The following is a 57671-nucleotide window of genomic DNA, read 5'->3' as shown; positions in this document are numbered from 1 at the left end:
TTAAGCGATCTTATCGTTACCGGAACGGAACCGGCGGAGCAGGAAAGCATCAGGATGATGCAGCTTCAGGACGAAGAAAGGGATGCGCTCAGGCAAGAGCGAAGGATGGCGTCAGGAGATGCCCAGGATGTTTCAGGATAGAAACCAGGGACACCTCCAGGACGGAGATTGAGAGCCGGCACAGGACTGTCGGCGGGTCAGGAAGGCTGAGGAACCGCGTCAGGACGATGCTGCAGGATGATGCAAGGACCACTTGGTCAGGATGGCCGCAGGAAAAGTTTTCAAGGATTGAGCAGGGAGCACGCTGTGTAGCGGGATGGCTATAAAACGAACCGGGGGCACTGTTAACGCAGTGCCCCCAACTTTTTGTTCTATCCCGCCGTGCGTGCTTCTCTGCTTAATCCATCGCCAGCGTTAACCAATCGCGCCCAGCGTATCGCCTGCGCCCTGTTTTTTCGGCAGTAGGAACAGCGTGGCGTAGATATCCAGCAGGTAAATCGCCGCCAGCAGGCTGATAGCGGCGGTGAACGACACCTGCGTCACCAGCGCGCCGATCACCAATGGCCCCAGGCCGCCGACGCCGCGCCCGAGATTGAACAAGATGTTTTGCGCGGTGGCGCGCGCCTGTACCGGGTAAGTATCGGAAATCAACGCGCCGTAGCCGCCTATCATGCCGTTAACGAACATGCCCATCACGGCGCCGGCGAACAACATCAGCATCGGGTCGCTCAACTGGGCGTAGCCGATCACCATCACCACCGCGCCGACCTGATACAGCACGAAAATCTTCCAGCGGGCGAAGCGGTCGGCCAGCACGCCAAACAGCCAGATGCCGAACGTCATGCCCACGACCGTCACCGCCGTCCACAGGCCGGACTTGGTGAGCGAGAAACCAAAGTTTTTCGCCAGGTAAGTCGGCATCCAGATCATCAGCCCGTAGTAACCGAAGTTCTGCACCGAACAGAGAATGAAGATGCCGATGCTGGCCTTGCCGGTGGCGCGATCCTTAAACAGCAGGCGCAAACGCTGCAGGAAGGAAAGCGGCTGCCCGGCGTCTTTCTGCCGCACGAATTCCTCCGGTTCGCCCAGCGTGCGGCGGATCAGGAATGACGCCAGCGCCGGCAGCAGGCCGACCAGGAACATGCCGCGCCAGCCGATGTGTTCCAGCAGCAGCGGCGTCAGGAAAGCGGCCGCCAGCACCCCCAACTGCCAGCCCATGCCGACGTAAGCCGAAGCGCGGTTGCGCTTCTCCGCCGGCCAGGCTTCGGCGATCAGCGCCATGCCGATGCCGAACTCGCCACCCAGCCCGATGCCCGCCAGGGTGCGATAGGCCAGCAGATCCCAATAGCCTTGCGCCACGGCGCACAGGCCGGTGAACAGGGAAAACATCAGGATGGTGATCGTGAGTACCCGGATGCGGCCGAAACGATCGCTGAGGTGGCCAAAGATCACGCCGCCCAGCACCGCGCCGATCAGCGTCCAGGTGACCAGCGAACCGGCGGCCGATGAGGATAATCCCAATTCGATGCTGATGGCCGGCAGCATAAAGCCGAGGATCAGCAGGTCAAACCCGTCCATGGCATAACCGGTGACCGAGGCCAACATGGCCTTACCGGGCGTCGCGTGGTTTTTTTTCTCTGTTATTACGGACATGAATCTTTATCTGTGTGGTGAATTCGGTGGGCCTATTGTGCCGCGCGACGGCGAACGTCACCAGATAAAAACGGCGAGCTGTCTCAGGCGCGCCGAATTTGGGCTATAAAAATGCTATGCTTTGCCGCCTTTCAGCCAGAGCGCTGAATACCATGATGAAAAGAGATCGGGAATGCAGATGAGTATACATAACCAGGTGCGCCGCAGTTTGCAGGCGATTGAACAATCCATGCGCGATCTGGCGCTGTGGCAGGCCGCGCCCCCTGAGCATGAGGCTTTCTCCAGCACCGAGCCGTTCTGCATCGACAGCATGTCGGCCGAAGCCTGGCTGCAGTGGGTGTTCTTGCCGCGCATGTATGCGTTGTTGGACGCCGAGGCACCGTTGCCGACGCGCTTCGCCATCACGCCTTATTTCGAAGAGGCGTTGAAAGATCGTGAACCGAGCAGTCTGCCGCTGCTGGTGCTGCTGCAACAGCTGGATTTGATGTTGAATAAAGAGCCGTAATGCGCCGGCGGCGCGCAGATTTTTGCCGCCCGGCAGTGTAGAGTACTCGCGCGGATGCCGGGCAGGAGAGCCGACGGCGTCTTTCGGCTCGGTTTAACCGCGGCGGTTGACCGGGAGCTGCATTAGGATGATGAGGTGCTGCAATAATGGATTTATTAAGGTTTATCCTGCGTTTGCCTTTTACCCTGGTTAAGGGCGTTTGTCGCCTGCTGGGCGGGGCGTTGTCGCTGTTGGGGCGGTTGCTGAGACCGCTGGTCGGCAACCTCAGCTGGCGTGCGCCGGCCTGGTGGGCTGCGCTGCCGCGCGGTTTTTTGCGGCTGGAAAGCGGCGTGGATAAACACCCGAAAGCGGTCGGTCTGAGCCTGCTGCTGCTGGCAGGCGTTGCGGGCGGCGCATTTTACGGTTGGCACTGGTGGCAAAACCGGCCCCAACCGATTGAACCTGCGCCGATGGTGGTTCAGGAGATCAACGCCGAGTTGTCCAACCCCGAGCCGATAGACTACGCCGCCGCCCGGCAGGCGCCGCAAACGGTGAGCCTGACCTTCAGCGGCTCGGCTGCGCCGATAACCGCGGCGGGCAAAACCGTGAGCGCCGGCATCACTCTGAAACCGTCGGCGGAAGGGCAGTGGGCATGGAGCAATGAGTCGACACTGGTGTTCACGGCGAAAAAGCCGCTGCCGATGGGCGCGAAATATGAGGTGACCCTTGAACCCGCCACGTTGCTGGCGCCGCAGGTCAAGCTATTCAAAACCCGTTATGCCTTCACCGTGCCCGCGTTCGATTACCGCCTGGGGCAGGCCGAGTATTACCGCGATCCGCAAAATGCGCAAAAACGCAGCGCGATCTTCAATTTGCAGTTCAACGCGCCGGTTGACGTCGGCAGCTTTGAAAAACAGATTTCGCTGGGATTGAAAGAAGGCAGCGCCACCTCCGAGAAAAAGCTGAATTTCTCTCTGGTCTATGACGAGAAAAAACTGAACGCCTGGGTGCATTCCGAGCCGCTGCAGGCGCTGGATCAGGGCGGGGCAGTGCATCTGACCGTCGGCAAGGGCGTTAAATCGACGGCGGCCGGCAATGCGGTCGAAGAGGCGAAAAGCAACTGGGTCAAAGTACCGACGCTGTACAGCCTGGCGCTGAGCGACGCCAGCGCCCAGGTGGTGGATACCGACGGCGGCCAAGGGCAGCGTGCCCTGGTGGTCGGTTTCAGCGATGCGGTGAAGGATAAAGAGCTGGCGCGGGCCGCGAAAGCCTGGCTGCTGCCGCAGCACGATCCGAGCGATGCCGAGGCCGCCGACGATGCCGACGATTTCTATCAATGGACGGTCGACAGCGTCGGTAAAAACGTGCTGGCGCAGGCGACGCCGCTGCCGTTGACGCTTAACGAGGCGGAAGAGGCTTACCAACCGCAGTTCAGCTTCCGTTTCGACGCCCCGGCGCACCGCTTTGTGCTGCTCGAGATCGATAACCAGCTGGTTTCCGCCGGCGGTTACAAAATGCCGAAGAAGGTTTACCGCGTGGTCGAAGTGCCGGAGTTCCCGAAATCGCTGCAGTTCATGTCGCAGGGCTCCCTGCTGTCGGTCAACGGCGACAAGCAGATCAGCGTGGCGGCGCGCAACGTGGCGGGCCTGCGGCTGGACATCAAGCGGGTGATCCCGAGCCAGCTGCAGCACATCGTCTCCTTCAAAAGCCGGGAATACTCCTCCACGGAATTCAACCGGCTCAACGACGAATATTTCACCGAGCATTTCAAATACCAGACGGCGCTCAACAACGAGCGGCCGGGGGAAGTGAACTATCAGGGCATCGATCTTTCCCGCTATCTCTCCACCAACGCCAGTTCCCATCGCGGGGTGTTCCTGCTGACGCTGTCTGAATGGCAGCCGAACCGAAAACCGGCGGCGGAAGAGGCGGGCGCCGAGCAGGATCAGGAACAGGACGAGAGCGAAGGAGAAGAGCAGCCCGACGTCGGCGATTCGCGCTTTGTGGTGGTGACCGATCTGGGCATCGTCGCCAAGAGCTCGCAGGACAAAACGCGCGACGTCTTTGTGCAGTCGATCCAAAGCGGCGCGCCGGTCAGCGGCGCCACCGTGTCGGTGGTGGCCAAAAACGGCGTGACGCTGCTCAGCCAAACCACCGGCGCCGATGGCCACGTGCGTTTCCCGGCGCTGGATGTGTACACCAACGAGCGCCAGCCGGTGATGTTCCTGGTGGAGAAAGAAGGGGATGTCTCCTTCCTGCCAACCGGCAGCTATAACGATCGCGGGCTGGATTTCTCGCGCTTCGACGTTGCCGGTGAACAAACGCCGACCGATCCGCGCACGCTCAGCAGCTACCTGTTCTCCGATCGCGGCGTTTATCGGCCGGGGGATACCTTTAACATCGGCCTGATCACCCGCGCCGCCGACTGGGGCGTTGGCCTGGCCGGCGTGCCGGTGCGCGCCGAAATCCGCGATCCGCGCGACAAGCTGATGTCCACCGTGCCGCTGACGCTGGGCGCCAGCGGTTTCAACGAGCTGAGCTATACCACCGATGAAAATTCGCCTACCGGCGAGTGGAACGTCTATCTGTATCTGATCGGCAAAAACAACGACACCTCCACGCTGCTCGGCCATACCGCAGTCAATGTGAAGGAGTTCGAACCGGATCAGCTGAAAGTGAAGCTGGCGTTGACGCCGGACCGCCAGCAAGGCTGGGTAAAACCGTCCGAGCTGAAGGCCAGCATCGATGTGCAGAACCTGTTCGGCACCCCGGCGCAGGATCGCCGCGTGACCTCCAGGCTGACGCTGCGGCCGATGTATCCGAGCTTCGATCGCTTCCCGGATTATGCGTTCTATGAAAACCGACAAAACAGCGACGGGTTCGAGACCGAGCTGGAAGCTCGCACCACCGATGAGCACGGCACGGCCGATATTCCGCTCGATCTGAAATCCTACGCCGACGCCACCTATCAGCTGCAATTGCTGTCGGAGGCGTTCGTCGCCGGCGGCGGGCGCTCGGTGGCGGCTACCGCCCGCACGCTGGTTTCGCCTTACGATTACCTGATCGGCGTGAAGGCCGACGGCGATCTGGGCTACATCAACCGCGACGCGGAGCGGCATCTGAACGTGATCGCCATCGATCCGGCCCTGAAACAGATCGCCATGCCGAACCTGAAGCAGGTGTTGATCGAGCAGAAATACATTTCGGTGCTGACCAAACAGGATTCGGGCGTTTACAAATACCAGTCGAAGATGAAGGAAGTGCAGCTGTCGGAACAGCCGCTGGCGCTGAGCGAGCAGGGCGCGGATCTGAGGCTGGCGACCGATAAGCCGGGCGACTTCGTGCTGGTGATTGAAGATGCGCAGGGCAAGACGCTCAATCGCGTCGCCTACAGCGTGGCCGGCAACGCCAACCTGAGCCGTTCGCTGGATCGCAATGCCGAACTGAAGCTGAAACTCAACCAGGCGGAATACCAGCCCGGCGAAGAGATCGAGGTGGCGATCAACGCGCCTTATACCGGCAGCGGCTTGATCACCATTGAAAAGGACAAGGTTTACGCCTGGCAGTGGTTCCACACCGATACCACCAGCTCGGTGCAGACGATCCGCGTGCCAGCCGGCATGGAGGGCAACGGCTACATCAACGTGCAGTTCGTGCGCGACATCAACTCCAGCGAGATCTTCATGAGCCCGCTGAGCTACGGCGTGATGCCGTTCAAGATCAGCACCCAGGCGCGCCAAAACAGCCTCGAGGTGACGGCGCCGGAGATCATCAAGCCGGGTGAAAATCTGACGATGACGGTCAAGACCGATGCGCCGCAGCAGGTGGCGCTGTTCGCCGTCGATGAGGGCATTCTGCAGGTGGCGCGTTACCGCCTGAAGGATCCGCTGGAGTTCTTCTTCAGCAAGCGCGAACTGAACGTGAGCAGCTCGCAGATCCTCGATCTGATCCTGCCGGAATTCAGCAAGCTGATGGCGCTGACCGCGGCGCCGGGCGGCGATGCGGGCGAAGGGCTGGATCTCAACCTCAACCCGTTCAAACGCAAGCGCGACAAGCCGGTGGCCTATTGGTCCGGCATTACCGAAGTCAGCGGCGAGAAGCAGTTCGTCTACCCGGTGCCGGATTACTTCAACGGCAAGATCCGCGTCATGGCGATTTCGGTGACGCCGGAAAAAATCGGCAAGGCGCAAACCGCCGCCACGGTGCGCGACAGCTTTATCATGACGCCGAACGTGCCGGCGATGGTGGCGCCGGGCGATGAGTTCGACGTCAGCGTGGGCGTCAGCAACAACCTCGAAGGGCTGAACGGCCAGTCGGTGGCCATCAACGTCCTGCTGACGCCGCCGCCGCAGTTGGAGGTGGTGGGCAACGCGACGCAAAGCCTGACGCTGGCGGAAAAACGTGAAGGCGTTATCACCTTCCGCCTGCGCGCCAAAGCCGTGCTGGGTGATGCGCCGCTGGTGTTCGACGCCCGTTACGGCGACCAGGCCAGCCGCCGCACCGTCAGCACCTCGGTACGGCCGGCGGCGCCGTACCGCACCCAGTCGGTGATGGGGCGCATGAGCGGCGGCAGCCAGAACGTCGACGGCCTGCGCCAGATGTTCGACGCCTTCGCGCAGCGCCGGGCGGCGGTGTCGAATTCGCCGCTGGTGCTGACCAGCGGGCTGGCGCAATACCTGGCGGATTACCCGTATTACTGTTCCGAGCAGATCGTCAGCCGCTCCATTCCGCTGATGCTGCAGAGCCGTCATCCGGAGATGAAAAGCAGCCTGAGCCAGGCGGAAGTCAGCAAGCAGCTGCGCAATCTGCTGGGCGTGCTGCGCGCCCGTCAGAATGACAGCGGGGCGATCGGCGCCTGGCGTTCGTCGCCGGATGCCGATCCTTTCGTCACGCCTTATGTGGTGCAGTATCTGCTCGAAGCCAAAGCGGCGGGCTACGCCCTGCCGGAAGGCATGCTGGATGAAGCCAACGGCGCGTTGCGCGAGCTGGCGGCCAGCGGATTCGACGATCTGTATCTGCTGCGCCTGCGCAGCTGGGCGGTTTACCTGCTGACGCTGCAGGGCGAAGTGACCACCAACTCGCTGGCGGCGGTGCAGGATACGCTGCAAAAACGCTATGGCGAAGGCTGGAAAACCGATCTGAGCGCACTCTATCTGGCCTCTTCCTATCGCCTGTTGAAGATGGACGACGAAGCCGCCGCGCTGTTGCAACCGAGCTGGCAGCAACTGAGCAAAGCCTATGACAGCGCCTGGTGGACGCAAAACTATTTCGATCCGCTGGTGCAGGATGCGACGCGGCTGTATCTGATTACCCGTCACTTCCCTGAGAAGGTGGCGTCGATCCCGCCGCAGGTGCTGGAGAATATGGTCAAGGCACTGAAAGAAGAGCGTTACACCACCTACTCCTCTGCAATGAGCATCCTGGCGCTGGAAAGCTATTCGGCCCAGGTGGCGGCGCAATCCGCCAATGCGGACGCGTTAGGCATCGTGCAGGTGGGCAAAAGCGGCGGCGACCCGCAGCGCATCAGCGAGCTGCAGGGGCTGTTCGTTCAGGGGCAATTTAACGCCGACGCTACCGCCGTGCGCTTCACCAACGGCGGCAGCGCGCCGGCCTGGTATGTGGTGACGCAGGCCGGTTACGATCTGAATGCGCCGCAAAAAGCGCTGTCGCGCGGGATTGAGATCGTCCGCGATTACACCGACGAACAGGGCAAGCCGGTGACGCAGGTGACGCTGGGGCAGAAGATCAACGTCCATCTGAAGGTGCGCGCCAACTCGAAAGAGGGGCAGAGCAACCTGGCGATCGTCGATCTGCTGCCGGGCGGGTTCGAAGTGGTGCAGCAGACGCCGCCGGAGCCGGCCGACGCAGGCGAGGAGAGCGACGAGCATGGCGGCTGGCAGTCGCCGCTGGCCGCATCTGGCTCCACCTGGGCGCCGGACTACAGCGATATCCGCGAAGATCGGGTGATTATCTACGGCAGCGCCGGCACTGAGGTGCAGGAGTTCGTTTATCAAATCAAAGCCACCAATACCGGCAGCTTTATTGTTCCACCGGCCTACGGCGAAGCCATGTACGACCGTGACGTGCAGGCCATGTCGGCCGGCGGCGGCAAGCTGGTGGTGGTGCCGGCGGGCAACGACTAGGCCGTATCCGGCGCCAGGCCAGCGTCTGGCGCCGGAATGCTGAGAACGTATGAAGATCCTGACCGGGCGCGTGCTGCAAAACGGCTTGATGGCGGTGTTTTTACTGGCGCTGCTGTTGACCGCAATTCGGCTGTGGCCGCATCCGCCCCTGTGGCAGGGGCTGCCGCAGTCTTCCGTTTATCACGACAGGCACGGCGCGCTGCTGCGCATTACGCTGGCCAACGACGATCGCTACCGGCTGTGGACCCCGCTGGAGCAAGTGTCGCCGCTGGCGGTGCGCGGATTGCTGCTGCACGAAGATCGCTGGTTCTACTATAACCCCGGCTTTAACCCCGTCAGCCTGATGCGCGGTTTCTGGCGCAGCTATGTCGCCGGCGGCAAAATGCAGGGCGGTTCGACCATCAGCATGCAGCTGGCGCGCATGCGCTGGCATCTCAATACCCGTACGCCGGGCGGCAAGCTGCTGCAGGTGCTGCGTGCGGTGCAGCTGGAACTGAGCTACTCCAAGCGCGATATCCTGGAAGCCTATCTGAATTACGCGCCCTACGGCCGCAACATTGAAAGCATCGGCGCCGCCAGCCTGATCTATTTCGCTAAGTCGCCGCGGGAGTTGACTCTGCCGGAGGCGCTGACGCTGGCGGTGTTGCCGCAGTCACCCAGCTACCGTCTGGAGCCGAAAACCGGCGTGCTCGGCGCCGCATTGACGCAGGCGCGCAACCGTCTGTTCCTGCGCTGGCAACAGGTTTACCCCACCGACGCCAGCCAGCAAACGCTGTTCCGCCTGCCGTTGGCGCTGCGGCAGCCTGAACAAGTGCCCTATATTGCGCCGCACTTTATCGAACAGCTGCGCCTGCAGACGCAGCAATTGGTGCAGCGCGATACCCGCGTCGACACGACGCTGGACGCCGGGTTGCAGCGGCTGGTCGAACGGCAGGTCAACGCCTTTATCGCCCGCAACCGCAGCCGCGGTATCCAAAACGCCGCGGTGCTGCTGGTGGACAGCCGCGATATGGGGGTGCGCGCGCTGGTGGGATCGGCGGACTATTACAATCGCCCTATTCAGGGGCAGGTGAACGGCACCAACGCCAAACGCTCGCCGGGATCGACGCTGAAGCCGTTCATCTACGCGCTGGGCATGGAGCAGGGCGTGCTGCATCCGATGACCATTCTGAAAGACGTGCCTTCGTCGTTTGGGGCCTATGCGCCGGAAAATTTCGACCGGCGCTTTCTCGGCCCGGTGACCGCCACCGACGCGCTGAATTTCAGCCGTAACATCCCGGCGGTCTATGTCGCCTCGCAGCTGCGTCAGCCAACCTTTTATCAGTTCTTGCGCCTGACCGGCGTCGCCAATATGGCCAACGAGAGCCACTACGGGCTGTCGCTGGTGCTGGGCGGCGGCGAGGTAACGGCGCAGGAATTGGCGAAGCTGTATGCGCTGCTGGCGAATCGCGGCGAGCTGCGGCCGCTGCGCATGCAGCTGAACCAGGCCGAATCGACGCCGGTACGGCTGCTGAGCGAGGAGGCCAGTTTCATCACGCTGGATATGCTGCGCCAGCACCGGCGGCCGGGCGATACGCTGGCGCAGCGTTCTTCGTCGCTGCCGGTGTACTGGAAGACCGGCACCTCCTGGGGGTTTCGCGACGCCTGGAGCGTCGGGATTTTCGGCCCTTATGTGCTGGTGGTGTGGGAAGGCAACTTCGATGGGCGAGGCAACAATGCGTTGGTCGGCGCCGAAGCCGCCGCGCCGCTGTTCTTCAACATCATCGACAGCGTCAACGCCAGCTATCCCGGCCTGCGGGAACCGAAACACCCGTTCCCCCAACGGCTGCGGCGGGTGGACATTTGTCTCGCCAGCGGCGATCTGCCGACGCCGTGGTGCCAGCAAAAGGGCAAGACCTGGTTCATTCCCGGCAAGTCGCCGATCAAGGTCGACAGCGTTTACCGGCCGGTGGTGCTGGATATTCACAGCGGTGAGGTCGTTTGCCCGCCGTATGATGCGGCGCAGACCCGCACCGAAATCTTTGAGTTCTGGCCTTCCGATCTGGCCAATGTGTTCGCTCAGGCCGGGTTGCCGAAGCGGGCGCCGCCGGTCAATCGCTGCAAGGACAACGGCATCGCCGTCGGCGGCAGCGCGCCGCGCATCACTTCACCGCTGAAAAACACCACCTATACCCTGCGCCAGTCGCAGCAGGGGCGGGACAAAATCGCCTTCAATGCGGTGACGGACGCCGACAGCAAGACGGTGTACTGGTTCGTCGACGATATCTATCTCGGCAGCAGTGCCAGCAAAAAGCCGATCGACTGGCGGCCTATCGACAACGGGCGCTACCGCATTCGGGCGGTAGACGAGCGCGGCCGCGCCGATACGCGGCTGGTGACCATCGAATGGGTGAACTAGCGTTGCGTCTCATGCCTGTTATACTCGCGCCCGAAACGGTTATTGACCTGGGAACGTGATGTGATTGAGATTTTATATCAGGATGAGCACCTGGTGGCGGTGAACAAGCCGTCGGGTTGGTTGGTGCACCGCAGTTGGCTGGATCGTCATGAAACCCGCTTTATGATGCAGACGGTGCGCGATCAGCTCGGGCAGCACGTTTTTACCGTGCACCGTCTCGATCGCCCGACCTCCGGCGTGCTGCTGATGGCGCTGTCCAGCGAGGTGGCGCGCCTGCTGTCGCAGCAGTTCGAACAACATCAGGTGCAGAAAACCTACCATGCGGTGGTGCGGGGTTACGTGCAGGAGGGGGCGACTCTCGATTATCCGCTGACGGCGGAACTGGACAAAATCGCCGATAAACATGCCGATGCCGACAAGGGGCCGCAGCCGGCGGTGACGCACTACCGGCCGTTGGCGCAGGTGGAGATGCCGGTGGCCGTCGGCCGCTACGACAGCGCGCGGTATAGCCTGGTGGAACTGCAGCCGGAAACCGGCCGCAAACATCAGCTGCGGCGCCATATGGCGCATCTTCGCCATCCGATCATCGGCGACAGCAAGCACGGCGATCTGCGGCAGAACCGCGGGATGGCGCAGCATTTCGGTTGCCCGCGCCTGATGCTGCACGCCAGCCATCTGCAGCTGAAGCACCCGGTGACCGGCGAGCCGCTGCAGGTAACGGCGCGCTGGGACGAAGCCTGGCAAGGGGTGATGGCGCAGTTCGGCTGGGCGGGGGTATTCCCTGAACTTGCCGGGGTTGAGTTTAGCGCGGCTAACGGTCAGGATAGCTGACAATTTTTAAAGATAATGAAGGGAGTAGGAGCCATGGCTCAGGTTGGTATCTTCGTGGGAACGGTCTACGGCAATTCGCTGCTGGTGGCGGAAGAGGCGCAAAACATCCTCAGCGAGCAGGGCCATGAGGTCAAACTGTTCGAAGAGGGCACGCTGGAGGCCTGGCAGTTTTATCGTCAGCACTACGCGCTGGTGATCACCTCCACCACCGGGCAGGGCGATCTGCCGGACAGCATCGCGCCGCTGTTCCACGCTATCCGCGATCAGGTTGGCTATCAGCCGGAGCTGCGCTATGGGCTGATCGCCCTGGGCGACAGCAGCTATGACAACTTCTGCGGCGCCGGGCGCGCGTTCGACGCGCTGCTGCAGGAGCAGGGCGCCACCCGCGTTGGCGAAGTGCTGGAGATCGATGCGATGGAACAGCCGGAGCCGGAAGTGGCCGCCTGCCCGTGGGTCGAGCAGTGGGGCACGCTGCTGCAATCGTAAAGTAAAAAGGCGCCGCAAAAGGGCGCCTTGGCGATGATGCGGGTCAACCGATCCGCATTATTTGCCGCGGGTGAGTTTTTCCAGATCGGCTTCGATCTCGGCAATCTTGTGCGACACCACGCCTTCGAGATGGCGCAGGTCGTCGAGGATTTTACGCTTCAGATCCACTTCCACCTGATCGCGCTGGCACAGCTGATCCAGCTCGTCGATTACATAACGCAGGTTCGGGTTGATCTCGTGAATTTCCTTGTAGCCCTGGCCGGCGTTGTCCGCCACCACGGTTTTACGCTGGCGCGGGTACTTGAACTTCACGCTCTTGGCGAAGAACTCGCCCTTGTCCTTGCGGAAATAGATCTTGAGGATGTCGTTGTTGGCCTCTTGACGCAGGCTATAGCGATCGACGTCTTCCGGTTGATTGATGCCCAAACTCTTCAAGTTATCGTACATACTGCGCCCTCTTTAGATGTGATCGTTATATTCCACGACTGCGATTATGGCGGAAAGCGAGATCTGCGACTGTGACTGCCAGCGAAACGCAGACAAAAAAATAGCGGGTGAATCACCCGCTATTTCAATTTAGTCGATAGTGCGCAATAACTCATTAATGCCGACTTTACCGCGCGTTTTGGCGTCGACCTTCTTGACGATCACCGCGCAGTACAGGCTGTAAGAACCGTCTTTCGACGGCAGGTTGCCGGAAACCACCACCGAACCCGCCGGCACGCGGCCGTAATGGATTTCGCCGGTCTCGCGGTCATAGATGCGGGTGCTCTGGCCGAGGTACACGCCCATCGAAATCACCGAGCCTTCTTCCACGATCACGCCTTCCACCACTTCGGAACGCGCGCCGATGAAGCAGTTGTCTTCGATGATGGTCGGGTTGGCCTGCAGCGGCTCCAGCACGCCGCCGATGCCGACGCCGCCGGACAGGTGAACGTTTTTGCCGATCTGCGCGCAAGAACCGACGGTGGCCCAGGTGTCGACCATGGTGCCTTCGTCGACGTAGGCGCCGATGTTAACGTAAGACGGCATCAGCACGGTGTTGCGAGCGATGAACGCGCCCTGGCGCACGGTGGCCGGCGGCACGACGCGGAAGCCTTCCTTCTGGAAGCGCGCTTCGTCGTAGTCGGCGAATTTCATCGGCACTTTGTCGTAGTAGCGGGTTTCCGCGCCGTCCATCACCTTGTTGTCGTTGATGCGGAAAGAGAGCAGCACGGCTTTCTTCAGCCACTGATGGGTGACCCATTGACCGTCAATCTTCTCGGCGACGCGCAGGGCGCCGCTGTCCAGCAGGCCGATCACCTGGTTTACCGCTTCGCGCGTTACGGTGTCTACGTTCGCCGGGGTGATGTCCGCACGGCGTTCGAAGGCGCTTTCAATAACGTTCTGTAATTGCTGCATGCTGTTCTCTTTCCTGATGTTGTCGGTAAAAAGTTACTTGTATCACATTTTATCGTTTGGGGTGAGGGCCTCTGTCAACCGTTGCTCCAACTTTCTGCGCGTTTCTTGGTCGAGCGCGCGCCGCTCGCCGTCGGCCAGGATAAACAAATCCTCGACCCGCTCGCCGATGGTGGAAATGCGCGCGCCGTGCAGCGACAGCCCCAGATCGGCGAACACTTCGCCCACCCGCGCCAGCAGGCCAGGTTGGTCGAGCGCGGTCAGCTCCAGGTAGCTGCGGCGATCGGTATGGGTCGGCAGGAAGGTGACCTCGGTCGGCACGCTGAAGTGGCGCAGCTTGGAAGAGGGGCGGCGCACGCGCGGCGGCTGGTACTCCCGCTGGGTGATGGCCTGCAGCAGCGCCTGGCGGATCGCCGCGTGGCGATCCTGCGCCAGCGGGCTGCCGTCCGGCTCCAGCACAATAAAGGTGTCCATCGCCATACCGTCGCGGTTGGTGAAGATCTGCGCGTCGTGCACGCTCAGGTTGCGGCGATCCATCTCTCCGGCGACGGCGGCGAACAGGTAAGGGCGATCCGGGCTCCAGATGAAGATCTCGGTGCCGCCGCGCGTCGCCTGGCGGCTGACCAGCACCAGCGGCTGGGTGGAGTCGTGGGCCAGCAGGTGGCGGGCGTGCCAGGCCAGCTGATTCGGCGAGTGGCGCAGGAAGTAATCGGCGCGGCAGCGGCTCCAGATGCGGTGCAGCGCCTCTTCGTCGATGTTGTCCATGCGCAGCAGCGCCAGCGCCTGCAGGCGATGGTGGCGCACCCGTTCGCGCAGGTCAGGGCTGTTTTGCATGCCGCGGCGCAGCTGTTTTTCGGTGGCGAAATACAGCTCGCGCAACAGGCTCTGTTTCCAGCTGTTCCACAGGGTTTCGTTGGTGGCGCAGATATCCGCCACCGTCAGGCACACCAGATAGCGCAGGCGGGTTTCGCTCTGCACTTCGCTGCTGAACTGCTGGATCACCGTCGGGTCCTGGATATCGCGGCGCTGCGCGGTGACCGACATCAGCAGGTGGCAGCGCACCAGCCAGGCCACCAGCTGGGTTTCTCGCGAGTTGAGGCCGTGCAGTTCGGCGAACTCCACCACGTCTTCCGCGCCGAGGATCGAGTGATCGCCGCCGCGCCCTTTGGCGATATCGTGGAACAAGGCCGCCAGCAGCAGCAGTTCCGGGTGCGGCAGGCGCGGGTACAGCTCCACGCACAGCGGATGGCGCGGCCGGGTTTCAGGCTCGGCGAAGCTCTCCAGCTTCTGCAGCACGCGGATGGTGTGTTCGTCGACGGTATAGGCATGGAACAGATCGAACTGCATCTGCCCGACGATCTTGCCCCACTGCGGCATATAGGCCCACAGCACGCTGTGACGGTGCATCGGCACCAGCGCGCGCGACACCGCGCCGGGGTGGCGCAGGATGGCCATAAACAGATCGCGCGCTTCCGGGATGGTGCACAGCGGCTGTTTCAGGTGGCGGCGCGCGTGGCGCAGCTGGCGCACGGTGGTGGAGTAAATGCCTTTGATCTCGCGGTTGCGCACCATCAGGTAGAACATGCGCATGATGGCTTGCGGCTCGCGGATGAACAGCGTTTCATCGCGCAGATCGATCAGATCGCCGCGCAGCTGGAAATCGTCGTTCAGCGGGCGCGGCTTTTCGGTGGCGTCCAGCGCCAGGATGGCTTCGTCGAACAGCTGCAGCAGCATGTGGTTCAACTCACTGACGCGGCGCGTCATGCGGTAGAAGTCTTTCATCATGCGCTCGACCGGCTCGTTGCCTTCGCCTTCATAGCGCAGCAGCTGCGCGACGCTGAGCTGACGATCGAACAACAGACGGTTGTCGTAACGCGGCAGCACCAGATGCAGCGCGAAACGGATGCGCCACAGGAAGCTCTGGCATTCGTTCAGCTCGTTGCGCTCGGCCTGGGTGAGGAAACCGAAGCCGACCATTTCGTCCAGCGAGGTGGCGCCGAAGTGGCGACGCGCCACCCACAGCAGCGTGTGGATGTCACGCAGGCCACCGGGGCTGCTTTTGATATCCGGTTCCAGGTTATAGCTGGTGCCGTGGTAGCGCTGATGACGCTCCTGTTGCTCGCTGATCTTGGCGTGGAAGAACTGCGGCGAAGGCCAAAAGCCGTCGCTGAAGATATGTTTTTGCATTTGCAGGAACAGCGCAACGTCGCCGCAGATCATGCGCGATTCGATCAGGTTGGTGGCCACGGTCAGATCCGCCAGCCCTTCCAGCAGACACTCTTCCAGGGTGCGCACGCTGTGGCCCACTTCCAGTTTGAGATCCCACAGCAGGGTGATGAATTCGCCGACCCGCTGCGACTGTTGCTCCGTCAGCCGGCGCTGGCTGAGCACCAGCACGTCGATATCCGACAGCGGATGCAGCTCGCCGCGGCCGTAGCCGCCGACCGCCACCAGCGCGGTTTCCGGGATATCTTCAAAGCCGTAGAACGTCCACAGCCGGCGCAGCAGGCGATCGATGAAGTCGCTGCGCGCCGCCACCAGGCTTTCGGCGCTGGATCCGGCGTCGAACGCCGCCGCCAGCCACAGCTGGAACTGCTCCAGCCGCTGTTTCAGCAGCGGGCAGGTGAGCTCGTCGTCGCCGTAGACGCTGGGAGAGGCGGGCGGCATCGGCACAGCCGGTTGAAGGAGATTGTCAGACATAGTGCGCAGCCCATAAAAAAGGCCGGCATAAGCCGGCCTGGTGACATTCTGCACGCGGCGTGCGCCGCAGTGCTTACATCTCGTGCGTAATGATGTTGGGGATGGTGTCATCCTTGCGCAACGTCATTATCTCGCAGCCGTTATCAGTGACCACAATAGTATGCTCATACTGCGCCGACAAGCTGCGATCTTTGGTTTTTACCGTCCAGCCGTCTTTCATGGTGCGGATGCGATAGTCGCCGGCGTTGACCATCGGTTCGATGGTGAAGGCCATGCCCGCCTGCAGCACCACGCCGCCGTCGTCCGCGTCATAGTGCAGCACCTGCGGCTCTTCATGGAACACTTCGCCGATGCCGTGGCCGCAGTACTCGCGCACCACGGAGAATTTCTCGGCCTCGACGAATTGCTGGATGGCCTTGCCCAGGGTGCGCAGACGGATGCCCGGTTTGACCATCTTCAGCGCCAGATACAGGCTTTCCTGAGTGACGCGGCACAGGCGCTCGCCCAGAATGGTCGGTTTGCCGACGATGAACATCTTCGAGGTGTCGCCGTGGAAACCGTCTTTAATCACGGTCACGTCGATGTTGACGATGTCGCCGTCTTTCAGCGTTTTGTCGTCGCTCGGGATGCCGTGGCACACCACTTCGTTCACCGAGATGCACACGGATTTCGGGAAGCCGTGGTAGCCGAGGCAGGCGGAGATGGCCTGCTGCTCGTTGGTGATGTACTCGTGACAGATACGGTCCAGCTCGCCGGTGGTCACGCCAGGTTTGACGTGCGGCTCGATGATCTCCAGCACTTCGGCGGCCAGGCGGCCGGCCACGCGCATTTTTTGGATGTCATCAGGTGTTTTAATTGAGATTGCCATGAAATTCGTCCGCAGGTGTCGTTATCGTCGACAATAAGAAGCAGTGACTTATGGTATCAGCCCGGCCGGGGGCTGCCAAATTTCATTTCCTAACGCCCGGCGAAACGCAACAAAAGTTGGTGTCGGCGGCGGGTTTATGGTATAAAGCGCGCCGGCGATCCGCGACTTGGTTCTTGTGACCTGGCGGGAATCGGCCGAAAATACTTTAACTGCACTCATTTTGTGTAAATAACACACACGTATCGGCACATCCGCCGGGGTGCCCTGAGGTGACTTGTCGCCGCCAGGGTCGGCGTTATGGGATACGTGGAGGCATAACCCCAATTAATCTATAGAGGTTTAATCATGGCAACTGTTTCCATGCGCGACATGCTCAAGGCTGGTGTTCACTTTGGTCACCAGACCCGTTACTGGAACCCGAAAATGAAGCCTTTCATCTTCGGCGCTCGTAACAAGGTTCACATCATCAACCTGGAGCAGACCGTACCAATGTTCAACGCCGCTCTGGCTGAACTGACCAAGATCTCTTCCCGTAAAGGCAAGATCCTGTTCGTTGGTACCAAGCGCGCAGCAAGCGAAGCGGTAAAAGACGCTGCGAACAGCTGTGACCAGTTCTTCGTGAACCACCGCTGGTTGGGTGGTATGCTGACTAACTGGAAAACCGTTCGTCAGTCCATCAAGCGTTTGAAAGATCTGGAAATCCAGTCTCAAGACGGCACCCTGGACAAGCTGACCAAGAAAGAAGCGCTGATGCGCACTCGTGAACTGGCCAAGCTGGAAAACTCCCTGGGCGGTATCAAAGATATGGGCGGTCTGCCAGACGCACTGTTCGTTATCGATGCCGATCACGAGCACATCGCGATCAAAGAAGCCAACAACCTGGGTATCCCGGTATTCTCTATCGTTGATACCAACTCCAACCCAGACGGCGTTGACTTCATCATCCCTGGTAACGACGACGCAATCCGTGCAGTAAACCTGTACCTGACTGCTGTTGCTGCCGCTGTGCGTGAAGGTCGTTCTCAAGATCTGGCCGTTCAGGCGGAAGAAGGCTTCGTAGAAGCTGAATAATAAGGCAAGCTCGTCACTGAGCCCTTATTAACCAGGTATTGACATATGTTGGTTAGGGGGGCCTGTTAAGGCCCCCTTTGCTTATCTGAATGAGAACTGTCTCCACGCGAGATAACCGAGGAAAAAGAAATGGCTGATATTACCGCTGCCCTGGTAAAAGAACTGCGCGAGCGTACCGGCGCTGGCATGATGGATTGCAAGAAGGCGCTGGTTGAATCCAACGGCGACATCGAACTGGCAATCGAAAACATGCGTAAGTCCGGTGCGATCAAAGCCGCTAAAAAAGCAGGCAACGTGGCTGCTGACGGCGTGATCAAAACCAAGATCGAAGGCAACTATGGCATCATTCTGGAAGTTAACTGCCAGACTGACTTCGTAGCAAAAGACGCCGGTTTCCAGGCGTTCGCCGACAAAGTGCTGGATGCCGCTATGGCTGGCAAAATCACTGACGTTGACGTGCTGAAAGCGCAGTTCGAAGAAGAGCGCGTAGCGCTGGTGGCAAAAATCGGCGAAAACATCAACATTCGTCGCGTTGCTTCCCTGGAAGGCGAAGTGCTGGGCAGCTACCTGCACGGCGCGCGTATCGGCGTTCTGGTTGCGGCTAAAGGCGCTGACGAAGAGCTGGTTAAGCAAATCGCAATGCACATTGCGGCGAGCAAGCCAGAGTTCGTGAAGCCAGAAGACGTGTCTGCTGAAGTGGTAGAAAAAGAGTACCAGGTTCAGCTGGACATCGCCATGCAGTCCGGCAAGCCGAAAGAAATCGCAGAGAAAATGGTTGAAGGCCGCATGAAGAAATTCACCGGCGAAGTTTCTCTGACCGGTCAGCCTTTCGTTATGGATCCGAGCAAATCCGTTGCTCAGGTGCTGAAAGAGCACAACGCTGACGTGACCAACTTCATTCGCTTCGAAGTGGGCGAAGGCATCGAGAAAGTCGAAACCGACTTCGCTGCTGAAGTTGCCGCGATGAGCAAACAGTCTTAATGACTGTCGATGGAACCGCCGTCTGGCGGTTCCATACTATCCAGCCAGAATTACACCGGTGGCAAGCCCTGCAGCGTGATACTCACCTCAGGCGCGTTTCATCGGCTGAAATCCCCAATACTAATACTGCTTCTTAGGACAGAACACCATGGCAACCAATGCAAAACCCGTATATCAGCGTATTCTGCTTAAACTGAGTGGCGAAGCCCTGCAAGGTGCAGAAGGTTTTGGTATCGACGCCAGCGTTTTGGATCGCATGGCTCAGGAAGTGAAAGAGCTGGTCGAACTGGGAATTCAGGTCGGTGTAGTTATTGGCGGCGGGAACCTGTTCCGCGGCGCGGGCCTGGCGCAAGCCGGCATGAACCGCGTAGTGGGCGACCACATGGGAATGCTGGCTACCGTGATGAACGGCCTGGCTATGCGTGATGCACTGCACCGTGCCTATGTGAACGCCCGCCTGATGTCGGCGATCCCGCTGAACGGCGTGTGTGACAATTACAGCTGGGCAGAGGCGATCAGCCTGCTGCGCAACAACCGCGTGGTGATCTTCTCCGCCGGTACCGGCAACCCGTTCTTCACCACCGATTCCGCTGCTTGCCTGCGCGGCATTGAGATCGAAGCGGACGTGGTGCTGAAAGCCACCAAAGTGGATGGCGTCTACTCCGCCGATCCGGTGAAAAACCCGGATGCGACGCTGTATGAACAATTAACCTATCAGGACGTGCTGGAGCGCGAGCTGAAAGTGATGGATCTGGCGGCGTTTACGCTGGCTCGCGATCACGGTCTGCCGATCCGCGTGTTCAACATGAACAAGCCTGGCGCGCTGCGCCGCGTGGTGATGGGTGAGAACGAAGGTACGCTGATCAGCAAATAAGGCTGTTCACACCCCTTTTCGGAGCGCGTGACGCCAGGCGCCGCGCGCTCTCCGAGTACGATTACGGGCTATACTTGAGTATCGCCTGCCAAGTAACCAGCTTCCAAGGGTTTGCAACGTGACTAATGAAATCAGAAAAGATGCTGATTCACGCATGGAAAAAAGCGTAGAAGCATTCAAAAACCAAATCAGCAAGATCCGCACCGGCCGCGCTTCGCCAAGCATTCTGGACGGCATCATGGTGGAATACTACGGCGCCGCTACCCCGCTGCGTCAACTGGCCAACGTGACCGTGGAAGACTCCCGCACGCTGAAAATCAACGTGTTCGACCGCAGCCTGAGCCAGGCCGTTGAGAAAGCGATCATGAGCTCCGATCTGGGCCTTAACCCGTCTTCCGCCGGTTCTGACATTCGCGTTCCGCTGCCTCCGCTGACCGAAGAACGCCGTAAGGATCTGATCAAGATCGTACGCGGTGAAGCTGAGCAGGGCCGCGTAGCGGTGCGTAACGTGCGTCGCGACGCCAACGACAAGGTCAAGGCGCTGCTGAAAGACAAAGAGATCAGCGAAGACGAAGAACGTCGTTCACAAGACGAGATTCAGAAAATGACCGACGCTTACATCAAGCTGGTCGACGCCGCGTTGGCGGAGAAAGAAAAAGAGCTGATGGATTTCTAATCAGCATCGCGCAGAAAAAAAGCGTCGCCTGGGCGGCGCTTTGTTTTTTGTGGCGCAGATCCCGTTTCATCGTACTGAAAGATCATGGACAAGCGCTGTCCAAGGTTCCACACTGGAGCACCTCCGATCTCATCAGACAGTTATTCAGAGTGAACTCATGAAGCAACTGACCATTCTTGGCTCGACCGGCTCGGTAGGGACCAGCACCCTGGCCGTGGTCAGGGCGAATCCCGAGCGTTTTGCGATCAAAGCGTTGGTGGCCGGCCGCAACGTCGCGGTTATGGCGCAGCAATGCATCGAATTCCGGCCCGCCTTCGCCGCGATGGCGGATGAAAGCGCCGCCCGCGAGCTGCGCGCCATTCTGGCGGAAAACGGCGTCGCTACCGAGGTATTGGCCGGGGAGCAAGCGGCCTGCGAACTGGCGGCTTTGGACGACGTCGATCAAGTGACGGCGGCCATCGTTGGCGCTGCGGGGCTGTTGCCGACGCTGGCGGCGATCCGCGCAGGCAAGCAGGTGCTGCTGGCCAACAAAGAGTCGCTGGTCACCTGCGGCCGCCTGTTTATGGACGCGGTGCGGCAAAGCCAGGCGCAACTGCTGCCGCTCGACAGCGAGCACAACGCGATTTTTCAGAGTTTGCCTGAGAGTATTCAGCGCCAGTTGGGATACTCTTCACTGGACAGTCATGGTGTTTCGCGCATCGTACTTACCGGCTCCGGCGGCCCGTTCCGCACCACGCCGCTGGAACTGTTCGCCGCGATGACGCCGGATCAAGCCTGCGCCCACCCGAACTGGTCGATGGGCCGCAAGATCTCGGTGGACTCCGCCACCATGATGAACAAAGGTCTGGAATACATTGAGGCCCGCTGGCTGTTTAACGCCTCGGCCGAGCAAATGGAAGTGATCCTGCACCCGCAGTCGGTGATTCACTCGATGGTGCGCTATGCCGACGGCAGCGTGCTGGCGCAGCTGGGTACGCCGGATATGCGCACGCCGATCGCCCACGCGATGGCGTATCCGCAGCGCGTGAACTCCGGCGTGGAAGCGCTGGACTTCTGCCGCATCGGTTCGCTGACCTTCGCTGAACCGGAACGCGAACGTTATCCTTGCCTGTATTTGGCGATCGAAGCGTTCGAGGCCGGCCAGGCGGCGACCACCGCGCTGAACGCGGCCAATGAAATCGCCGTGGCGGCATTTTTGCAGCAGCAGATTCGCTTTACCGACATTGCGGCGGTCAATCGCCAGGTGGTGGAGCGTCTCGCGCTGCAGGAACCGACCAGCATCGAAGCGGTCTTAGACATTGACCGCCAGGCGCGCGCCGCCGCCGAGGAACGCGTTCGCACGTTGTGCGGCTGATCACGGCGATTATCCGATTTTGCTCGTAATTCACGCGTGCCGCCGCGGGGCCGTTTGTTCATGCCCCGCTGAGGTGGTATAGTCTGCGCCACCTGTCAGCGGTTATACCGTTGAATTATGGCTCGATTGGCGCCTTGTGCGCCAATGGCGACCCGGCTGCGTCGGGTATCGCGAGGGCAGGCTGAAAGCCGTGTCGGGCACACGGCTTTTTTTGCGCGTAAGGGTCTGATGTTCCGGAAAGGCAGTTATATTTCTATTGAGGAAATAAGTACGAGTTATGTCGTCCGCAAACCAACAAGAGGCTAATCCATCTTCCCCGGGGCCGCGCCATGTCGCCATTATCATGGACGGTAACGGACGCTGGGCCAAACGTCAGGGCAAGTTACGTGTCTTCGGTCATAAAGCAGGGGTGAAATCGGTTCGCCGCGCGGTCAGTTTTGCCGCCAGCCACCATTTAGATGCACTCACGCTTTATGCCTTCAGCAGCGAAAACTGGAACCGTCCGGTGCAGGAAGTTTCTGCCCTGATGGAGCTTTTTGTCCGCGCTTTGGATAGTGAAGTAAAAAGCCTGCATAAACATAACGTCAGGCTGCGGGTGATCGGCGATATTAGCCGGTTCAGCGCGCGTTTGCAGGAGCGGATCCGCCGCTCTGAAGCACTGACGGAAAATAACGATGGCCTGACGCTCAATATCGCTGCCAACTACGGCGGCCGTTGGGATATCATTCAGGGAGTAAGGGAACTGGCCGAGCAGGTTCGGGGCGGGGAGTTGCACCCGGATCAGATCAGCGAGGAATTATTGAGCGAACGGGTTTGCATGAGCGACCTGGCGCCGGTGGATCTGGTTATCCGCACCGGTGGCGAGCATCGCATCAGTAACTTCCTGCTGTGGCAAATCGCCTATGCTGAACTTTACTTTACTGATGTGCTCTGGCCTGATTTCGATGAACTTGTCTTTGAAGGTGCGCTGAATGCATTTGCACAACGTGAGCGCCGCTTCGGGGGAACAACACCTATCGGCGCCGATGCGTCCTAGGGAGAACTTTTGCTGAAGTATCGCCTCATAACTGCTCTGATTTTAATCCCGATCGTTATCGCGGCGCTGTTCCTGTTGCCGCCGCTGGCCTTTGCTCTGGTAACGCTCGTCGTGTGCATGTTAGCAGCCTGGGAGTGGGGCCAACTGGCCGGTTTTACCTCCCGTTCGCAGCGCATCTGGCTGGCGATACTGTGCGGTTTTCTGCTGGCGCTGATGATGCTCAGCGTTCCCGCCTACCATCAATCCGTGCCGCAGGTAAGCGGCTCGCTGTGGCTGTCGCTGGCCTGGTGGCTGGCGGCGCTGCTGCTGGTGCTGTTTTACCCCGGCTCGGCCGCCATCTGGCGCAATTCGCGCCCGCTGCGCCTGCTGTTCGGCCTGCTGACCATCGTGCCGTTTTTTTGGGGCATGCTGGCGCTGCGCCAGTTTGGCTATGAGCAAAACCCGTTTACCGGCGCCTGGTGGCTGCTGTACGTGATGCTGCTGGTGTGGGGCGCGGATTCCGGCGCCTATATGTTCGGCAAGCTGTTCGGCAAGCATAAGCTGGCGCCGAAGGTCTCGCCGGGTAAAACCTGGGAAGGGTTGATCGGCGGGCTGCTGACATCGGCGGTCATTTCCTGGCTGTTCGGCCGCTACGCGCCGCTGAACGTGGTGCCGACCACGCTGTTGGCCTGTTCGGTGATCGCCGCGCTGGCTTCGGTGCTGGGCGATTTGACCGAAAGCATGTTCAAACGCGAAGCGGGCATCAAGGACAGCGGTCATTTGATTCCCGGCCACGGCGGCATACTGGACCGTATCGACAGCCTGACCGCGGCGGTGCCGGTGTTTGCCTGCCTGATGCTGTTGGTGTTTTAATCCGTCAATGACGGAAAGTGAGGGATGATGGTCAGCGTGCTTTGGAACCTGGTGGCGTTTCTGATTGCGCTCGGTATTTTGATTACCGTGCACGAGTTCGGACACTTTTGGGTTGCCCGTCGTTGCGGCGTGCGCGTTGAACGCTTCTCCATCGGCTTCGGCCGGGCGCTGTGGCGCCGCACCGATCGCCAGGGCACCGAGTACGTCATCGCTTTGATTCCGCTCGGTGGCTACGTGAAGATGCTGGACGAGCGCGTGGAGTCGGTGGCGCCGGAAATGCGCCATCAGGCCTTCAACAACAAAACCGTCTGGCAGCGCGCGGCCATCATCAGCGCCGGCCCCATCGCCAACTTCCTGTTTGCTATCCTTGCCTATTGGTTGGTGTTCATCATCGGCGTGCCGAGTTTCCGCCCGGTGATCGGCGAAATCGCGCCGCAATCCATCGCCGCCAAGGCCGAAATTTCGTCTGGCATGGAACTAAAGTCGGTTGACGGCATCGAAACGCCTGATTGGGAGTCAGTTCGTCTGGCGCTGGTGGCGAAGATTGGCGATGCGCAAACCGAAGTCGGCGTAGCGCCGTTCGGCTCTTCGCAGGTGGTGACCAAAACCCTGGACTTGCGCCAGTGGAACTTTGAACCGGACAAGCAGGATCCCGTTGTCGCGCTGGGCATTATGCCGCGCGGCCCGCAGATCGAATCCGTGTTGGCGGAAGTGCAGCCTAACTCGGCGGCGCAAAAGGCGGGTTTACAAGCGGGGGACAGGATCGTTAAAGTCGATGGTCAGCCGTTGGGTCGTTGGCAGACGCTGGTGAAGCGTATCCACGATGGCCCGGGGCAACCGCTGGCTTTGGAGATTGAAAGAAACGGCGCCCCCTTGTCTTTGACGCTGATACCGGATACAAAGCCGGTGGGAAAAGACAAATCGGTGGGGTTTGCAGGCATCATTCCAAAAGTGCTGCCGCTGCCGGACGAGTATAAAACGATTCGCCAGTATGGACCGTTCCCGGCGCTGTATCAGGCCGGCGACAAGACCTGGCAGCTGATGCGGCTGACGGTCAACATGCTGGGCAAATTAATAACCGGTGATGTAAAGCTGAACAACCTGAGTGGCCCGATCTCGATTGCACAGGGAGCTGGGGCGTCAGCCGGAGTCGGGTTCGTGTATTATCTGATGTTCCTGGCGTTGATTAGCGTCAACCTGGGTATCATCAACCTGTTCCCATTACCGGTGTTAGATGGTGGGCATCTCCTCTTCCTGGCGATAGAAAAGCTGAAGGGTGGGCCGGTTTCCGAGCGAGTACAGGACTACAGCTACCGCATAGGTTCGATCGTGCTGGTGTTGTTGATGGGTCTTGCACTTTTCAATGATTTTTCCCGCCTCTAGGGGCGGGGATAGGTTAGGAAGAACGCATAACAACGATGGCGATGAAAAAGTTGCTCATAGCGTCGCTGCTGTTTGGCAGCGCCACCGTATACGGTGCAGACGGGTTCGTAGTGAAAGACATTCATTTCGAAGGCCTGCAGCGAGTCGCCGTCGGTGCGGCGTTACTCAACATGCCGGTTCGCGTCGGCGATACCGTCACTGACGATGACATCAGTAATACCATCCGTGCCTTGTTTGCCACCGGCAACTTCGAGGACGTGCGCGTGCTGCGCGATGGTAATACCTTGATCGTGCAGGTGAAGGAACGTCCTACCATCGCCAGCATCACTTTCTCCGGCAACAAGTCGGTGAAGGATGACATGCTCAAGCAGAACCTGGAAGCCTCCGGCGTCCGGGTGGGCGAGGCGCTCGACCGCACCACGATCTCCAGCATTGAAAAAGGGCTGGAAGACTTCTACTACAGCGTCGGTAAATACAGCGCCTCGGTGAAAGCCGTAGTCACGCCGTTGCCGCGCAACCGTGTCGACCTGAAGCTGGTGTTCACGGAAGGGGTCTCCGCCAAGATTCAACAAATCAACATCGTCGGCAACCATGCCTTCACCAACGACGAACTGATCTCACGCTTCCAACTGCGTGACGAAGTGCCATGGTGGAACCTGGTCGGCGATCGCAAATACCAGAAGCAAAAACTGGCGGGCGATCTCGAAACCCTGCGCAGCTTCTATCTGGATCGCGGCTATGCCCGCTTCAACATCGATTCTACCCAGGTGAGCCTGACGCCGGATAAAAAAGGCATCTACATCACCATCAACATCACCGAAGGCGAGCAGTACAAGCTTTCCGATGTTGTCGTGAACGGCAATCTGGCCGGCCACTCGGCGGAAGTCGCTCAGATCACCAAAATCGAGCCAGGCGAGCTGTACAACGGCAGCAAGGTGACCAAAATGGAAGACAACATCAAAACGATGTTGGGCCGTTATGGTTACGCCTACCCGCGCGTCGGCACTCAGCCTGAGATCAACGACGCGGATAAAACCGTCAAACTGCACGTCAACGTTGACGCGGGCAACCGCTTCTACGTGCGTCGCATCAAGTTCGAAGGCAACGACACCAGCAAGGATTCCGTACTGCGTCGCGAAATGCGCCAGATGGAAGGCGCCTGGCTCGGCAACGAGCAGGTCGAGCAGGGCAAAGAGCGTCTGAACCGTCTGGGCTACTTCGAAACGGTTGACGTGGAAACCCAGCGCGTGCCGGGCACCGCCGATCAGGTCGATGTGACCTACAAGGTGAAAGAACGCAACACCGGTACCTTCAACTTCGGCGTCGGTTACGGCACCGAGAGCGGCGTCAGCTTCCAGGCGGGCGTGCAGCAGGATAACTGGTTGGGTACCGGGTACTCGGTCGGCATCAGCGGCACCAAGAACGACTATCAGACCTATACCGAACTGTCGGTCACCAACCCGTACTTCACCGTTGACGGTGTGAGCCTGGGCGGCCGCATCTTCTACAACGACTTTAAGGCGGATGACGCGGATCTGTCGGACTATACCAACAAGAGTTACGGTATCGACGGCACGCTGGGCTTCCCGATCAACGAAAACAACTCGTTGCGTACCGGCCTGGGCTACGTCCACAACGGCCTGTCGAACATGCAGCCGCAGATCGCCATGTGGCGTTACCTCGACTCGATGGGCGTGGATGCGAACAAAACCGACCGCGCCAGCTACTCGACCGACGACTTTACGCTGAACCTGGGCTGGACCTACAACAACCTGGACCGCGGCTACTTCCCGACCTCGGGTAACCGCACCACGTTGAACGGTAAGGTCACCATTCCGGGCTCGGACAACGAATACTACAAGGTGACGCTGGACAGCGTACAGTACGTGCCGATCAACGACGATCGCACCTGGGTGCTGTTGGGCCGTGGCCGTCTGGGTTACGCGGATGGGTTGGGCGGCAAGGAAATGCCGTTCTACGAGAACTTCTACGCCGGTGGTTCGAGCACCGTGCGCGGCTTCCAGTCCAACACCATTGGTCCGAAGGCGGTGTACTACAACTCCAACTCGTACCAGTGTCAGTTCAACGCCGGCAGCACGACCTCGCGTCAGAGCATCTGTAGCTCGGATGACGCGGTGGGCGGTAACGCCATGGCGGTCGCCAGCCTGGAGCTGATCACCCCGACGCCGTTCATCAGCGAGAAATACGCCAACTCGGTGCGGACCTCGCTGTTCATCGATGCCGGTACCGTGTGGGATACCAAGTGGAAGAATACCGACGAAACGCTGATGTACGGCGTGCCGGACTACAGCAAGGCCAGCAATATTCGTTCTTCCGCCGGTATCGCGCTGCAGTGGATGTCGCCATTGGGGCCATTGGTGTTCTCTTACGCCAACCCGATCAAGAAATACGAAGGCGACAAGTCCGAACAGTTCCAGTTTAATATCGGTAAGACCTGGTAACGGGTCTCGCCTCTGGGCATAACAGTTATTAAGAATCGCAATGGCCAGGCGCCCGCCGGCAGAGGGAGATGATTCTCATTGTTTGGTGGGACAAGTCTGGCAAATTGTGTACTTCAGTGTCATATGACACAAATGGGTGATGGTAAGGAGTTTATAGTGAAAAAGTGGTTGTGTGCCGCAGGCCTCGGTTTAGCAATGGCTGCTTCAGCTGGCGTTCAGGCAGCAGATAAGATCGCTGTCGTTAACGTCTCCAGCATTTTCCAACAGCTGCCGGCCCGCGAAGCGGTCGCTAAACAGCTGGAAAACGAGTTTAAAGGCCGTGCAAGCGAACTCCAGAACATGGAACGTAGCCTGCAGACCAAAATGCAACGTCTGCAGCGTGACGGCGCTACCATGAAAGCCAGCGACCGCAGCAAGTTGGAAAAAGACGTGATGGCGCAACGCGAGCAGTTCTCTCAGAAAGCCCAGGCTTTCGAGCAGGACAACCGCCGTCGCCAGATGGAAGAACGTAACAAGATCCTGAGCCGTATTCAGGACGCGGTGAAATCTGTCGCCAGCAAAGGCGGTTATGACGTGGTGATCGACGCCAACGCCGTTGCCTATGCAGACTCTTCCAAAGATATCACTGCTGACGTGCTGAAACAGGTTAAATAACACATGCTTTCAATTCGACTGGCTGATTTAGCGCAGCAGTTGGATGCACAATTGCACGGTGATGGCGATCTCGTCATCACCGGCATTGCTTCTATGCATTCGGCACAGCCTGGCCAAATCACGTTTTTGTCAAACAGCCGCTATCAAGAGCAGCTGTCCTCCTGCCAGGCAAGCGCCGTGGTGCTTACCGAAGCGGATTTACCACACTGCCGTGCTGCGGCGCTGGTGGTTAAAAACCCTTATCTGACCTACGCGCGCATGGCGCAACTGATGGACACTACGCCGGCACCGGCGCAGGATATCGCGCCAAGCGCGGTGATCTCGCCTGAAGCGCAGCTGGGGCAGAACGTCGCCATTGGGGCGAACGCGGTGATTGAGTCGGGTGCGGTGCTTGGCGATAACGTGGTTATCGGCCCGGGCTGCTTCATCGGCAAACACGCACGCATCGGCGCGGGAACGCGTCTGTGGGCGAATGTCACGATTTATCATGCGGTTGAAATCGGCCAGCGCTGCCTGATCCAGTCCGGCACCGTGATCGGCGCGGACGGTTTCGGCTATGCGAACGAGCGCGGCGAGTGGATCAAAATCCCTCAGTTGGGCACGGTGATTATCGGCGATCGCGTCGAAATCGGCGCTTGCACCACCATTGACCGCGGCGCTTTGGATAACACCCAAATCGGGAATGGTGTTATCATCGACAACCAATGTCAGATTGCACATAACGTCGTGATTGGCGACAATACCGCCGTCGCCGGCGGTGTGATCATGGCCGGCAGCCTGAAAATCGGCCGCTACTGCCAGATCGGCGGTGCCAGCGTGATCAACGGTCACATGGAGATTGCCGACAAGGTTGTTGTTACCGGAATGGGAATGGTTATGCGACCAATCACCGAACCTGGGGTATACTCTTCGGGCATTCCGTTGCAGCCTAACAAGGTTTGGCGTAAAACCGCTGCGTTGGTGATGAATATCGATGAGATCAGCAAACGCTTGAAAGCTGTCGAACGTAAAGTCGGAAAAGACTAATCATTGCCGCCCGCCCTGGCGGGTACAAAACGAAACGCGTTGGTCGTGAGACCAAAAGCGCAAAGAGATGTTAATTTGCGGCCTGCATGATGATCTCCTTTTGGGGTCAGCGCAGGCCGTGTTGTTGATGCCATCAGTTTTTAGAGACAGGAAGAGTATTTTGACTACTGACACTCATACTCTGGATATTGCAGAAATTTTGGATCTGCTTCCTCACCGTTACCCGTTCTTGCTGGTCGACCGCGTCCTCGAGTTTGAAGAGCACAAATATCTGCGTGCGGTGAAGAACGTATCGGTGAATGAACCGTTTTTCCAGGGCCATTTCCCTGGCAAACCGATTTTCCCAGGCGTATTGATCCTGGAAGCCATGGCGCAGGCCACCGGTATTCTGGCGTTTAAAAGCGTCGGCAAACTGGAGCCGGGCGAGCTGTATTACTTCGCCGGTATCGACGAAGCACGTTTCAAGCGCCCTGTGGTGCCAGGCGATCAGATGGTCATGGAAGTCACCTTCGAGAAAACTCGCCGCGGTCTGACTCGCTTCAAAGGCGTGGCGACCGTTGACGGTAAAATTGTCTGCGAAGCAACCATGATGTGTGCCCGCAGCCGGGAGGCTTAATCCGTGATTGACCAAACCGCCTTTATCCATCCTAGCGCGATAGTCGAAGAAGGCGCCGTGATCGGCGCCAACGTGCATATCGGCCCTTTCTGCTACGTCGGCTCCCAGGTGGAAATCGGCGCCGGCACGGTGCTGAAATCCCACGTGGTGGTGAACGGCATTACCAAGATTGGCTGCGATAATCAGATTTATCAGTTCGCCTCTATCGGCGAAGTGAATCAGGATCTGAAATACGCGGGCGAACCGACGCGCGTTGAAGTGGGCGATCGCAACCGCATCCGCGAAAGCGTGACCATTCATCGCGGCACCGCGCAGGGTACCGGCCTGACTAAAGTGGGCAACGACAACCTGCTGATGGTCAACGTGCACGTCGCCCACGATTGCGTGGTCGGCAATGCTTGCGTGCTGGCCAACAACGCCACGCTGGCGGGGCATGTGGAAATCGACGATCACGCCATCATCGGCGGCATGACGGCGATCCACCAGTTCTGCATTATCGGCGCGCATGTGATGGTAGGCGGTTGTTCCGGTGTCGCTCAGGACGTGCCTCCTTTCGTCATCGCTCAGGGCAACCACGCTACGCCGTTCGGCGTCAACGCGGTCGGCCTGAAGCGCCGCGGTTTTGACAAGGATGAAATGCAGGCAATCCGCAACGCCTACAAAATCCTGTATCGCAGCGAGAAAACGCTGGATGAAGCGAAAGCGGAAATCGAAGCCCTGGCCAAAGAACAGCCGGTGGTGCAGCAATACCTCGATTTCTTCACCCGTTCCACCCGTGGCATCATTCGCTGAGTTATGTCGAATCGTCCATTGACTATCGGACTGGTCGCCGGAGAAACCTCCGGTGACATTCTCGGCGCCGGCTTGATCCGTGCGCTCAAGGCGCAGATCCCCGGCGCGCGTTTCGTAGGCGTCGCCGGCCCGCTGATGCAGGCCGAAGGCTGCGAAGCCTGGTACGAAATGGAAGAGCTGGCGGTCATGGGCGTGGTGGAAGTGCTCGAGCGTTTGCCACGCCTGTTGAAGATCCGCAAGGATCTTACCCGCCGCTTCGGTGAGCTGCGGCCGGACGTGTTTGTCGGCATCGACGCGCCGGACTTCAACATCACGCTGGAAGGCCGCCTCAAGCAGCGCGGCATTCGCACCATCCACTACGTCAGCCCTTCCGTGTGGGCCTGGCGACAAAAGCGCGTTTTCAAAATAGGCAAAGCCACCGATTTGGTGCTGGCCTTTCTCCCTTTCGAAAAAGCGTTTTACGATCGTTTCAACGTCCCCTGCCGGTTTATTGGCCACACTATGGCGGACGCCATGCCGTTGCAGCCCGACCGGCTGGCGGCGCGCGCTCAGCTTGGCATCGCTCCGCAGGCGCGCTGTCTGGCCTTGCTGCCGGGCAGCCGCGGCGCCGAAGTCGAGATGCTGAGCGCCGATTTCCTCAAAACCGCGCAGCTGCTGCGCACCCGTTATCCCGAGCTGGAAGTGGTGGTGCCGCTGGTCAACGCCAAACGGCGCGAGCAGTTTGAGCGCATCAAGGCCGAGGTTGCACCGGATTTGACCGTACACCTGCTGAACGGGCAGGGGCGCGAAGCGATGATCGCCAGCGACGCGGCGTTGCTGGCATCCGGTACGGCGGCGCTGGAGTGCATGCTGGCCAAGTGCCCGATGGTGGTGGGCTATCGCATGAAGCCGTTCACTTTCTGGTTGGCGCAGAAGCTGGTAAAAACGCCTTACGTTTCGCTGCCGAATCTGCTGGCGGGGCGCGAGATCGTCACCGAGCTGTTGCAGCATGACTGCGTGCCGGACAAACTGGCCGCCGCCGTGATGCCGCTGCTGGAAGAGAGCCCGGAAACCGACGCGCTGAAACAGACTTTCCTTACCTTGCACCAAAGCATCCGTTGCGGTGCGGACGAACAGGCCGCTCAGGCTGTGTTGGAGCTGGCGAAAGCATGATTGAACCCTTTATCTATCCCGCTGCCACGCTGATTGCCGGTGTGGACGAAGTGGGCCGCGGCCCGTTGGTCGGCGCGGTGGTCACCGCCGCCGTGATCCTCGATCCGGCGCAGCCGATCGTCGGTCTGGCGGACTCCAAGAAACTCAGTGAAAAACGCCGCCTGGCGCTGTATGACGAAATCGTCGCCAAGGCGCTCTCCTGGAGCCTGGGGCGCGCCGAACCGGCGGAAATCGACCAACTGAACATTTTGCACGCCACCATGTTGGCGATGCAGCGCGCGGTGGCCGGGTTGCATATCGCGCCGGACATGGTTTTAATCGACGGTAACCGTTGCCCGAGCTTGCCGATGCGTTCGCAGGCGGTGGTGAAGGGCGACAGCCGCGTGGCGGAGATCAGCGCGGCGTCCATTCTGGCGAAGGTCACGCGCGATCGCGAAATGGCTGAGCTGGACAGCGAGTACCCGGACTACGGTTTCGCGCAGCATAAAGGCTACCCGACCGCCTTCCACCTGGAGCGGCTGGCCGCGCTGGGCGCCACCGAGCATCATCGCCGCAGTTTCGCGCCGGTGAAAAGAGCGCTGGCGCTGTAGTCTGCGAGCCTGACCGGCTCGACGATAGCATTAACCCGGGCTCAGTCTGCTGAGCCCCTTCAATCAGGTATCTGGAGATGGCCGAACCTCGTTTTATTCACCTGCGCGTCCACAGTGACTACTCCATGATTGATGGATTGGCCAAGACGGCGCCGCTGGTGAAAAGAGCCGCCGCGTTAGCCATGCCTGCACTGGCAATCACCGATTTCACCAACCTGTGCGGGCTGGTGAAATTCTACGGCAGCGCGCACGGCGCCGGGATCAAACCGATCATCGGCGCGGATTTCCATGTGCAAAGCGAAGAGCTGGGCGATGAACTGGCTCAGTTGACGGTGCTGGCCAGCAACAACGAAGGCTACCAGAACCTGACGCTGCTGATTTCCCGCGCCTATCAGCGCGGCTACGGCGCCGCCGGCCCGACTATCGATCGCGACTGGCTGATTGAACATCGCGAAGGGCTGATCCTGCTCTCCGGTGCGCGTCAGGGCGACGTCGGCAAGTTTCTGCTGCGCGGCAACCAGGCGCAGGTGGATCAGTGTCTTGATTTCTACCAGCAGCATTTCCCGGACTGTTACTATCTGGAACTGATCCGCACCGGCCGTCAGGACGAAGAGAACTACCTGCATGCGGCGGTGGCGCTGGCCACTGAGCGCGGCTTGCCGGTGGTGGCCACCAACGACGTGCGCTTCCTGGTGGAAGATGACTTCGACGCCCATGAGATCCGCGTCGCCATTCACGACGGCTTTACGCTGGACGACCCTAAGCGGCCGCGCAACTACAGCCCGCAACAATACATGCGCAGCGAAGACGAGATGTGCGAACTGTTCGCCGACATCCCGGAAGCGCTGCTGAACAGCGTCGAAATCGCCAAGCGCTGCAACGTCACCATTCGCCTCGGCGAATACTTCCTGCCGCAGTTCCCGACCGGCGATATGAGCACCGAGGACTTCCTGGTGCTCAAATCGAAAGAGGGGCTGGAAGAGCGTCTGGAGTTCCTGTTCCCCGATCCTGAAGTGCGCGCGCAGCGCCGCCCGGAATATGACGAGCGTCTGGACGTAGAGCTGAAGGTGATCAACCAGATGGGCTTCCCCGGCTACTTCCTGATCGTGATGGAGTTTATCCAGTGGTCGAAGGACAACAACGTGCCGGTGGGCCCGGGGCGCGGCTCCGGCGCCGGTTCGCTGGTGGCCTATGCGTTGAAAATCACCGACCTCGATCCGCTGGAGTTCGATCTGCTGTTCGAACGCTTCCTGAACCCGGAACGTGTCTCAATGCCCGACTTTGACGTCGACTTCTGCATGGAGAAGCGTGACCAGGTGATCGAGCACGTGGCGGAGATGTACGGCCGCGAAGCGGTATCGCAGATCATCACCTTCGGCACCATGGCGGCGAAAGCGGTTATCCGCGACGTGGGCCGCGTGCTGGGGCACCCGTACGGCTTCGTCGATCGCATCTCCAAGCTGGTGCCGCCGGATCCGGGCATGACGCTGGAGAAAGCCTTCGCCGCCGAACCGCAGCTGCCGGAAATTTACGAGGCCGACGAAGAGGTCAAGGCGCTGATCGACATGGCGCGCAAGCTGGAAGGGGTAACGCGCAACGCCGGTAAACACGCCGGGGGCGTGGTGATCGCGCCGACCAAGATCACCGACTTTGCGCCGCTGTACTGCGATGCCGAAGGGAACCATCCGGTGACCCAGTTCGACAAGAACGACGTGGAATACGCCGGGCTGGTGAAGTTCGACTTCCTCGGTCTGCGCACCCTGACCATCATTGACTGGGCGCTGGAGATGATCAACGCCCGGCGCGCCAAGACCGGGCTGGAGCCGATCGACATCGCCGCCATTCCGCTCGACGACAAGAAAAGTTTCGACATGCTGCAGCGCTCGGAAACCACGGCGGTGTTCCAGCTTGAATCGCGCGGCATGAAAGATTTGATCAAACGTCTGAAGCCCGACTGCTTCGAAGACATGATCGCACTGGTGGCGCTGTTCCGTCCGGGGCCGCTGCAGTCGGGCATGGTGGATAACTTCATTGACCGCAAACACGGCCGTGAAGAGATCTCCTACCCGGACATTCAGTGGCAGCACGAGTCGCTCAAGCCGGTGCTGGAGCCGACCTACGGCATCATCCTGTATCAGGAACAGGTGATGCAGATTGCCCAGGTGCTGGCCGGCTATACGCTGGGCGGCGCGGACATGCTGCGTCGTGCGATGGGTAAAAAGAACCCGGTCGAAATGGCCAAGCAGCGCGGCGGCTTTGAAGACGGCGCCAAAGCGCGCGGCATCGACGGTGAACTGTCGGTGAAAATCTTCGACCTGGTGGAGAAATTCGCCGGTTATGGCTTCAACAAATCGCACTCCGCCGCCTATGCGCTGGTGTCGTACCAGACGCTGTGGCTGAAGGCCCACTACCCGGCCGAGTTTATGGCGGCGGTGATGACCGCCGATATGGACAACACCGACAAAGTGGTGGGGCTGGTGGACGAATGCTGGCGCATGGGGCTGAAGATCCTGCCGCCGGACATCAACAGCGGCCTGTATCACTTCCACGTCAACGACGACGGCGAGATCGTGTACGGCATCGGCGCCATCAAGGGCGTAGGGGAAGGGCCAATCGAGGCGATTATCGAGGCGCGCAACAGCGGCGAACAAGGTTACTTCAAAGACCTGTTCGATCTCTGCGCGCGCTCCGACATCAAGAAACTGAACCGCCGCATTCTGGAAAAACTGATCATGTCCGGGGCGTTCGATCGCCTTGGGCCGCATCGCGCCGCGCTGATGAATTCGCTCGGCGACGCGTTGAAAGCGGCGGATCAGCATGCGAAAGCCGAAGCTATCGGCCAGGTGGATATGTTTGGCGTGCTGGCGGAAGCGCCGGAGCAGGTAGAGCAATCCTACGCCAATATCGCGCCCTGGCCGGAGCAGGTGGTGCTGGACGGTGAACGGGAGACGCTGGGGCTGTACCTGACCGGCCACCCGATCACCCAGTACCTGAAGGAGATCGAACGTTACGCCGGTGGCCAGCGTTTGAAAGACATGCACCCGACGGATCGGGGCAAAATGACTACCGCCGTCGGGTTGGTGGTCGCCGCGCGGGTGATGGTGACCAAGCGCGGCAACCGCATCGGCATCTGCACGCTGGATGACCGTTCGGGCCGTCTGGAAGTGATGTTATTCACCGAAGCGTTAGAAAAATACCAGCATTTGTTGGAAAAAGACCGTATCCTTATCGCCAGTGGACAGGTCAGCTTTGATGACTTTAGCGGCGGGCTTAAAATGATGGCCCGCGAGGTAATGGACATCAGTGAAGCCCGGGAAAAATACGCTCGCGGGCTTGCTATCTCGCTGACTGACAGGCAAATTGATGACCAGCTTTTGAACCGTCTCCGTCAGTCGTTGGAACCCCATCGCTCGGGGACGATTCCAGTGCATCTCTACTATCAACGGGAAGATGCGCGAGCCAAGCTGCGTTTTGGCGCAACCTGGCGCGTGACGCCCACCGACCGCTTGTTGATCGACTTGCGGACGTTGGTAGGCAATGAGCAGGTGGACTTGGAATTTGACTAAAATAGGAATGCTATGAGTCTGAATTTTCTTGATTTTGAACAGCCGATTGCAGAGCTGGAAGCGAAAATTGACTCGCTGACTGCAGTCAGCCGTCAAGACGAAAAATTAGATATTAATCTGGACGAAGAGGTTCAGCGCCTGCGTGAAAAGAGCGTTGAGCTGACGCGCAAGATTTTTGCCGATCTTGGGGCTTGGCAAATTGCCCAATTGGCACGCCACCCGCGCCGTCCTTATACCCTGGATTATATCAAACACATCTTTACCGACTTCGAAGAGTTGGCGGGCGATCGCGCTTACGCTGACGACAAAGCGATCGTCGGTGGCATTGCGCGCCTGGATGGCCGCCCCGTGATGATCATCGGGCACCAGAAAGGCCGTGAAACCAAAGAGAAGATCCGCCGCAACTTCGGCATGCCGGCGCCGGAAGGCTACCGCAAGGCGCTGCGCCTGATGGAAATGGCCGCACGCTTCAAGATGCCGATCATCACCTTTATTGATACCCCGGGCGCTTATCCGGGCGTGGGCGCGGAAGAACGCGGCCAGTCGGAAGCTATCGCGCGCAACCTGCGTGAGATGTCGCGTCTGAACGTGCCGGTCATCTGCACCGTCATCGGCGAAGGCGGCTCCGGCGGCGCGCTGGCGATCGGCGTGGGCGACAAGGTGAACATGCTGCAGTACAGCACCTACTCGGTGATTTCGCCGGAAGGCTGTGCTTCCATCCTGTGGAAGAGCGCCGATAAGGCCCCGCTGGCGGCAGAAGCGATGGGCATCACCGCACCGCGTCTGAAAGAGCTGAAGCTGATCGACTCGGTGATCCCGGAGCCGCTGGGTTCCGCACACCGCGACGTGCCGGCGATGGCCGCCGCGCTGAAAGCGCAGCTGCTGGCCGATCTGAAAGATCTGGATGGTCTGAACGACGAAGAGTTGCTCAACCGCCGTTACCAGCGTCTGATGAACTACGGCTACTGCTGAGTTCTGTGCTTCGCTGCAAGAAACCGCCTCCGGGCGGTTTTTTTTTGGCTACACACCGCCGGATTTTCGTGGTGTTATAGAGACTTGGCCGTTAACTGACAGGAGCTGCCGATGAATATCATCGCCATCATGGGCCCGACGGGCGTCTACTACAAAGATGAGCCGATTCGCGAGCTCCACGCTGCGCTGGCCGCCATGGGATTCCAGCTGGTGTACCCCAAAAACAGCGGTGACCTGCTGAAGCTGATCGAAGCCAACGCCCGCATCTGCGGGGTGATCTTCGACTGGGACGACTACAGCCTGGAGCTGTGCAGCGAGATCAACGAGCTGAACGAATACCTGCCGCTGTACGCCTTTATCAATACCCACTCCACCTTCGACGTCAGCCTGCATGAAATGCGCATGGTGCTCTATTTCTTCGAGTACGGCCTGAATGCGGCGGACGACATCGCGCAGCGCATCCAGCAGTACACCGCGGAATACATCGACACCATTACGCCGCCGCTGACCAAGGCGCTGTTCAACTATGTGCGCGAAGGCAAGTACACTTTCTGCACGCCGGGCCACATGGCTGGCACTGCGTTTCAAAAAAGCCCGGTGGGCTGCCTGTTCTATGACTTCTTCGGCGCCAATACCCTGAAGGCCGACATCTCGATTTCGGTCACCGAGCTCGGTTCGCTGCTGGATCACACCGGGCCGCACCTGGAGGCCGAAGAGTATATCGCGCGCACCTTCAACGCCGAGCAGAGCTATCTGGTCACCAACGGCACCTCCACCGCCAACAAGATCGTCGGCATGTATTCGGCGCCGGCGGGCAGCACGGTACTGATCGACCGCAACTGCCACAAATCGCTGTGCCACCTGCTGATGATGAGCGATATCGTGCCGATCTATCTGCGCCCGCTGCGCAACGCCTACGGCATCCTCGGCGGCATTCCGCAGCGCGAATTCACGCGTGAGAGCATCGCCGCCCGGGTGCAGGCGACGCCGAACGCCACCTGGCCGGTGCATGCGGTGATCACCAACTCCACCTATGACGGCCTGTTGTACAACACCGACTACATTAAGCAGACGCTGGAGGTGCCGTCGATTCACTTCGATTCCGCCTGGGTGCCTTACACCAACTTCCATCCGATTTACGACGGCAAGAGCGGCATGAGCGGCGAGCGGGTGCCCGGCAAGGTTTTCTACGAAACCCAATCCACCCACAAGCTGCTGGCCGCCTTCTCGCAGGCCTCGATGATTCATATCAAGGGCGACTACGATGAGAGCACCTTCAACGAAGCCTACATGATGCACACCACCACTTCGCCGCACTACGGCATCGTGGCGTCGATGGAGACCGCCGCCGCCATGCTGCGCGGCAACCCGGGGCGCCGTTTGATCAACCGTTCGGTGGAGCGCGCGCTGCATTTTCGCCGAGAGGTGCAGCGGCTGCGCGAGGAGAGCGACAGCTGGTTCTTCGATATCTGGCAGCCGGAAGAGATCGATGAGGCGCAGTGCTGGCCGCTGGATCCCGACGACAACTGGCACGGTTTCGGCCAGACCGATCGCGATCATATGTACCTCGATCCGATCAAGGTGACGATCCTGACACCGGGCATGAATGAGCTGGGCGCGCTGGAGGAAGAGGGGATCCCGGCGGCGCTGGTGGCGAAGTATCTCGACGAACGCGGCATCGTGGTGGAGAAGACCGGGCCGTACAACCTGTTGTTCCTGTTCAGCATCGGCATCGATAAAACCAAGGCGATGAGCCTGCTGCGCGGCCTGACCGACTTCAAGCGCGCCTACGATCTCAACCTGCGGGTGAAGAACATGCTGCCGGATCTGTACGCCGAAGATCCGGATTTCTATCGCCATATGCGCATCCAGGATCTGGCCGCCGGCATTCATCGCCTGATCCGCCAACACGATCTGCCAGGCCTGATGCAGCGGGCGTTCGACGTGCTGCCGGAAATGAAGCTGACGCCGCACCAGATGTTCCAGGAACAGGTGCGCGGCAATGTCGAAACCTGCGAGCTGGATCAGCTGGTGGGCAAGGTGGCGGCCAATATGATCCTGCCTTATCCGCCGGGCGTGCCGTTGGTGATGCCGGGGGAAATGATCACCGAAGAGAGCCGGGCGGTGCTCGATTTCCTGCTGATGCTATGCTCGATCGGTGAGCGCTATCCCGGTTTTGAAACCGATATCCACGGCGCCAAACTGACGGAAGACGGGTGCTATCTGGTGAAGGTGCTGAAAGCCCCGCAGCCATAAGGCCATAACGCGCCCGGCGGTTTGGCAAGATAAGCCGGGCTTTTTCATTGACGGCATCGCCGCCGCCGGATACCGTGCCCCATCAGAATGAACAGGAGAGGGTTTCTATGCTGGCATTACGTCAGGTGCATCACATCGCGATCATTGGCGCGGACTACGCCGCCAGCAAGCGTTTTTACTGCGACATTCTCGGGTTTACCCTGCTGAGCGAAGTCTACCGTGAGGAGCGCGGCTCCTGGAAAGCGGATCTGGCGCTCAACGGGCAATACACCATCGAGCTGTTTTCTTTCCCCTCGCCGCCGGCTCGCGTCAGCCGCCCGGAGGCCTGCGGCCTGCGCCATCTGGCGTTCAGCGTCGACGACATCGATCAGGCTATCGCTCATCTGCAGGCGGCCGGCGTTGCCTGCGAACCGGTGCGTGTCGATCCCTACACCCAATCCCGCTTTACCTTTTTCAGCGATCCCGATGGTTTACCGTTAGAATTATACGAGAGTTAACGGCTTAATCGCCCCCCGGCGGCCACAGCCGGGGGCGGTTATGCTATGATCGCGCCCTTGCCCTACATGCCTACAGAGTTATTTCCGCCATGCAAGAGCCTGCTTTTCGCGTCGGGGAGTGGCTGGTTACTCCTGCCGACAACACCATCAGCCGCGATAGTCGCCAGAAAACGCTGGAACCGCGCCTGATCGACATGCTGTGCTATTTCGCCCGGCACCCCGACGTGGTGCTGAGCCGCGACGAGCTGATCGACAACGTCTGGAAGCGCAATATTGTCACCAACCACGTGGTGACCCAATGTATTTCAGAGCTGCGCAAGTACCTGAAAGACGGCGACAGCGACAGCCCGGAATACATTATCACCGTGCCCAAGCGCGGGTATAAGCTGGCGACGTCGGTGATCTGGTGTGAAGAGGGGGAGACACAACCCGCGATTGCACCGGCGCCGCAGATCGCGGTGATCATGCATGAGCCGGAAGACGGCGGCGATGATGAAGAGGATACGCCCTATGTGCCGCCGCGCCGGGCAAGCGTGCCGGCTGCCGCGCCCGGCGAGAAGAAGCCGCATTTTTATCGCCGCTCGACGTTCTGGGTGTGGCTGGCGTTTCTGAGTGCGCTAAGCGTCTGCGTGGCGTTTGTCGGCATCGCCACGCTGTCGCAGCGCGTGCCGGTATCGACCATGCCGGTGCTGCTCAACCCGCGCGATATCGATATCCGCATTCAGGGCGGCGAGAGCTGCAGCAACTGGATGCCGCAGCTCTCTTACGTGGTGGGTGTCAGCGAGCTGATTACCGATTCGTTGAACACTTACTCGACCTTCCTGGTGCACGACCAGACCAACTACAACTATTCCGGCCCCAGCAACTCGGGCAAGTCGCTGTATATCGAGTTCGTCAATCAGCGCCACTACCGCGCCCAGCAGTGTTTCCTCTCCGTGCGGCTGGTGGATAACGCCGACAGTTCGATCATGTTGGACAAGCGTTACTTCATCACCGCCGATAACCAGCTGAAGATCCAGACCGACTTCCTCGCCAGCCTGTCCGCGGCGCTGAAGCAGCCTTGGCCGCCACAGCTGGAGCAGCGTCTGGCGCAGTTGCTGCCCGACAACGGGCCGTTGCTGCAGCGTTTCTACCAGGCGCATCAGTTGCTGATCCGCGGTGACGCCGATTCGTTGACCCGCGCCAGCGCCCAGCTGAGCGAGCTGATTAACAGCGCGCCGAACTTCCGCTATCTGCTGGCTGAAAAAGCGTTGGTGGATCTGCTGCGCAATTCTTATCAACCGTTCGACAGCCCGGCCTTGGGGCAATTGCGCGCCGATATCAGCCATCTGGCGGCGATCCCCGAATTGAAGAACACGCCGATTATGCAGCAGGTTCTGGCGGTAGATGCCTTGACGCAGGGGCGCATTGACGAGGCGCACCGGGCGATCGATCTGGGGATTGAATTGCAAATGTCGTGGCTGAATTATGTGCTGCTGGGCAAGGTGTATGAAATGCAGGGGCAGAATCATTTGGCGGCCGATTCTTATATTACCGCCTTCAATCTTCGCCCCGGTGAGGATACCTTGCATTGGATCACCAATGGCGTATTCCAGACGTCATTGACCAACGTCGTGCCTTATTTAAATAACTATCAGCGCCAATAATTAACCCAATATCACGCCGCTCTTATTCTTCGGGGATCATGGCGGCGTTATTTATTGGTGAAGTCATGTTGCATGAATGTATTATTTTGCTGCGCGATATTATCTCTTTTTTGCCATTTGTTATGCGTTATTAACCTTGTCATCTTTTTGTTTTTAAATGATGTTTATCTTTTCTTTAGCCTGTCTTTTTATCTTGATGTGTTAATAAAAAACCTCAGGTTATCATTTGTATGATCATGAGCGTAATCTCACTTTATCTTTAGGACTTTATTCCCCCCGATGGTTAGCATCCTGACTATCAAACCGGCTCATTAAAATCTTTTATTTATGGGCGTGGCTTATAAGAAACGTAAATCAGGAGAAACTGACCATGGCTTCACCCAAGAAAATAGGGCTTATTGCCTGCACCGGCGTCGTCGCCGGTAATATGATGGGGAGCGGGATTGCCTTATTGCCCGCCAACCTGGCGAGTCTCGGATCCATCGCCATTTGGGGATGGGTGATCTCGATTATCGGGGCGATGTCGCTGGCTTATGTGTATGCCCGCCTCGCCACCAAAAACCCACAGCAGGGCGGCCCTATCGCCTACGCCGGTGAAATTTCCCCGGCCTTCGGTTTCCAGACCGGCGTGCTTTATTACCATGCCAACTGGATCGGTAACCTGGCCATCGGCATTACCGCCGTTTCTTATCTCTCCACCTTCTTCCCGGCGCTGAATAACCCGGTACCTGCCGGCATCGCCTGTATCGCCATCGTGTGGGTCTTCACCTTCGTTAACATGCTGGGCGGAACCTGGGTCAGCCGTTTGACCACCCTGGGCCTGGTGCTGGTGCTGATCCCGGTGATCGTGACCGCCACCCTCGGCTGGCACTGGTTTGACGCCGCCACCTACCAGGCTAACTGGAATACCTCCGGCACCACCGACAGCCATGCGGTCATCAAAAGTATCCTGCTGTGCCTGTGGGCGTTCATCGGCGTGGAATCCGCGGCGGTCAGCACCGGCATGGTGAAAAACCCGAAACGCACCGTACCGCTGGCGACCATGCTCGGCACCGGTCTGGCGGGCATCATCTACATCGCCGCCACCCAGGTGATCAGCGGCATGTTCCCGGCGTCTGAAATGGCCGCCAGCGGCGCGCCGTTCGCCATCAGCGCCTCGGCGATTATGGGCAACTGGGCCGCACCGATGGTTTCCGCCTTCACCGCCTTCGCCTGCCTGACCTCGCTCGGTTCGTGGATGATGCTGGTCGGCCAGGCCGGGGTGCGCGCCGCCAACGACGGCAACTTCCCGAAAGTGTACGGCGAGCTGGATAAAAACGGCATTCCGAAGAAAGGCCTGCTGCTGGCCGGTTGCAAAATGACCGCGCTGATGGTGCTGATCACCCTGATGAGCTCCGCCGGCGGCAAAGCGTCCGACCTGTTCGGCGAGCTGACCGGTATCGCGGTGCTGCTGACCATGCTGCCTTACTTCTACTCCTGCGTAGACCTGATCCGCTTTGAAGGGGTCAACGTGCGCAACCTGCTGAGCCTGATCGCTTCCGTGTGCGGCTGCGGCTTCTGCTTCATCGCGCTGATGGGCGCCAACTCTTTCGAACTGTCCGGCACCTTTATCATCAGCCTGATTATCCTGATGTTCTACGCCCGGAAAATGAATACCCGCCAGGCTGCCAGCGCAGCGGCGGTCGATGAAAACACCACGGCCAAAGCGCACTGATTCGCGTCCGCTGACCGACTGAATTTACCCAGCCCCTTTCTTTCCGACCTGTCAGCCGCGACGGGAAGGGGCTTGCTTTGCCAGGAGAAATGCATATGAACGTTATCGCCATCATGAATCACATGGGTGTCTACTTTAAAGAAGAGCCTATCCGTGAACTGCATCAGGCGCTGGAAAGTCTGGATTTCCGCATCGTTTACCCTAACGATCGCGAAGACCTGCTGAAACTGATCGAGAACAACGCCCGCTTGTGCGGGGTGATCTTCGACTGGGACAAATACAACCTGGAGCTGTGCGAAGAGATCAGCCAACTGAACGAGTACATGCCGCTGTACGCCTTCGCCAACACCTATTCGACGCTGGACGTCAGCTTGAACGATCTGCGCATGCAGGTGCGCTTCTTCGAGTATGCGCTCGGCGCGGCAACCGACATCGCCGCCAAGATCAAACAGAATACCGACGAATATATCGACACCATCCTGCCACCGCTGACCAAGGCGCTGTTCAAATACGTGCGCGAAGGCAAATACACCTTCTGTACGCCGGGCCACATGGGCGGCACCGCGTTCCAGAAAAGCCCGGTCGGCAGCCTGTTCTACGATTTCTTCGGCCCGAACACCATGAAGTCGGATATCTCGATTTCGGTGTCTGAACTGGGATCGCTGCTGGATCACTCCGGCCCGCACAAAGAGGCGGAAGAGTATATTTCTCGCGTGTTCAACGCCGAACGCAGCTACATGGTCACCAACGGCACTTCCACTGCCAACAAGATCGTCGGCATGTATTCGGCGCCGGCGGGCAGCACGGTGCTGATTGACCGTAACTGCCACAAGTCGCTGACTCACCTGATGATGATGAGCGACATCACGCCGATCTATTTCCGCCCGACCCGCAACGCTTACGGCATCCTCGGCGGTATTCCGCAGAGCGAGTTCCAGCGCGCCACCATCGCCAAACGCGTGAAGGATACCCCGAACGCCACCTGGCCGGTGCACGCGGTGATCACCAACTCCACCTATGACGGCCTGCTGTACAACACCGACTTTATCAAGAACACCCTGGACGTGAAGTCTATCCACTTCGATTCCGCCTGGGTGCCTTACACCAATTTCCACCCGATCTATAAAGGCAAGTGTGGCATGAGCGGCGGCCGCGTGGAGGGCAAGGTGATCTATGAAACCCAGTCCACCCACAAACTGCTGGCGGCCTTCTCGCAGGCGTCGATGATCCACGTGAAGGGCGACATCAACGAAGAGACCTTCAACGAAGCCTACATGATGCACACCACCACTTCGCCGCACTACGGCATTGTGGCCTCGACCGAAACCGCTGCGGCGATGATGAAAGGCAACGCCGGCAAGCGCCTGATCCACGGTTCTATCGAACGCGCGATCAAGTTCCGTAAAGAGATCAAACGCCTGAAAGTCGAGTCCGACGGCTGGTTCTTCGACGTCTGGCAGCCGGAGCATATCGATGAGCCGGAATGCTGGCCGCTGCGCTCCGACAGCGCCTGGCACGGTTTCAAGAACATCGACAATGAACACATGTATCTGGATCCAATCAAGGTCACCATTCTGACGCCGGGGATGAGCAAGGAAGGCGAGATGCAGCCGTTCGGCATCCCGGCCAGCATTGTGGCGAAATACCTCGACGAGCGCGGCATCATCGTCGAGAAAACCGGACCGTACAACCTGCTGTTCCTGTTCAGCATCGGCATCGATAAAACCAAGGCGCTCAGCCTGCTGCGCGCGATGACCGACTTCAAACGCTCGTTCGACCTGAACCTGCGGGTGAAAAACATGCTGCCTTCGCTGTATCAGGAAGCGCCTGATTTCTATGAAAACATGCGCATTCAGGATCTGGCGCAGAACATTCACCGCCTGGTGGAGCAACACAACCTGCCGGACCTGATGTACCGCGCATTCGAAGTGCTGCCAACCATGGTGATGAACCCGTATCAGGCGTTCCAGAAAGAGCTGCACGGCGAAGTGGAAGAGGTCTATCTGGAAGAGATGGTCGGTAAGGTCAACGCCAACATGATCCTCCCATACCCGCCGGGCGTGCCGCTGGTGATGCCGGGCGAGATGCTGACCGAAGAGAGCCGGCCGGTGCTGGAGTTCCTGCAGATGCTGTGCGAAATCGGCGCGCATTATCCGGGCTTTGAAACCGACATTCACGGCGCCTACCGTCAGGCGGACGGACGTTATCGGGTGAAAGTGCTGAAGGCGAAATAACCGCAGCCAAAAACAGGGGAGGCGCTCGCGCTTCCCCTTTGTCGTTCACCGACTGATGGGAGACCACCATGAAAACACCCTCACAGCCGCGCGCAATCTACTATGTCGTAGCGATACAAATTTGGGAATATTTCAGCTTTTACGGCATGCGTGCGTTACTGATCCTCTATCTGACCCACCAACTCGGCTATACCGACAGCCACGCCATCGATCTCTACAGCGCTTACGCTTCGTTAGTTTACGTCACTCCTATTTTGGGCGGCTGGCTCGCCGACCGCCTGCTGGGCAACCGCGTCGCGGTGATCGCCGGCGCGGCGCTGATGACCCTGGGGCATATCGTGCTCGGCCTGAGCGCGGTCTCCGCCCAGTCGCTCTATCTGGCGCTGGCGATCATCATCTGCGGTTACGGCCTGTTCAAATCCAATATCAGCTGCCTGCTGGGCGAGCTTTACCCGGCGCAGGACTCGCGCCGCGAAGGGGGCTTCTCGCTGCTGTACGCCGCCGGCAACGTCGGTTCCATTTTGGCGCCGATCGCCTGTGGGTTGGCGGCCGAGCGCTATGGCTGGCACGTCGGCTTTGCGTTGGCCGGGATCGGCATGTTCGCCGGCCTGGTGATTTTTCTGCTGGGCGGACGCCATTTCCGCCACACCCGCGGTGTGAATGCCCCGCTGATGCGCGCCAGAAGCCTGGGCCTGCCGCACTGGGGATGGCTGCTGGCGGCGTTGCTGGCGTCGCCGCTGTTCTTCACGCTGTTGTTTGTGCGCGACTGGGCCGGTTATTTGCTCGGGCTGGTGTGCGTGGCGGCGGTGGTGCTGGTGGCGCGTATTATGCTGCGAGCGGATGCCGGCCAGCGCCGGGGCCTGTGGCAGATCGTTGCGCTGATGCTGCTGGGTACGCTGTTCTGGGCCTTTGCCCAACAGGGCGGCAGCTCCATCAGCCTGTTTATCGATCACTTCGTTGACCGGCGCTGGTTCGGCTGGACGGTGCCGACCGCGCTGTTCCAGTCGGTTAACGCCTGCGCGGTGATGCTGGGCGGCGTGGCGCTGGCCTGGCTGGCGAGCGGCGGTGGCGCGGGCGACCGGACGCTGCGCATCTGGTGCAAGTTCGCCTTCGGTCTGCTGTTGATCGGCGTCGGCTTTATGCTGATGGCGCTCAATACGCGGCTGCACGGGCCGGGTTCGATGGGGCTGATGATCGCCGGCCTGGCGGTGATGGGCTTCGCCGAACTGTTTATCGATCCGGTGGCGATGGCGCAGATCACCCGGCTGAATATCCCCGGCGCCACCGGCGTGTTGACCGGTATCTATATGCTGGCGACCGGTTCGATCGCCAACTATCTGGCGGGCATCATCGCCAATCAGACCGCCGAGGATCACATCGAAGTGGCAGCGATGCAGGCGTATGGCTGCATTTTCGCCCAGATCGGCTGGGGGGCGGCCGGGTGCGCGCTGGCGGTGATCGCGGTGCTGGGCGGCTGGCTGCTGCTGACGCGACGCCAGGCCCGGACGGTTAATGCTTGATTGATGGCGGTAGGCGGGGTTAACGTGCAGCTATGTAGAAGTGACAAAGCCTACCGATGGATACTGATCAATTAACGACGCAGGTAGCGGACCAGCTGGGCGCGCAGCAGCGGCTGCTGGTGGCGTTCAGCGGCGGCCTGGATTCCAGCGTGCTGCTGCATCTGCTGGCGACGTTGCGCCGCCAGCGTCCGGCGCTGCAGCTGCGTGCGCTGCACGTGCACCACGGCCTGAGCGCCTTCGCCGACCGCTGGGTGGAGCATTGCCGCCGCCGCTGCGCAGACTGGCAGGTGCCGCTGACGGTGACGCACGTGCAGGTGGACGCCCGCCAGGGCGGCATCGAAGCAGCGGCGCGTGCGGCGCGCTATGCCGCTTTCAGCGCAGCATTGGCGGAGGGAGAAGCGCTGCTCACCGCTCAACACCTTGACGATCAAAGCGAAACCTTCCTGTTGGCGCTCAAGCGCGGCAGCGGGCCGGCGGGGCTATCGGCGATGGCGGCGCGCGCCACGCTGGGCGAGCATTTGCTGTTGCGGCCGTTGCTGGGCTGCTCGCGTCAAACGCTGGAAAGCTACGCGCAGCGCCACGCCTTAAGCTGGATAGATGACGACAGCAATCAGGACACGCGCTTCGATCGCAATTTCCTGCGTTTGCAGGTGTTGCCGCAGCTCAACCAGCGCTGGCCGCACTTCGCTTCGGCGGTGGCGCGCAGCGCCAGCCTGTGCGCCGAGCAGGAGCAGCTGCTGGACGAACTGCTGGCGGAACCGCTGCAAAGCCTGTTGGCGGCGGACCGCTCATTGGCGATCGACGGCCTGACCGACTGTTCGCCGGTGCGGCGTTTCGCCTTGTTGCGGCGCTGGATCGCGTTGTTTAACGTCACTATGCCGGCGCGTGAGCAGCTACAGCGCCTGTGGGAGGAGGTGGCGCTCAGCCGGGAAGACGCCGAACCGCAGCTGCAGCTCGGCGCCTATCAGATCCGCCGATTCCGTGGCCGACTGCACCTGCTGCCGCCGCTGGCGGTGCTGCGCGGTGTGCATCTGCACTGGCGGCCTGACGAGCCGCTGACGTTGCCGGACGGGTTGGGGCAGTTGGTTGCCGGTGAGGGCGATCTGGCGCTACGCGCGCCGCAGCCAGCGCAGCGGATCAGCATTCGTTTCGGCGGCGTGCAGGGCGCCGTGCGTATCGTGGGGCGCGCCCATTCGCGGCCGATAAAAAAACTGTGGCAGGAGCTGGGTATTCCTCCCTGGCAGCGTGAACACATCCCGTTGATTTATTATGATGAGCAGCTGATCGCCGCGCTGGGCGTATTCGTCTGTGAGGCGGGGCAGGTGCCGGAAGGCGAACGCCCGTGGCGGCTGCGCTGGGAAAAAAATCATAATCGCGAGGAGCACTGATGAAGTTAGTGGGGATCACGCTGTTGGCCGCCGGCCTGTTCAGCCTGCCGGCGTTGGCGGCGGGGGATGCGGCCGCCGGTCAGGCCAAAGCCGCCGCCTGTGCGGCGTGCCACGGCGCGCAGGGCAAGGTGACGGTGCCGATGTACCCGAATCTCGCCGGGCAGAACGCCATGTACCTGCAGCACGCGTTGCAGGCGTATAAGAAAGGGGAGCGCAACGGCGGCCAGGCCGAGGTGATGAAGGCCTATGTGTCGGGGCTGTCGGATGACGATATCGCCGATCTGGCGGCTTACTATGCCAGCCTGAAGCCGTAAATGACGAGGGCAGCCGTTGGGCTGCCCTGTTGGGATGGGGTTACCGCTGCTCAGTCCGACAGACTGACGACCACGGTACCGATTTCCGGATGACTGAAACTGCTGATATGGTCCAGCCGCAGGTCGCGCTGCTGGCCGTTCTGTTCGATGGTCAGATACTCAACGCGTTTCTTTTGCAGCAGGTCGATCGCCTTGGCCTCGATCACTTCTCCGTCGCGTAACTCCAGCTTCAGAATAAGTTTATGCTGACAGGCGAGTTCCAGGTTGTCGTAGTCATCGCAATTGATGGGTTGGTACTCATCATTCATCAACATAGTCGCTCACCAATAAGTTAGCGGCGGCAAAGGCCGCCTGTTCCCTAACGGAGGACGGTAGCGCGTCGTTCGCTGCGACATCGTCCAATGCCTTTAACGCACAAGCCAGCGCATCAGGCACGTAGCCAAGATCTCCACTGCCAATCTCGGCGTAAGTACGGCGTACTAACTCACAGTATTGTTGCACAGTTTCCTCCCTTAAGAACCTCTGCATCATCAAGACCGCTCTCGCGATGAGGCGCAGGCTCTCGGAGTTTTATCCTATCCTAGACGACTATAGCACAGCTGTTATGGAGTTATCAGCACCCCGACACGCCTTTCGTTCTGCGCCGAGCTGGGCTGCGCTGGCGGCGTTCGGCCCTGATCAAGTACACTGTCGCCGGATAATTACGAGGTCACCCATGGCGCTGAAAGCAACCATTTATAAAGCCGCGGTCAATATCGCTGATATGGATCGTCATTTCTACCACGACGCCACGCTGACGCTGGCGCAACATCCGTCCGAAAATGAACAGCGTATGATGCTGCGCCTGTTGGCCTGGATCTGCCATGCCGACGAGCGGCTGGTGTTCACCAAAGGGCTGAGCGCCGACGATGAGCCGGAGATCTGGCAGCGCAACGACCATAACGGGCTGGAAATGTGGATCGAGATGGGGTTGCCTGACGAGAAGCGCATTCGCAAGGCCTGCAACCAGTCGCCGCGCGTGGTGTTGTACGCTTACGGCGAGCGCGCCGCGCACGTGTGGTGGCAGGCGATGCAGGGCAAAGTGGCCGGTTACAAGAACCTGAGCGTACGCTTCCTCGACGACGAGCAGCTGGCGCGCCTGACGGCGCTGGCCAGCCGCACCATGACGCTGCAGGCGACGCTGCAGGAAGGAACTATTTGGCTGTCCGATGCTCAGAATAGTCTGGAAATCCAGTTTGCCGAGTGGCAGCGGGCGCAGGTGTGACCGGTGCTGGAACTGTCAAGAAACGTCGCCATACCGGATAATGAGCTGGAATTGACGGCGATCCGCGCGCAGGGCGCGGGCGGCCAGCACGTGAACAAAACCTCAACGGCGATCCATTTGCGCTTTGACATCCGGGCATCCAGCCTGCCAGAGTATTATAAGGAAAGGCTGCTGGCGCTGAATCATCATTTAATTACCGCCGAAGGCGTGGTGATTATCAAGGCGCAAGAGTATCGCAGTCAGGAATTGAATCGCGAAGCGGCGTTGGCCAGGCTGGTCGCGTTGATTCAGCAGGCGATGGTGGTGGAAAAAACGCGCAAGGCGACCAAGCCGACGAAAGGAGCGAAACTGCGTCGCCTGGAAGGCAAGACGCGTAAAGGCGCCACCAAGGCGCTGCGCGGCAAGGTTCGCACTTAGGAATACATGAACACAGTAGGAGAATAACTGTGAAGAAAATTACGATAGCCCTGTTCTTGGCGGCAGGCGCACTCTCGTTGTTGGGATGCAACAATCATTATCAACCGAAGGAACAACCGCTGCAGGCGATGCCGCAGAGTTATCAAGGGGTGTTGCCTTGCGCCGATTGCGGCGGTCTGGATACGGCGCTGTTCCTGGATGAAGACGGCACCTTCGTGCTGCAGGAAACCTATCGCGGCAGCAAAGACGGCGATCAGACCTTTGCCGACTACGGCAAATGGGCGCGCACCGCGGATAAGCTGGTGCTGACCGACAGCACCGGCGAGAAACGCTACTTCCGTCCGGTGGGCAAGAGCCTGGAGATGCTGGATCGCAGCGGCGCGCCGATCGAGTCCAAGCTGAATTACCGTCTGGAGCCGGTCGAAAAGCCGTTGCCTAAAACCCCGATGGTGATGAAAGGCAGCTACAGCTATATGGCCGACGCGGCGGTGTTCAAAGATTGCGCCACCGGCATCACTTTCCCGGTGGATAACAACATCGCGCTGGAGCAAGGTTACGCCAAGGCCAATAAGACTGCCGGCGAGCCGGTGTTCCTGACCTTCAACGCGCACTTCAGCGTGCAGCCGTCGATGGAAGAGGGGCAGATTGAAAAAGCGGTGGTGCCGGACGGCAAGATCGCGTTCGACCGCAGTAAAAGCTGCAGCAGCAAGTAACGCGTTTCGGATATAAAAAAACCCGCCTAGGCGGGTTTTTTATTCTCTGGCGATCGGCGCTTAGCGTTTGATCTGGCCCAGCAGGAAATCAACGATTTCGCCGGTTTTGATCATTTTCTTCTCGCCGACGCGGCGGTTCTTGTACTCGATCTCTTCGTTATCGAGGTTACGATCGCCGATAACGATAGAGTGCGGCACGCCGATCAGTTCCATATCCGCGAACATCACGCCCGGACGCTCTTTGCGGTCATCGAGGATCACATCGATGCCGTGGGAGCGCAGGGTGTTGTACAGCTCTTCCGCCAGCGCCTGCACGCGGAATGACTTGTGCATGTTCATCGGCAGGATCGCCACCTGGAACGGCGCGATGGCGTCCGGCCAGATGATGCCGCGTTCGTCGTGGTTCTGCTCAATGGCGGCGGCCACGACGCGCGTGACACCGATGCCGTAGCAACCCATGGTCAGCACCTGGTTGCGGCCGTCTTCACCCTGCACGGTCGCTTTCATCGCTTCCGAGTACTTGGTGCCGAGCTGGAAGATATGGCCCACTTCGATGCCGCGTTTGATCAACAGCGTCCCCTGACCGTCCGGGCTGGCGTCGCCTTCCACCACATTACGGATATCGGCCACCTGCGGCAGCGGCAGATCGCGCTCCCAGTTGATGCCGAAGTAGTGTTTGCCGTCAACGTTGGCGCCGGCGCCGAAATCGCTCATCGCCGCTACGCTGCGATCGGCTACCACCGGCATCGGCAGCTTGACTGGGCCAAGCGAGCCTGGGCCGGCGCCGACGATGGCGCGGATCTCTTCTTCGGTGGCGAAGGTCAGCGGCGCGGCAACCTGCGCCAGCTTCTCTGCCTTGATTTCGTTCAGTTCGTGATCGCCGCGCACCAGCAGGGCGACCAGTTTATGGCCGCTCTCTTCGGTGGCGTGCACCATCAGCGTCTTCACGGTTTTTTCCACCGGCAGCTGGAATTGCTCGACCAGCTCGGCGATGGTTTTGGCGTTCGGCGTATCCACCAGGCGCAGCTCTTCGCTGGCTGCAGCGCGCGGCTCTGCCGGCGCGACAGCTTCCGCCAGCTCGATGTTGGCGGCGAAATCGGAACCGGTGGAGAACACGATATCGTCTTCACCGCTCTGCGCCAGCACCTGGAATTCGTGCGAGGCGCTGCCGCCGATCGAGCCGGTATCCGCCTGCACCGGGCGGAAATCCAGGCCCATGCGGCTGAAGATTTTGCTGTATGCTTCGTACATCGCGTCGTAAGTCTCCTGCAGAGACTCCTGTGAGGTGTGGAAGGAGTAGGCATCCTTCATCAGGAACTCACGGGAACGCATCACGCCGAAACGCGGGCGCACTTCATCACGGAACTTGGTCTGGATCTGGAAGAAGTTCAGCGGCAGCTGCTTGTACGAGCTGATCTCGTTGCGGATCAGATCGGTGATCACTTCTTCATGCGTCGGGCCCAGTACGAACGGACGATCGCCGCGGTCGACGAAGCGCAGCAGCTCGGGGCCGTATTGCTCCCAACGGCCGCTTTCCTGCCACAGATCGGCAGGCTGAACCACCGGCATGGAAACTTCGATCGCGTTAGCATTGTTCATTTCTTCGCGAACGATGTTTTCAACCTTTTTCAGAACGCGCAGGCCGGTCGGCAGCCAGGTGTAAAGACCGGAGGCCAGCTTGCGGATCATCCCGGCGCGCAGCATCAGCTGGTGGCTGATCACTTCGGCGTCGGCAGGTGTCTCCTTCAAAGTGGAGAGCAGATATTGGCTAGTACGCATGGTGTTTTGGTTCCGTTAGAACTGCAAATTGCATCGGGCTGCCAGAGTGGCGGCCAAAAGTGACAAAAGTGGTTTAGTTTACCAGTGCGAGCGGGTCGCCAAAAGAGAGGCGGCGGAATTTTAACGCGGGTCGAGCGCCAACACTTCGGTGTGGCCGTCCACGACGCGCCAGCGCACGTTGAAATCCAACAGCCAGACGGCGTAATCCCGTTCGATGTCCTCTCCTTTACGATAGGCGGGACGGGGATCTTGCGCCAGCACCTGGCTGATAAAACGCCTTAATTGCGGGTAGCGCGCCTGATGTTGCTGCAGCTGTTGCTCGGCCTGCGGTGCGAAACGCACCGGCATATCGCCGGCGGGCGCGGCCTGGGCAAAGCCGGCGCGGGCCTGCGGCTGGCTCTCGGCGAACGGCAGATAAGGCTTGATGTCCACCACCGGGGTGCCGTCGACCAGGTCGAGGCTGCCCAGTTCCAGCGCCACTTCACCGTTTTTCACCCGCACGCCCTTCAGCTCAATGAGCGACATGCCGAGCGGGTTGGGGCGGAAGGTGGAGCGGGTGGCGAACACGCCCATGCGGGCATTGCCGCCTAAACGCGGCGGACGCACCGTCGGGCGCCAGCCGCCTTCCATGGTTTGATGGAAAATGAACATCACCCACAGATGGCTGAAATCGCTGAGGCCGCGCACCGCTTCCGCCTGGTTGTAGGGCGGCAGCAGCAGCAGTTCGCCGCCGCCGTCTTCGACCAGCCCCGGCTGGCGGGGCACGGCGAATTTTTCTTTATACGGCGAGCGGATCACGCCGATCTGCTCGAAAACGAATTCGGTCATTTGGAGGAGACGTTAAGCGCCGAGCCCTGACAAACGGCCTGTTGATAGCAACCGGCGACGCCGCTGACAATTTGGCAGTCGTGCAGCAGCACGGCGTTGGCCTTCATGTAAGACGCACGGATTTGCATGCGTTTACGGGCGGTAGCCAGATTCGGTGGAGAGTCTTGCACGGTGGTTTGGCACGATTCGCCGGACACTTCACCCAGATCGCGGAACGGTTTACCCACGAGTTCTTCTGCACTTTTGTACAGTTTTACCGGTGTGGGGCGGGCGGCCGGCGTAGTTTTGGCCGGAGCGGTGGTAGTCGGCTTGCTGGTGCTGCTTGTTGAGGACGGCGCGATACGCTGCGATGAACATCCGGCCAGCGCGAGCGCTAACAAACAGAGAGGTAAAACACGCATTGAGATTCCTCTGCCTTAATGAAAGTGGCGCTATTGAAGCAAGCTATGGCGGAAATAACAAGACGGGCCTTGGCCCGTCTTGCAATTATAGGAATAAAATGGGTGAATAAGCGCTTACCAGCCTTTCACCGCGCCGCCGTTGAAGATTTTGTTGGCGGCCGCGTCAACGTCGTCAGACTGATAGGCCTGAACGAATTTCTTCACGTTTTCCGCATCTTTGTTATCTTCGCGCGCAACCAGCAGGTTGACGTAAGGCGAGTCTTTATCTTCCACGAACAGACCGTCTTTCGCCGGCGTCAGGCCGATCTGGCTGGCGTAGGTGGTGTTGATCACCGCCAGCGCGATCTGCTGATCGTCCAGAGAGCGCGGCAGCTGAGGCGCTTCCAGCTCAACCAGCTTCAGGTTTTTCGGGTTCTCGGTCACGTCCAGCACGGTCGGCAGCAGGCCAACGCCGTCTTTCAGCTTGATCAGACCAACTTTCTGCAGCAGCAGCAGCGAACGGCCCAGGTTGGTCGGATCGTTAGGCAGCGCGATCTGCGAACCTTCTTTCAGCTCGTCCAGCGATTTGATTTTCTTGGAGTAACCGGCGATCGGGTAAACGAAGGTGTTGCCGACCGGCACCAGCTTGTAACCGCGGTCTTTGATCTGCTGATCCAGATAAGGCTTGTGCTGGAAGGCGTTCAGATCGATATCGCCTTTGCTCAGCGCTTCGTTAGGCAGCACGTAGTCGTTGAAGGTGACCAGTTCAACGTCCAGACCGTACTTCTCTTTCGCCACTTTCTGCGCCACTTCAGCCACTTGCTGCTCAGCGCCGACGATCACGCCGACCTTGATGTGGTTCGGATTCTTTTCATCCTGGCCACAGCCCGCCAGAGCCAGCGTGCCGATCAGTGCGCCAATTGCCGCGATGGATTTAAATTTTAACGACATATCCCTTCCTCATTAGACTCGCATTAACATGCGGTGAAACTATTTATGGGTAACGGCTTTGACGATGCGATCGCCGCAGAATTGGATCAGATAAACCAAAACTACCAGTAATACTAATACGGTATTCATCACTGTGGCGTTATAACCGATATAACCGTATTGGTAACCGATTTGGCCCAGGCCGCCGGCGCCGACCGCGCCGCCCATGGCGGAGTAGCCCACCAGGGTGATCAGGGTGATGGTCGCGGCGTTGACCAAGCCCGGCAGGGCTTCCGGCAGCAACACTTTCTTGATGATCTGCATCGGCGTGGCGCCCATGGCGCGCGCGGCTTCCACCAGGCCGGACGGGATCTCCAGCAGGGCGTTTTCCACCATGCGCGCGATAAACGGCGCGGCGCCTACCGTCAACGGCACGATGGCCGCCTGCAGGCCGATCGAGGTGCCGACGATCATGCGGGTAAACGGAATCATCCAAACCAGCAGGATAATGAACGGAATGGAACGGAAGATGTTCACCAGCCCGGACAGGATCTTATACAGCGAATTGTTGGCGATGATCTGCCCCGGGCGGGTGACATACAGCAGCACGCCTACCGGCAGGCCGAGCACGAAACCGAAGAAGCCGGAGACAAAGGTCATCATGACGGTTTCCCACACGCCACGCGCCATCAACCACATCATTGCCTCAGACATAACCCAGAACCTCTACTTTTACCTGATTTTCTTGCAGGAACTTAATCGTCGCCAGCGCGTCTTCGTCGCTGCCGTGCAGCTCCGCCAGCATCACGCCGAATTTCACGCCGCCGGCATAATCCATCTGGGCGCTGATAATGTTGTTGTTCACGTTGAAGCGGCGAGCGGCTTCAGACAGCAGCGGCGCATCGACCGACTGACCGGTGAACTCCAGGCGCAGCAGCGGCTGGCGGTCGCCCTGACGCTCCGGCGACAGGCGCGCGGCGTAGTCGTCCGGGATATCCAGATGCAGCGTGGACTGAATGAACTGCTGGGCCAGCGGGGTTTTCGGGTGTGAGAACACTTCGCTGACGCTGTCTTTTTCGATCAGCTGCCCCTGGCTGATGACCGCGACCTGGTCGCAGATGCGTTTCACCACGTCCATTTCATGGGTGATGAGCAGAATGGTCAGGCCCAGACGGCGGTTGATGTCTTTCAGCAGCTCCAGGATGGAACGGGTGGTGGCCGGATCCAACGCGCTGGTGGCTTCGTCGCACAGTAGCACTTTGGGATTGCTGGCCAGCGCGCGGGCGATCGCCACGCGCTGTTTCTGGCCGCCGGACAGATTGGCCGGATAGGCGTCGTGTTTGTCTGCCAGCCCGACCAGTTCCAGTAGTTCGGTCACGCGCTTTTTGATCTCGGCGCGCGGCGTATTGTCCAGCTCCAGCGGCAGCGCCACGTTGCCGAACACCGTGCGGGAAGAGAGCAGGTTGAAGTGCTGGAAGATCATGCCGATTTGGCGACGGGCGCGCGTCAGTTCGCTTTCCGACAGAGACGTCAGATCCTGGCCATCGACCAGCACCTGGCCGGAGGTAGGGCGCTCAAGCATGTTGGCGCAGCGGATCAGCGTGCTTTTGCCGGCGCCGGAAGAGCCGATAACGCCATAGATTTGCCCTGCAGGGACGTGAAGGGTCACGTCAGAGAGCGCGGTAATGGTGCGCGAACCCTGCTGGAACACTTTAGTGATGTTAGAAAGTTTAATCATATTCTTCTTATTTTAGCGTGGTTGCCCGTGGCTAGATAAAAGTAAACCTCGGCGTGGAACCAAGGTATGGATCAGATGTTAAGGCGTCTAGACGTCTAAGTCAACGGCCAGCGACGTTCTCCGGCGTTCTCAGTGCGGGGTAAAACATGCGATACTGTCAGCGTATTCAGCCCCTCAGGAGCAAAGCGGTGACACAAAGCGTTCCAGCAATTTTTCTCGATCGTGACGGTACGATTAACGTTGACCATGGTTATGTCCATGAAATCGACAATTTCCACTTTATTGACGGCGTGATTGACGCCTGTCGCGAACTCAAAAAGATGGGGTTCGCGCTGGTGATGGTGACCAACCAGTCGGGCATTGCGCGCGGCAAGTTCAGCGAAGACCAGTTTATGTACCTGACCGAGTGGATGGACTGGTCGCTGGCCGATCGCGACGTCGACTTCGACGGCATCTATTTCTGCCCGCATCATCCGGAGGCGGTAGTGGAAGAGTATCGTCAGGTCTGTGACTGCCGTAAACCGCAGCCGGGCATGCTGCTGCAAGCGCAGCAGGAATTGAACATCGATATGGCCGCTTCTTATATGGTGGGCGATAAACCGGAAGATATGCAGGCGGCGATCGCGGCCGGCGTCGGCACCAAGGTGCTGGTGCGTACCGGCAAGCCGGTGACGGAGCAGGGTGAAAAGCTGGCCGATTGGGTGCTAAATAGCCTGGCGGACCTGCCGGCAGCCATCAAAAAGCGGGTTTAATAGGCGTTACGCATGAATAGTGAGCGGTCAGATAAAAAATGCATATTATCGCTTGTCATTCTGAACCGGCTCCCTATAATGCGCCTCCATCGACACGGCGCAAGTGATTCACTTCACACAGCGGCCGGGAAGAAAGAGAAAAAATCCTGAAAATTAGGGTTGACTCTGAAAGAGGAAAGCGTAATATACGCCACCTCGAGTTAGCGAGCGAAAGCGCCTAACTCACTGCTCTTTAACAATTTATCAGACAATCTGTGTGGGCACTCCACAAGACGATATCCAG

General features: G+C 59.6%; 47 protein-coding genes. 34 read left to right on the top strand and 13 right to left on the bottom strand.

Annotated features, from left to right (window positions below; translation table 11 throughout):
• Window positions 1-414 precede the first annotated feature (414 nt).
• The gene (locus AC2CGQ_RS24230; protein WP_015378900.1) at window positions 415-1653 is read right to left on the bottom strand and encodes an MFS transporter; all 1239 of its coding nucleotides are present in this window, start codon (window positions 1651-1653) and stop codon (window positions 415-417) included.
• Window positions 1654-1831: 178 nt separating this feature from the next.
• On the opposite strand from AC2CGQ_RS24230, the gene AC2CGQ_RS24225 reads away from it, so the two are divergent.
• The 5 genes from AC2CGQ_RS24225 (at window position 1832) to AC2CGQ_RS24205 (ending at window position 11995) form a co-directional block, all read left to right on the top strand.
• A complete protein-coding gene (locus AC2CGQ_RS24225; protein WP_028127529.1) occupies window positions 1832-2158 on the top strand; it encodes a YqcC family protein in 327 nt (108 codons plus the stop codon).
• Window positions 2159-2304: 146 nt separating this feature from the next.
• Window positions 2305-8280 (top strand): alpha-2-macroglobulin family protein, encoded by a 5976-nt coding sequence (locus tag AC2CGQ_RS24220; protein ID WP_484593921.1) that lies wholly within the window; start codon window positions 2305-2307, stop codon window positions 8278-8280.
• A gap of 49 nt (window positions 8281-8329) precedes the next feature.
• A complete protein-coding gene (pbpC, locus tag AC2CGQ_RS24215) occupies window positions 8330-10678 on the top strand; it encodes a penicillin-binding protein 1C (RefSeq protein ID WP_484593920.1) in 2349 nt (782 codons plus the stop codon).
• Window positions 10679-10738: 60 nt separating this feature from the next.
• Window positions 10739-11509, top strand: coding sequence for a tRNA pseudouridine(65) synthase TruC (gene truC, locus AC2CGQ_RS24210; RefSeq protein ID WP_031300599.1), 771 nt, complete (start codon window positions 10739-10741; stop codon window positions 11507-11509).
• A 33-nt stretch (window positions 11510-11542) separates the two neighbouring features.
• On the top strand, window positions 11543-11995 hold the full coding sequence (locus tag AC2CGQ_RS24205) for a flavodoxin (protein ID WP_004931927.1): 453 nt from the start codon (window positions 11543-11545) through the stop codon (window positions 11993-11995).
• Between the two features lie 57 nt (window positions 11996-12052).
• On the opposite strand, the gene AC2CGQ_RS24200 is transcribed toward AC2CGQ_RS24205, so the two are convergent.
• From AC2CGQ_RS24200 to map, 4 genes are all read right to left on the bottom strand, one after another.
• Window positions 12053-12442, bottom strand: coding sequence for a DUF3461 family protein (locus AC2CGQ_RS24200; protein WP_004931929.1), 390 nt, complete (start codon window positions 12440-12442; stop codon window positions 12053-12055).
• A 129-nt stretch (window positions 12443-12571) separates the two neighbouring features.
• Window positions 12572-13396, bottom strand: a complete 825-nt coding sequence (dapD, locus tag AC2CGQ_RS24195) for a 2,3,4,5-tetrahydropyridine-2,6-dicarboxylate N-succinyltransferase (protein ID WP_004931932.1) — start codon at window positions 13394-13396, stop codon at window positions 12572-12574.
• A gap of 42 nt (window positions 13397-13438) precedes the next feature.
• A complete protein-coding gene (glnD, locus tag AC2CGQ_RS24190; protein ID WP_004931933.1) occupies window positions 13439-16093 on the bottom strand; it encodes a bifunctional uridylyltransferase/uridylyl-removing protein GlnD in 2655 nt (884 codons plus the stop codon).
• Window positions 16094-16166: 73 nt separating this feature from the next.
• A complete protein-coding gene (gene map / locus AC2CGQ_RS24185) occupies window positions 16167-16961 on the bottom strand; it encodes a type I methionyl aminopeptidase (protein WP_004931936.1) in 795 nt (264 codons plus the stop codon).
• 345 nt (window positions 16962-17306) lie between these two features.
• On the opposite strand from map, the gene rpsB reads away from it, so the two are divergent.
• The 25 genes from rpsB (at window position 17307) to AC2CGQ_RS24060 (ending at window position 48587) form a co-directional block, all read left to right on the top strand.
• Window positions 17307-18032 carry a 30S ribosomal protein S2 gene (rpsB, locus tag AC2CGQ_RS24180; protein ID WP_004931937.1) on the top strand — a complete coding sequence of 242 codons (726 nt, stop codon included), beginning with the start codon at window positions 17307-17309 and terminating at the stop codon, window positions 18030-18032.
• 129 nt (window positions 18033-18161) lie between these two features.
• The gene (gene tsf, locus AC2CGQ_RS24175; RefSeq protein WP_033635739.1) at window positions 18162-19013 is read left to right on the top strand and encodes a translation elongation factor Ts; all 852 of its coding nucleotides are present in this window, start codon (window positions 18162-18164) and stop codon (window positions 19011-19013) included.
• 148 nt (window positions 19014-19161) lie between these two features.
• Window positions 19162-19887 carry a UMP kinase gene (gene pyrH / locus AC2CGQ_RS24170; RefSeq protein ID WP_004931940.1) on the top strand — a complete coding sequence of 242 codons (726 nt, stop codon included), beginning with the start codon at window positions 19162-19164 and terminating at the stop codon, window positions 19885-19887.
• 118 nt (window positions 19888-20005) lie between these two features.
• Window positions 20006-20563 carry a ribosome recycling factor gene (frr, locus tag AC2CGQ_RS24165; protein WP_004931943.1) on the top strand — a complete coding sequence of 186 codons (558 nt, stop codon included), beginning with the start codon at window positions 20006-20008 and terminating at the stop codon, window positions 20561-20563.
• 157 nt (window positions 20564-20720) lie between these two features.
• Window positions 20721-21917 (top strand): 1-deoxy-D-xylulose-5-phosphate reductoisomerase, encoded by a 1197-nt coding sequence (gene ispC, locus AC2CGQ_RS24160; RefSeq protein WP_088381884.1) that lies wholly within the window; start codon window positions 20721-20723, stop codon window positions 21915-21917.
• Window positions 21918-22194: 277 nt separating this feature from the next.
• Window positions 22195-22953: a (2E,6E)-farnesyl-diphosphate-specific ditrans,polycis-undecaprenyl-diphosphate synthase gene (gene ispU, locus AC2CGQ_RS24155; RefSeq protein WP_004931947.1), complete on the top strand. Its 759-nt coding sequence runs from the start codon at window positions 22195-22197 to the stop codon at window positions 22951-22953.
• A 9-nt stretch (window positions 22954-22962) separates the two neighbouring features.
• The gene (gene cdsA / locus AC2CGQ_RS24150; protein ID WP_004931949.1) at window positions 22963-23805 is read left to right on the top strand and encodes a phosphatidate cytidylyltransferase; all 843 of its coding nucleotides are present in this window, start codon (window positions 22963-22965) and stop codon (window positions 23803-23805) included.
• A 27-nt stretch (window positions 23806-23832) separates the two neighbouring features.
• Window positions 23833-25188 carry a sigma E protease regulator RseP gene (gene rseP / locus AC2CGQ_RS24145; protein ID WP_004931952.1) on the top strand — a complete coding sequence of 452 codons (1356 nt, stop codon included), beginning with the start codon at window positions 23833-23835 and terminating at the stop codon, window positions 25186-25188.
• A gap of 35 nt (window positions 25189-25223) precedes the next feature.
• Window positions 25224-27650, top strand: coding sequence for an outer membrane protein assembly factor BamA (gene bamA, locus AC2CGQ_RS24140; RefSeq protein ID WP_004931955.1), 2427 nt, complete (start codon window positions 25224-25226; stop codon window positions 27648-27650).
• A 156-nt stretch (window positions 27651-27806) separates the two neighbouring features.
• On the top strand, window positions 27807-28304 hold the full coding sequence (skp, locus tag AC2CGQ_RS24135; protein WP_004931958.1) for a molecular chaperone Skp: 498 nt from the start codon (window positions 27807-27809) through the stop codon (window positions 28302-28304).
• A gap of 3 nt (window positions 28305-28307) precedes the next feature.
• The gene (gene lpxD / locus AC2CGQ_RS24130) at window positions 28308-29330 is read left to right on the top strand and encodes a UDP-3-O-(3-hydroxymyristoyl)glucosamine N-acyltransferase (protein WP_004931959.1); all 1023 of its coding nucleotides are present in this window, start codon (window positions 28308-28310) and stop codon (window positions 29328-29330) included.
• Window positions 29331-29490: 160 nt separating this feature from the next.
• Window positions 29491-29946: a 3-hydroxyacyl-ACP dehydratase FabZ gene (gene fabZ / locus AC2CGQ_RS24125; RefSeq protein ID WP_004931962.1), complete on the top strand. Its 456-nt coding sequence runs from the start codon at window positions 29491-29493 to the stop codon at window positions 29944-29946.
• 3 nt (window positions 29947-29949) lie between these two features.
• Complete coding sequence (gene lpxA, locus AC2CGQ_RS24120; RefSeq protein WP_004931964.1) at window positions 29950-30738, top strand: acyl-ACP--UDP-N-acetylglucosamine O-acyltransferase; 789 nt, start codon at window positions 29950-29952, stop codon at window positions 30736-30738.
• A gap of 3 nt (window positions 30739-30741) precedes the next feature.
• Window positions 30742-31890 (top strand): lipid-A-disaccharide synthase, encoded by a 1149-nt coding sequence (lpxB, locus tag AC2CGQ_RS24115; protein WP_015378891.1) that lies wholly within the window; start codon window positions 30742-30744, stop codon window positions 31888-31890.
• Window positions 31887-32480 carry a ribonuclease HII gene (gene rnhB, locus AC2CGQ_RS24110; RefSeq protein ID WP_015378890.1) on the top strand — a complete coding sequence of 198 codons (594 nt, stop codon included), beginning with the start codon at window positions 31887-31889 and terminating at the stop codon, window positions 32478-32480. The genes lpxB and rnhB overlap by 4 nt, the downstream gene beginning before the upstream one ends.
• 77 nt (window positions 32481-32557) lie before the next feature.
• Complete coding sequence (dnaE, locus tag AC2CGQ_RS24105; RefSeq protein WP_004931970.1) at window positions 32558-36046, top strand: DNA polymerase III subunit alpha; 3489 nt, start codon at window positions 32558-32560, stop codon at window positions 36044-36046.
• Between the two features lie 12 nt (window positions 36047-36058).
• Window positions 36059-37018, top strand: a complete 960-nt coding sequence (accA, locus tag AC2CGQ_RS24100; protein ID WP_004931972.1) for an acetyl-CoA carboxylase carboxyl transferase subunit alpha — start codon at window positions 36059-36061, stop codon at window positions 37016-37018.
• 111 nt (window positions 37019-37129) lie between these two features.
• Complete coding sequence (locus AC2CGQ_RS24095; RefSeq protein WP_004931974.1) at window positions 37130-39274, top strand: lysine decarboxylase LdcC; 2145 nt, start codon at window positions 37130-37132, stop codon at window positions 39272-39274.
• Window positions 39275-39381: 107 nt separating this feature from the next.
• The gene (locus AC2CGQ_RS24090) at window positions 39382-39771 is read left to right on the top strand and encodes a VOC family protein (protein WP_015378887.1); all 390 of its coding nucleotides are present in this window, start codon (window positions 39382-39384) and stop codon (window positions 39769-39771) included.
• Between the two features lie 89 nt (window positions 39772-39860).
• Window positions 39861-41417 carry a lysine decarboxylation/transport transcriptional activator CadC gene (gene cadC / locus AC2CGQ_RS24085; RefSeq protein WP_172574919.1) on the top strand — a complete coding sequence of 519 codons (1557 nt, stop codon included), beginning with the start codon at window positions 39861-39863 and terminating at the stop codon, window positions 41415-41417.
• 370 nt (window positions 41418-41787) lie between these two features.
• Entirely contained in the window at window positions 41788-43131 is a 1344-nt protein-coding gene (gene cadB / locus AC2CGQ_RS24080; RefSeq protein WP_004931980.1) for a cadaverine/lysine antiporter, read from the top strand.
• Window positions 43132-43226: 95 nt separating this feature from the next.
• The gene (gene cadA, locus AC2CGQ_RS24075) at window positions 43227-45365 is read left to right on the top strand and encodes a lysine decarboxylase CadA (protein WP_004931982.1); all 2139 of its coding nucleotides are present in this window, start codon (window positions 43227-43229) and stop codon (window positions 45363-45365) included.
• 68 nt (window positions 45366-45433) lie between these two features.
• On the top strand, window positions 45434-46885 hold the full coding sequence (gene dtpD / locus AC2CGQ_RS24070) for a dipeptide permease DtpD (protein WP_172574918.1): 1452 nt from the start codon (window positions 45434-45436) through the stop codon (window positions 46883-46885).
• 56 nt (window positions 46886-46941) lie between these two features.
• Entirely contained in the window at window positions 46942-48273 is a 1332-nt protein-coding gene (tilS, locus tag AC2CGQ_RS24065; RefSeq protein WP_172574917.1) for a tRNA lysidine(34) synthetase TilS, read from the top strand.
• The gene (locus AC2CGQ_RS24060; protein WP_004931989.1) at window positions 48273-48587 is read left to right on the top strand and encodes a c-type cytochrome; all 315 of its coding nucleotides are present in this window, start codon (window positions 48273-48275) and stop codon (window positions 48585-48587) included. The genes tilS and AC2CGQ_RS24060 overlap by 1 nt, the downstream gene beginning before the upstream one ends.
• Before the next feature lie 50 nt (window positions 48588-48637).
• On the opposite strand, the gene rof is transcribed toward AC2CGQ_RS24060, so the two are convergent.
• Window positions 48638-48901, bottom strand: a complete 264-nt coding sequence (rof, locus tag AC2CGQ_RS24055) for a Rho-binding antiterminator (protein ID WP_004931991.1) — start codon at window positions 48899-48901, stop codon at window positions 48638-48640.
• Window positions 48888-49088 carry a YaeP family protein gene (locus AC2CGQ_RS24050; protein ID WP_004931993.1) on the bottom strand — a complete coding sequence of 67 codons (201 nt, stop codon included), beginning with the start codon at window positions 49086-49088 and terminating at the stop codon, window positions 48888-48890. The genes rof and AC2CGQ_RS24050 overlap by 14 nt, the downstream gene beginning before the upstream one ends.
• A 214-nt stretch (window positions 49089-49302) precedes the next feature.
• On the opposite strand from AC2CGQ_RS24050, the gene AC2CGQ_RS24045 reads away from it, so the two are divergent.
• From AC2CGQ_RS24045 to nlpE, 3 genes are read left to right on the top strand one after another with little or no spacing between them, the layout of a single operon-like run.
• Window positions 49303-49851, top strand: a complete 549-nt coding sequence (locus AC2CGQ_RS24045) for a YaeQ family protein (protein WP_015378883.1) — start codon at window positions 49303-49305, stop codon at window positions 49849-49851.
• 3 nt (window positions 49852-49854) lie between these two features.
• Window positions 49855-50268, top strand: coding sequence for an alternative ribosome rescue aminoacyl-tRNA hydrolase ArfB (gene arfB / locus AC2CGQ_RS24040; RefSeq protein WP_160125893.1), 414 nt, complete (start codon window positions 49855-49857; stop codon window positions 50266-50268).
• Between the two features lie 29 nt (window positions 50269-50297).
• Entirely contained in the window at window positions 50298-50981 is a 684-nt protein-coding gene (nlpE, locus tag AC2CGQ_RS24035; RefSeq protein ID WP_004932000.1) for an envelope stress response activation lipoprotein NlpE, read from the top strand.
• Window positions 50982-51041: 60 nt separating this feature from the next.
• Here nlpE and proS read toward each other — a convergent pair whose 3' ends face one another.
• The 6 genes from proS to metN all read right to left on the bottom strand — a co-directional run bounded on the left by proS (window position 51042) and on the right by metN (window position 56636).
• On the bottom strand, window positions 51042-52760 hold the full coding sequence (gene proS, locus AC2CGQ_RS24030; protein WP_172574916.1) for a proline--tRNA ligase: 1719 nt from the start codon (window positions 52758-52760) through the stop codon (window positions 51042-51044).
• Window positions 52761-52880: 120 nt separating this feature from the next.
• Window positions 52881-53588, bottom strand: coding sequence for a tRNA (N6-threonylcarbamoyladenosine(37)-N6)-methyltransferase TrmO (gene tsaA, locus AC2CGQ_RS24025; RefSeq protein ID WP_004932003.1), 708 nt, complete (start codon window positions 53586-53588; stop codon window positions 52881-52883).
• Window positions 53585-53989 carry an Rcs stress response system protein RcsF gene (rcsF, locus tag AC2CGQ_RS24020; RefSeq protein WP_166445355.1) on the bottom strand — a complete coding sequence of 135 codons (405 nt, stop codon included), beginning with the start codon at window positions 53987-53989 and terminating at the stop codon, window positions 53585-53587. The genes tsaA and rcsF overlap by 4 nt, the downstream gene beginning before the upstream one ends.
• A 114-nt stretch (window positions 53990-54103) precedes the next feature.
• Entirely contained in the window at window positions 54104-54919 is an 816-nt protein-coding gene (locus tag AC2CGQ_RS24015) for a MetQ/NlpA family lipoprotein (protein WP_033632261.1), read from the bottom strand.
• 39 nt (window positions 54920-54958) lie between these two features.
• On the bottom strand, window positions 54959-55612 hold the full coding sequence (locus AC2CGQ_RS24010; protein ID WP_004932010.1) for a methionine ABC transporter permease MetI: 654 nt from the start codon (window positions 55610-55612) through the stop codon (window positions 54959-54961).
• A complete protein-coding gene (gene metN / locus AC2CGQ_RS24005; protein WP_004932012.1) occupies window positions 55605-56636 on the bottom strand; it encodes a methionine ABC transporter ATP-binding protein MetN in 1032 nt (343 codons plus the stop codon). Before metN ends, AC2CGQ_RS24010 begins: the two co-directional genes overlap by 8 nt.
• Before the next feature lie 188 nt (window positions 56637-56824).
• Between metN and gmhB the strand changes: the two genes are divergently transcribed.
• Window positions 56825-57388 (top strand): D-glycero-beta-D-manno-heptose 1,7-bisphosphate 7-phosphatase, encoded by a 564-nt coding sequence (gene gmhB, locus AC2CGQ_RS24000; RefSeq protein WP_015378880.1) that lies wholly within the window; start codon window positions 56825-56827, stop codon window positions 57386-57388.
• The last annotated feature ends 283 nt before the right edge of the window (window positions 57389-57671 follow it).

Source organism: Serratia sp. DFXYC6, assembly GCF_057196085.1.
This window is presented reverse-complemented; position numbering and strand designations above follow the sequence as displayed.

Excerpts from the sequence above, each read along its gene's own strand:
- AC2CGQ_RS24230 (WP_015378900.1), bottom strand. The coding sequence starts at position 1,653 with ATGTCCGTAATAACAGAGAAAAAAAACCACGCGACGCCCGGTAAGGCC.
- AC2CGQ_RS24225 (WP_028127529.1), top strand. The coding sequence starts at position 1,832 with ATGAGTATACATAACCAGGTGCGCCGCAGTTTGCAGGCGATTGAACAA.
- AC2CGQ_RS24220 (WP_484593921.1), top strand. The coding sequence starts at position 2,305 with ATGGATTTATTAAGGTTTATCCTGCGTTTGCCTTTTACCCTGGTTAAG.
- pbpC (WP_484593920.1), top strand. The coding sequence starts at position 8,330 with ATGAAGATCCTGACCGGGCGCGTGCTGCAAAACGGCTTGATGGCGGTG.
- AC2CGQ_RS24205 (WP_004931927.1), top strand. The coding sequence starts at position 11,543 with ATGGCTCAGGTTGGTATCTTCGTGGGAACGGTCTACGGCAATTCGCTG.
- AC2CGQ_RS24200 (WP_004931929.1), bottom strand. The coding sequence starts at position 12,442 with ATGTACGATAACTTGAAGAGTTTGGGCATCAATCAACCGGAAGACGTC.
- dapD (WP_004931932.1), bottom strand. The coding sequence starts at position 13,396 with ATGCAGCAATTACAGAACGTTATTGAAAGCGCCTTCGAACGCCGTGCG.
- glnD (WP_004931933.1), bottom strand. The coding sequence starts at position 16,093 with ATGTCTGACAATCTCCTTCAACCGGCTGTGCCGATGCCGCCCGCCTCT.
- map (WP_004931936.1), bottom strand. The coding sequence starts at position 16,961 with ATGGCAATCTCAATTAAAACACCTGATGACATCCAAAAAATGCGCGTG.
- rpsB (WP_004931937.1), top strand. The coding sequence starts at position 17,307 with ATGGCAACTGTTTCCATGCGCGACATGCTCAAGGCTGGTGTTCACTTT.
- tsf (WP_033635739.1), top strand. The coding sequence starts at position 18,162 with ATGGCTGATATTACCGCTGCCCTGGTAAAAGAACTGCGCGAGCGTACC.
- pyrH (WP_004931940.1), top strand. The coding sequence starts at position 19,162 with ATGGCAACCAATGCAAAACCCGTATATCAGCGTATTCTGCTTAAACTG.
- ispC (WP_088381884.1), top strand. The coding sequence starts at position 20,721 with ATGAAGCAACTGACCATTCTTGGCTCGACCGGCTCGGTAGGGACCAGC.
- ispU (WP_004931947.1), top strand. The coding sequence starts at position 22,195 with ATGTCGTCCGCAAACCAACAAGAGGCTAATCCATCTTCCCCGGGGCCG.
- rseP (WP_004931952.1), top strand. The coding sequence starts at position 23,833 with ATGGTCAGCGTGCTTTGGAACCTGGTGGCGTTTCTGATTGCGCTCGGT.
- bamA (WP_004931955.1), top strand. The coding sequence starts at position 25,224 with ATGGCGATGAAAAAGTTGCTCATAGCGTCGCTGCTGTTTGGCAGCGCC.
- lpxD (WP_004931959.1), top strand. The coding sequence starts at position 28,308 with ATGCTTTCAATTCGACTGGCTGATTTAGCGCAGCAGTTGGATGCACAA.
- lpxB (WP_015378891.1), top strand. The coding sequence starts at position 30,742 with ATGTCGAATCGTCCATTGACTATCGGACTGGTCGCCGGAGAAACCTCC.
- rnhB (WP_015378890.1), top strand. The coding sequence starts at position 31,887 with ATGATTGAACCCTTTATCTATCCCGCTGCCACGCTGATTGCCGGTGTG.
- dnaE (WP_004931970.1), top strand. The coding sequence starts at position 32,558 with ATGGCCGAACCTCGTTTTATTCACCTGCGCGTCCACAGTGACTACTCC.
- accA (WP_004931972.1), top strand. The coding sequence starts at position 36,059 with ATGAGTCTGAATTTTCTTGATTTTGAACAGCCGATTGCAGAGCTGGAA.
- AC2CGQ_RS24095 (WP_004931974.1), top strand. The coding sequence starts at position 37,130 with ATGAATATCATCGCCATCATGGGCCCGACGGGCGTCTACTACAAAGAT.
- AC2CGQ_RS24090 (WP_015378887.1), top strand. The coding sequence starts at position 39,382 with ATGCTGGCATTACGTCAGGTGCATCACATCGCGATCATTGGCGCGGAC.
- cadC (WP_172574919.1), top strand. The coding sequence starts at position 39,861 with ATGCAAGAGCCTGCTTTTCGCGTCGGGGAGTGGCTGGTTACTCCTGCC.
- cadB (WP_004931980.1), top strand. The coding sequence starts at position 41,788 with ATGGCTTCACCCAAGAAAATAGGGCTTATTGCCTGCACCGGCGTCGTC.
- cadA (WP_004931982.1), top strand. The coding sequence starts at position 43,227 with ATGAACGTTATCGCCATCATGAATCACATGGGTGTCTACTTTAAAGAA.
- dtpD (WP_172574918.1), top strand. The coding sequence starts at position 45,434 with ATGAAAACACCCTCACAGCCGCGCGCAATCTACTATGTCGTAGCGATA.
- tilS (WP_172574917.1), top strand. The coding sequence starts at position 46,942 with ATGGATACTGATCAATTAACGACGCAGGTAGCGGACCAGCTGGGCGCG.
- AC2CGQ_RS24060 (WP_004931989.1), top strand. The coding sequence starts at position 48,273 with ATGAAGTTAGTGGGGATCACGCTGTTGGCCGCCGGCCTGTTCAGCCTG.
- rof (WP_004931991.1), bottom strand. The coding sequence starts at position 48,901 with ATGTTGATGAATGATGAGTACCAACCCATCAATTGCGATGACTACGAC.
- AC2CGQ_RS24045 (WP_015378883.1), top strand. The coding sequence starts at position 49,303 with ATGGCGCTGAAAGCAACCATTTATAAAGCCGCGGTCAATATCGCTGAT.
- proS (WP_172574916.1), bottom strand. The coding sequence starts at position 52,760 with ATGCGTACTAGCCAATATCTGCTCTCCACTTTGAAGGAGACACCTGCC.
- tsaA (WP_004932003.1), bottom strand. The coding sequence starts at position 53,588 with ATGACCGAATTCGTTTTCGAGCAGATCGGCGTGATCCGCTCGCCGTAT.
- rcsF (WP_166445355.1), bottom strand. The coding sequence starts at position 53,989 with ATGCGTGTTTTACCTCTCTGTTTGTTAGCGCTCGCGCTGGCCGGATGT.
- AC2CGQ_RS24015 (WP_033632261.1), bottom strand. The coding sequence starts at position 54,919 with ATGTCGTTAAAATTTAAATCCATCGCGGCAATTGGCGCACTGATCGGC.
- AC2CGQ_RS24010 (WP_004932010.1), bottom strand. The coding sequence starts at position 55,612 with ATGTCTGAGGCAATGATGTGGTTGATGGCGCGTGGCGTGTGGGAAACC.
- metN (WP_004932012.1), bottom strand. The coding sequence starts at position 56,636 with ATGATTAAACTTTCTAACATCACTAAAGTGTTCCAGCAGGGTTCGCGC.